At 67.4% G+C, this 48,170-nt stretch carries 46 protein-coding genes and 1 pseudogene; 36 read left to right on the top strand and 11 right to left on the bottom strand.

Annotated features, from left to right (window positions below; genetic code table 11):
- The 4 genes from G3I78_RS45165 to eccE form a co-directional block, all read right to left on the bottom strand.
- The coding region (locus G3I78_RS45165) for an SCO5717 family growth-regulating ATPase (protein ID WP_343244007.1) at nucleotides 1-569 on the bottom strand (569 nt) is incomplete at its 3' end.
- Nucleotides 570-860: 291 nt separating this feature from the next.
- Nucleotides 861-1,178 (bottom strand): DUF397 domain-containing protein, encoded by a 318-nt coding sequence (locus G3I78_RS45170; protein WP_164436055.1) that lies wholly within the window; start codon nucleotides 1,176-1,178, stop codon nucleotides 861-863.
- A gap of 137 nt (nucleotides 1,179-1,315) precedes the next feature.
- The gene (locus tag G3I78_RS45175; protein ID WP_164436057.1) at nucleotides 1,316-2,146 is read right to left on the bottom strand and encodes a hypothetical protein; all 831 of its coding nucleotides are present in this window, start codon (nucleotides 2,144-2,146) and stop codon (nucleotides 1,316-1,318) included.
- Complete coding sequence (gene eccE, locus G3I78_RS45180; protein ID WP_164436059.1) at nucleotides 2,146-3,492, bottom strand: type VII secretion protein EccE; 1,347 nt, start codon at nucleotides 3,490-3,492, stop codon at nucleotides 2,146-2,148. Before eccE ends, G3I78_RS45175 begins: the two co-directional genes overlap by 1 nt.
- A gap of 194 nt (nucleotides 3,493-3,686) precedes the next feature.
- On the opposite strand from eccE, the gene eccB reads away from it, so the two are divergent.
- From eccB to G3I78_RS45275, 19 genes are all read left to right on the top strand, one after another.
- Nucleotides 3,687-5,264 (top strand): type VII secretion protein EccB, encoded by a 1,578-nt coding sequence (eccB, locus tag G3I78_RS45185; protein ID WP_164436061.1) that lies wholly within the window; start codon nucleotides 3,687-3,689, stop codon nucleotides 5,262-5,264.
- Nucleotides 5,265-5,494: 230 nt separating this feature from the next.
- Nucleotides 5,495-5,815, top strand: coding sequence for a WXG100 family type VII secretion target (locus G3I78_RS45190; protein ID WP_164436063.1), 321 nt, complete (start codon nucleotides 5,495-5,497; stop codon nucleotides 5,813-5,815).
- A 67-nt stretch (nucleotides 5,816-5,882) separates the two neighbouring features.
- Nucleotides 5,883-6,176 carry a WXG100 family type VII secretion target gene (locus G3I78_RS45195; RefSeq protein ID WP_007385065.1) on the top strand — a complete coding sequence of 98 codons (294 nt, stop codon included), beginning with the start codon at nucleotides 5,883-5,885 and terminating at the stop codon, nucleotides 6,174-6,176.
- A gap of 284 nt (nucleotides 6,177-6,460) precedes the next feature.
- Nucleotides 6,461-7,642, top strand: a complete 1,182-nt coding sequence (gene mycP / locus G3I78_RS45200) for a type VII secretion-associated serine protease mycosin (RefSeq protein ID WP_343244010.1) — start codon at nucleotides 6,461-6,463, stop codon at nucleotides 7,640-7,642.
- Between the two features lie 2 nt (nucleotides 7,643-7,644).
- Nucleotides 7,645-7,968: a hypothetical protein gene (locus G3I78_RS45205; RefSeq protein ID WP_164436065.1), complete on the top strand. Its 324-nt coding sequence runs from the start codon at nucleotides 7,645-7,647 to the stop codon at nucleotides 7,966-7,968.
- Between the two features lie 52 nt (nucleotides 7,969-8,020).
- Nucleotides 8,021-9,415: a hypothetical protein gene (locus G3I78_RS45210; RefSeq protein ID WP_164436067.1), complete on the top strand. Its 1,395-nt coding sequence runs from the start codon at nucleotides 8,021-8,023 to the stop codon at nucleotides 9,413-9,415.
- An 89-nt stretch (nucleotides 9,416-9,504) separates the two neighbouring features.
- Nucleotides 9,505-10,833, top strand: a complete 1,329-nt coding sequence (mycP, locus tag G3I78_RS45215) for a type VII secretion-associated serine protease mycosin (RefSeq protein WP_164436069.1) — start codon at nucleotides 9,505-9,507, stop codon at nucleotides 10,831-10,833.
- A gap of 302 nt (nucleotides 10,834-11,135) precedes the next feature.
- On the top strand, nucleotides 11,136-11,450 hold the full coding sequence (locus G3I78_RS45220; protein WP_164436070.1) for a hypothetical protein: 315 nt from the start codon (nucleotides 11,136-11,138) through the stop codon (nucleotides 11,448-11,450).
- A 39-nt stretch (nucleotides 11,451-11,489) separates the two neighbouring features.
- Nucleotides 11,490-12,899 (top strand): hypothetical protein, encoded by a 1,410-nt coding sequence (locus G3I78_RS45225; RefSeq protein ID WP_164436072.1) that lies wholly within the window; start codon nucleotides 11,490-11,492, stop codon nucleotides 12,897-12,899.
- Nucleotides 12,900-12,987: 88 nt separating this feature from the next.
- Nucleotides 12,988-14,319 (top strand): S8 family serine peptidase, encoded by a 1,332-nt coding sequence (locus G3I78_RS45230; RefSeq protein WP_239158429.1) that lies wholly within the window; start codon nucleotides 12,988-12,990, stop codon nucleotides 14,317-14,319.
- 359 nt (nucleotides 14,320-14,678) lie between these two features.
- Nucleotides 14,679-15,023 carry a DUF4333 domain-containing protein gene (locus tag G3I78_RS45235; protein ID WP_164436074.1) on the top strand — a complete coding sequence of 115 codons (345 nt, stop codon included), beginning with the start codon at nucleotides 14,679-14,681 and terminating at the stop codon, nucleotides 15,021-15,023.
- Nucleotides 15,024-15,103: 80 nt separating this feature from the next.
- Nucleotides 15,104-15,442, top strand: coding sequence for a hypothetical protein (locus tag G3I78_RS45240; protein WP_164436076.1), 339 nt, complete (start codon nucleotides 15,104-15,106; stop codon nucleotides 15,440-15,442).
- Between the two features lie 252 nt (nucleotides 15,443-15,694).
- Nucleotides 15,695-16,831, top strand: coding sequence for a hypothetical protein (locus G3I78_RS45245; protein ID WP_164436078.1), 1,137 nt, complete (start codon nucleotides 15,695-15,697; stop codon nucleotides 16,829-16,831).
- A gap of 68 nt (nucleotides 16,832-16,899) precedes the next feature.
- Entirely contained in the window at nucleotides 16,900-17,397 is a 498-nt protein-coding gene (locus G3I78_RS45250; RefSeq protein WP_164436080.1) for a hypothetical protein, read from the top strand.
- A 48-nt stretch (nucleotides 17,398-17,445) separates the two neighbouring features.
- Nucleotides 17,446-17,949, top strand: coding sequence for a hypothetical protein (locus G3I78_RS45255; RefSeq protein WP_164436082.1), 504 nt, complete (start codon nucleotides 17,446-17,448; stop codon nucleotides 17,947-17,949).
- Between the two features lie 41 nt (nucleotides 17,950-17,990).
- Nucleotides 17,991-18,611 carry a hypothetical protein gene (locus tag G3I78_RS45260; RefSeq protein WP_343244008.1) on the top strand — a complete coding sequence of 207 codons (621 nt, stop codon included), beginning with the start codon at nucleotides 17,991-17,993 and terminating at the stop codon, nucleotides 18,609-18,611.
- Nucleotides 18,612-19,138: 527 nt separating this feature from the next.
- Nucleotides 19,139-19,585 carry a hypothetical protein gene (locus tag G3I78_RS45265; RefSeq protein ID WP_239158430.1) on the top strand — a complete coding sequence of 149 codons (447 nt, stop codon included), beginning with the start codon at nucleotides 19,139-19,141 and terminating at the stop codon, nucleotides 19,583-19,585.
- Nucleotides 19,586-19,668: 83 nt separating this feature from the next.
- On the top strand, nucleotides 19,669-21,927 hold the full coding sequence (locus G3I78_RS45270; RefSeq protein ID WP_164436086.1) for a DUF6571 family protein: 2,259 nt from the start codon (nucleotides 19,669-19,671) through the stop codon (nucleotides 21,925-21,927).
- A 202-nt stretch (nucleotides 21,928-22,129) separates the two neighbouring features.
- Nucleotides 22,130-22,615, top strand: coding sequence for a hypothetical protein (locus G3I78_RS45275; protein ID WP_164436088.1), 486 nt, complete (start codon nucleotides 22,130-22,132; stop codon nucleotides 22,613-22,615).
- Nucleotides 22,616-22,939: 324 nt separating this feature from the next.
- Here G3I78_RS45275 and G3I78_RS52505 read toward each other — a convergent pair whose 3' ends face one another.
- Together G3I78_RS52505 and G3I78_RS51420 are read right to left on the bottom strand one after the other, a co-directional pair.
- Nucleotides 22,940-23,164, bottom strand: coding sequence for a hypothetical protein (locus G3I78_RS52505; RefSeq protein ID WP_239158431.1), 225 nt, complete (start codon nucleotides 23,162-23,164; stop codon nucleotides 22,940-22,942).
- A gap of 407 nt (nucleotides 23,165-23,571) precedes the next feature.
- Nucleotides 23,572-23,793, bottom strand: a pseudogene (locus G3I78_RS51420) (IS5/IS1182 family transposase); the annotation flags it as partial.
- 269 nt (nucleotides 23,794-24,062) lie between these two features.
- On the opposite strand from G3I78_RS51420, the gene G3I78_RS45285 reads away from it, so the two are divergent.
- The 8 genes from G3I78_RS45285 to G3I78_RS45320 all read left to right on the top strand — a co-directional run bounded on the left by G3I78_RS45285 (nucleotide 24,063) and on the right by G3I78_RS45320 (nucleotide 30,971).
- Nucleotides 24,063-24,386, top strand: a complete 324-nt coding sequence (locus tag G3I78_RS45285) for a hypothetical protein (protein WP_164436090.1) — start codon at nucleotides 24,063-24,065, stop codon at nucleotides 24,384-24,386.
- Entirely contained in the window at nucleotides 24,383-25,513 is a 1,131-nt protein-coding gene (locus G3I78_RS45290; RefSeq protein WP_164436092.1) for a WXG100 family type VII secretion target, read from the top strand. The genes G3I78_RS45285 and G3I78_RS45290 overlap by 4 nt, the downstream gene beginning before the upstream one ends.
- Complete coding sequence (locus tag G3I78_RS45295) at nucleotides 25,510-26,961, top strand: hypothetical protein (RefSeq protein WP_343244009.1); 1,452 nt, start codon at nucleotides 25,510-25,512, stop codon at nucleotides 26,959-26,961. The genes G3I78_RS45290 and G3I78_RS45295 overlap by 4 nt, the downstream gene beginning before the upstream one ends.
- A 474-nt stretch (nucleotides 26,962-27,435) precedes the next feature.
- A complete protein-coding gene (locus tag G3I78_RS45300; RefSeq protein ID WP_164436093.1) occupies nucleotides 27,436-27,723 on the top strand; it encodes a type VII secretion target in 288 nt (95 codons plus the stop codon).
- A gap of 127 nt (nucleotides 27,724-27,850) precedes the next feature.
- A complete protein-coding gene (locus tag G3I78_RS45305) occupies nucleotides 27,851-29,074 on the top strand; it encodes a putative T7SS-secreted protein (RefSeq protein ID WP_164436095.1) in 1,224 nt (407 codons plus the stop codon).
- 3 nt (nucleotides 29,075-29,077) lie between these two features.
- Nucleotides 29,078-29,851 (top strand): hypothetical protein, encoded by a 774-nt coding sequence (locus tag G3I78_RS45310; protein ID WP_164436097.1) that lies wholly within the window; start codon nucleotides 29,078-29,080, stop codon nucleotides 29,849-29,851.
- Between the two features lie 38 nt (nucleotides 29,852-29,889).
- Complete coding sequence (locus tag G3I78_RS45315; protein WP_164436099.1) at nucleotides 29,890-30,396, top strand: hypothetical protein; 507 nt, start codon at nucleotides 29,890-29,892, stop codon at nucleotides 30,394-30,396.
- Nucleotides 30,393-30,971 carry a hypothetical protein gene (locus G3I78_RS45320; RefSeq protein ID WP_203616420.1) on the top strand — a complete coding sequence of 193 codons (579 nt, stop codon included), beginning with the start codon at nucleotides 30,393-30,395 and terminating at the stop codon, nucleotides 30,969-30,971. The genes G3I78_RS45315 and G3I78_RS45320 overlap by 4 nt, the downstream gene beginning before the upstream one ends.
- Nucleotides 30,972-31,056: 85 nt before the next feature.
- Here the strand turns inward: G3I78_RS45320 and G3I78_RS45325 are convergent, their stop codons facing one another.
- Together G3I78_RS45325 and eccCa are read right to left on the bottom strand one after the other, a co-directional pair.
- A complete protein-coding gene (locus G3I78_RS45325; protein WP_164436101.1) occupies nucleotides 31,057-31,347 on the bottom strand; it encodes a hypothetical protein in 291 nt (96 codons plus the stop codon).
- Between the two features lie 238 nt (nucleotides 31,348-31,585).
- Complete coding sequence (gene eccCa, locus G3I78_RS45330) at nucleotides 31,586-35,524, bottom strand: type VII secretion protein EccCa (protein ID WP_164436110.1); 3,939 nt, start codon at nucleotides 35,522-35,524, stop codon at nucleotides 31,586-31,588.
- Between the two features lie 299 nt (nucleotides 35,525-35,823).
- Between eccCa and eccD the strand changes: the two genes are divergently transcribed.
- The 6 genes from eccD to G3I78_RS45360 all read left to right on the top strand — a co-directional run bounded on the left by eccD (nucleotide 35,824) and on the right by G3I78_RS45360 (nucleotide 42,984).
- Entirely contained in the window at nucleotides 35,824-37,248 is a 1,425-nt protein-coding gene (eccD, locus tag G3I78_RS45335) for a type VII secretion integral membrane protein EccD (RefSeq protein ID WP_164436147.1), read from the top strand.
- Between the two features lie 257 nt (nucleotides 37,249-37,505).
- Entirely contained in the window at nucleotides 37,506-37,793 is a 288-nt protein-coding gene (gene rpsO / locus G3I78_RS45340; protein WP_007385095.1) for a 30S ribosomal protein S15, read from the top strand.
- A 322-nt stretch (nucleotides 37,794-38,115) separates the two neighbouring features.
- Entirely contained in the window at nucleotides 38,116-40,362 is a 2,247-nt protein-coding gene (locus G3I78_RS45345; protein ID WP_164436112.1) for a polyribonucleotide nucleotidyltransferase, read from the top strand.
- Complete coding sequence (locus G3I78_RS45350; protein WP_164436114.1) at nucleotides 40,359-41,738, top strand: pitrilysin family protein; 1,380 nt, start codon at nucleotides 40,359-40,361, stop codon at nucleotides 41,736-41,738. Before G3I78_RS45345 ends, G3I78_RS45350 begins: the two co-directional genes overlap by 4 nt.
- A 41-nt stretch (nucleotides 41,739-41,779) precedes the next feature.
- Nucleotides 41,780-42,532 (top strand): 4-hydroxy-tetrahydrodipicolinate reductase, encoded by a 753-nt coding sequence (gene dapB / locus G3I78_RS45355; RefSeq protein ID WP_164436117.1) that lies wholly within the window; start codon nucleotides 41,780-41,782, stop codon nucleotides 42,530-42,532.
- Entirely contained in the window at nucleotides 42,532-42,984 is a 453-nt protein-coding gene (locus G3I78_RS45360) for a hypothetical protein (RefSeq protein ID WP_164436119.1), read from the top strand. Before dapB ends, G3I78_RS45360 begins: the two co-directional genes overlap by 1 nt.
- 67 nt (nucleotides 42,985-43,051) lie before the next feature.
- Here G3I78_RS45360 and G3I78_RS45365 read toward each other — a convergent pair whose 3' ends face one another.
- Nucleotides 43,052-43,606 (bottom strand): hypothetical protein, encoded by a 555-nt coding sequence (locus G3I78_RS45365; RefSeq protein WP_164436121.1) that lies wholly within the window; start codon nucleotides 43,604-43,606, stop codon nucleotides 43,052-43,054.
- 90 nt (nucleotides 43,607-43,696) lie between these two features.
- Nucleotides 43,697-43,936 (bottom strand): hypothetical protein, encoded by a 240-nt coding sequence (locus G3I78_RS45370; RefSeq protein WP_164436123.1) that lies wholly within the window; start codon nucleotides 43,934-43,936, stop codon nucleotides 43,697-43,699.
- Nucleotides 43,937-44,110: 174 nt separating this feature from the next.
- Here G3I78_RS45370 and thyX point away from each other — a divergent pair, with 174 nt between their 5' ends.
- The 3 genes from thyX (at nucleotide 44,111) to G3I78_RS45385 (ending at nucleotide 47,800) form a co-directional block, all read left to right on the top strand.
- Complete coding sequence (gene thyX / locus G3I78_RS45375) at nucleotides 44,111-44,851, top strand: FAD-dependent thymidylate synthase (protein ID WP_164436124.1); 741 nt, start codon at nucleotides 44,111-44,113, stop codon at nucleotides 44,849-44,851.
- Nucleotides 44,852-45,062: 211 nt separating this feature from the next.
- Nucleotides 45,063-45,962: a 4-hydroxy-tetrahydrodipicolinate synthase gene (dapA, locus tag G3I78_RS45380; RefSeq protein WP_164436126.1), complete on the top strand. Its 900-nt coding sequence runs from the start codon at nucleotides 45,063-45,065 to the stop codon at nucleotides 45,960-45,962.
- A gap of 152 nt (nucleotides 45,963-46,114) precedes the next feature.
- Nucleotides 46,115-47,800, top strand: a complete 1,686-nt coding sequence (locus G3I78_RS45385) for a ribonuclease J (protein WP_164436128.1) — start codon at nucleotides 46,115-46,117, stop codon at nucleotides 47,798-47,800.
- Nucleotides 47,801-47,953: 153 nt separating this feature from the next.
- Here the strand turns inward: G3I78_RS45385 and G3I78_RS51425 are convergent.
- Nucleotides 47,954-48,170, bottom strand: a 217-nt coding sequence (locus G3I78_RS51425; RefSeq protein WP_203616421.1) for a hypothetical protein, incomplete at its 5' end; no start/stop codon positions are given.

Genomic DNA, 48,170 nt, shown 5'->3' on the forward strand with positions numbered 1-48,170 from the left:
CGACCGTCCGCGGCACTGCCGGCGGGGGCCGTGCCGGTGTCCGCGGCGGGCGGTGCCGGGGGCGCCGGTGCCACGGGAGGTGCGGGGGCCACCGGCGGAGCGGGAGACGCGGGGGCTGCCGCGACCGGGGGCGGGGGCGGTGCCGTGGGAGGCGCGGGCTGCTGAGGGTAGCCATAGCCGGCCTGCGGCTGCTGCGGCTGTTGCGGGTAGCCGTAGCCGCTCTGCGGGGGCTGGGGTGCCGCGCCGGGGTTGCCTGCCCACGGGGGCGGAGGCGGCGGGGTCGCGCCGGTCGCCGGGTCGAACTGCGGGCCGGGGGCCGGCGCACCCGTCGGCGACGGCGCAGAACCGGACGTATCGGGGTAACCAGGGTGGGGTGCAGGGGTCGCGGGGGCAGGCTCGGGCGCAGGAGGCGCCGCCTCCGCTTCGGGCGCCGCACTCTGCATGTACCAGGCAGGCGCGGCGTAGTCGATGGTGAACTCGCCGGTCAGCTCGCCGGCGGACTCCGCGTCGGACTGGTCGTCGCTGGGCGTGGTCCAGCCCGCGCGCAGCCCGTCCCGATCGCTCTGCACAATTCCTCCTGGTGTGGTCGAGCACCCTCGTGCCGTGTGGGCACTCATGTGCCGGGCTGGGGGCGACCGTTCCTGTTGTCCGAGCCGTCTGGTGTCCCCTGGACGCGAACAACCCACCCGTGGGTTCCGGCGTCGCACCCGTATCAAGCGTAAACGCCACAGGGGTCGGCGGGGCAGGCCCGTCCGCTGTGCGCTCGCACGCATCCGTCCGCTGCCGACCCGGTGGCTGTCGTTTGTCTCTTGATGTCTCTTGAGTCCGGGGCGAATCGCCTTTTTATGGCCTAAGCCGGGCTATTCCGCCGCGAGTCCGCCGTTGTGCGGTGCGGGCTCCAGGTCGAACTCGCCGTCCCGCGCGCCGAGTACGAAGGCCCGCCACTCCGCCTCCGTGTACCGCAGCACGGTGTCCGGGTCCAGGGAGGACCGCATGGCCACCGCCCCGGCCGGGAGGTAGGCGATCTCGACGCGCTCCTCGTGCTCCTCGGTGCCGGGCGCGCTGTGCCACTCGACGTCCGAGATGTCGAGGCCGTACAGCTCGTCCCGCTCGCGCACCTTTCGCGCCTTGACGTCCTCGTCCGGGGTCTTTGCGGCGATGTCGTTCGCGTCAGCCATGGTCAACGGGCCCTTTCTCATGAGCGAACCTCGTGCAGCAGCACCCTACTTGGCCTCGGCCCCCTCACACGGCGCAACGATGCGGTCACGAACTCGTATGAGGGGCCGACGCCTTGGCCACAGCACGGTCCCCCCGGTCAGTCCATCCGGCGGGGCGCCCCGAGGAGACCGGTCTCCGCGTCGGTGGGCTGCGTCATCACGTACTGCCGGTGCTTCTGCGTGCACCACAGCGCGACGTTGTCGGAAAGAGTGGACAGGGACGCGGCGTCGCCCTGCGGCAACCGCATGGACTTGCCGACGACTTCGGACTCCTGCGGGGAGATCCGCTGTACGCCGACGACGTCCGCGTTGGCCAGCAGCCGCGGGGCGGTGGGGCCGAGGTAGGGGAGCAGGGTCAGCACCGACTGCCAGGGAGCCGTGGTGAGACGGCTGCGCGGTGGCCGGATGCCGAGGTCGCGGATGATCAGCACCGGGCTCGCCGGGGACGGGCCCTGCGGGGCGATCCGCCCCACCTGGTGCACCGTCACGCACTGCTGACCGCCGCCGGCCGCCTGCGCCATCGGCGCCCACAGCTGCGGACGGGCCGTCTCGACGGCCACCCGGGCTCCGATCGCCGCCGCGCGCAGGGCGATGACCTGGGCCATCCAGGTGCCGCCGACCAGCACCATGTCCAGCCGGGTCGGGCGGCAGAGACCCAGTACCGCGGGCTGGTTGTCGGGGTCGATACCGAGGATCAGACCGTCGTCGCCGACCGGCAGCGTCAGCTGCGCGAGCACGTCGGCGTCGACGAGGTGGCGCTCGCGCCGGGGGCCGAGCAGACCGAAAGCCGCCCGCAGCCGCCGCTCGGGGCCGAGCCGGGCGGGCTCGGGGTTACGGGGGAGATGACCGGGGCGCTGTCCGGGGAAGCCCGGTGTCGGCGACGATCCGAAGCCGGAGCGGCCCGAGGGACGGACGGTGGGAGCGGACATCAGCGGGTACCTCCCAGCGGCAGGGTGGCCAGAACTCCGGGCAGCTGCTCACGGTCGAGCCGGACGAGACCGACCTTGAAGGCGGACGCGGCCCGCTCCAAGTGCTCGGCCGCCTCGCCCAGTTCGTTCTCCCCGCGGCCGGTGAGACGTACGTGTCCGGACACCGCGAGGACCTTGCCGCGGCGCTTGCTGATGGTGAGCGAGAAGGTGCTGGCGAGCGTCGGCGCGGAGGTCAGCGCACCGATCAGCCGGGGGAAGGCCGGCCCGGCGCCGAACTGCGGCCACTTGGAGATCCAGTACGTGGTGTGCAGCCGGTCGTCGCAGCGCCAGGTGCGGGTGCTCTCCGCCGTACGACGGCCCGAGCGGCTGCCGTCGAGCGCGGCACCGCCGGTGGTGGCCATCGGGTTGACGCAGCTGGAGGTCGCGATGGCGCCGCAGATGTCGGCCTCGCTCAGCACCTTGGCCTGCATGCCGACCCCCATGAGCCGGCTGGCCAGCTGGTCGGCGACGCGCAGCAGCGCCCGCCGGGCCCCCTGCATACCGCCGCCGCGGGCCTCCACGGCCTCCGGGCACAGCTCCGGGTCCAGCTTGAGCGCGACCCAGGTGATGCGCAGCCCCGGGGTCATGCTCTGGGCCTGGAGGGGACCGTAGGAACGTACGGCCATGGCCTGCGGGGGCAGGTGCGGGGCGGGCGCGGGCTGGGTGTGCTGGACGACCTGTACGGAGGACAGCCGGATGTCGTCGACCTCCAGGAGGCCCTGGAGCAGGTCGAGGGGGATGTCACCGGTGCCGTGGGTCGGGCGCAGCGGGGTGTCGGCGGCCTGTACCTGCACCAGCGCGGTGAGGAAGGTGCCGTCGCCGATCATGCCGATCTCGCGCTGCTCACGGTCCTGGAAGCTGTAGGTGCGCAGCGCCGGGTCGCACTCGACGGCCGGGGCGAAGCCGGGGTCGGTGCCGGCCGGCACCGGTTCGGCGTTGCGCTTGCGGCGCTCCCGCAGGGCGCGGGCGGTGCTGAACCACTCGGGCAGCGGACGGCCGCGCCGGCGCAGCAGACCGGCGAGGACCAGCGGTACGGCCAGCACGATGCCGACGGTGAGACCGATGGGGCGCAGCAGCCAGCCGATCAGCAGGACCGCGGCGGCCAGTTCGAAGCCGATCAGCTGCTGGACGCGGAGGGGACCGATGCTGCCGGGGCGCCGGGCGAGCGACGGAGAGGCGGGGTTCGCGGGTCTCGCGGGCCTCTCCGAGGAGGACGACTGTGCCGGTTCGGGCCCGGGGCCCGGCCCCTGGTTCTCCTGGGTACGACGGCCGCCGTTTCGGCGCCGGGACCTGGTCGCAGTGCTCATCCCCCGGTAAACCCCTTTGCATTGTCTGGCCGCGACTTGAGCTGGCGGCGGATCACCGTACCCCGTACCGTACGGTGCGATCGTCACACGGCATAGTAGAGGCCCCTGCAGGAGCAAACGCCACGGAGTACCGGGCGGCCCTGGGGAGTTCCGCATTCGGCAGCAAAGCGAAAAAACGGGGAGTTGACCCATCGATGGCGACACGTCGGGATGAGCTGAACGCTTACTCCTTCGCGCGCAGGCGCACGGTGGCGGCGTTTCTTCAGCCGTCACCGCACGGTTCGGAAGAGGCGGCACCGCGCCCCCTCAAGACCGTCCTGCCGAGTCTCGGTGTGGCGGTGCTGGTCCTCATCGGCTTCGGGGCGTGGGGCATGCTCAGCCCCACCGCGCCGAAGGGCTGGGACTCGCAGGGCAAGAACATCCTCGTCGGCAGTGAGTCGACGACGCGGTACGTGCTGGTGAAGACCAAGGGCGAGAACAAGCTGAGCCTCCACCCGGTCCTCAACCTGGCCTCCGCCAAGCTGCTGCTCAACGGCGAGAACCCGCAGGTCATCAAGATCAAGGAGTCCGTCCTCGACAACAGCAAGTACCCGATGGGGGCGACGGTCGGGATCCCGTTCGCCCCAGACCGGCTGCCTTCGTCCACGGACGCGGAGAAGGCGAAGACGTGGGCGCTGTGCGAGGCGCCGGGGTCGGACGGGCAGCCGGTGCGGGCTACTTATGTGCTGGATCAGAAGGACTATGACGGGTTGCTGGGCAAGGGGAAGAAGGAGCTGAACACGCGCGAGGCCCTGTACATCGAGGGCCCGGCCGCGGAAGGCGACAAGACCGGCCCGCGGTACATGGTCACCGGGGACGGGCGGGCCTACCTGATGGGTGGCACCGCGTGGCGGGTCGGGACGGACGAGTCGAGGAGCACGCTGGAGCGTGCCGTGTTCGGCGACGGCAAGTTCCCGCAGAAGGTCAGCGCGGACTTCATCAAGACGCTGCACGTCGTGGGTGACCTGGACTTCCCCGAACTGGCCGACGTGGGCTCGACGGCGAACATCGAGGGCCTCAACCCCAAGTACGCAAAGGTGGGCCTCATCCTCGAGGCCGAGTCCGGACTCGGCACCGGCAAGCACAAGTACATCGTGCTGAAGGACAAGGTCCAGCCGGTGTCCGAGTTCACGGCCAAGCTGTGGCTGCGCAGCACCTGGGTGGACAGCGCGTACGGCGGTCAGCCCCCGGCTCCGGTCGAGGTCAGCTTCAACGACATCCACCCGTCGGGCGACAACTGGATGTCGGAGAAGCGCTGGCCCGACGAGCCGGTCGTCCAGGCCAACACGCAATGGCAGCAGGGCGGCAACAAGGTCTCGTGCAGCATCTGGCACGGCGGCAAGAAGGACGCGAAGACCGGCGGCCTGGACCAGATGTCGATCTGGTCGGGCCAGGACTACCCCAAGGACGTCTCCCAGAGCGGTTCGAGCACATATGTCTCGCCCGGCAGCGGCCTGCTGTTCAAGCGCCTGACCGGAGCCAACGCGGGCGGCGGCAGCACCTTCCTGGTCACCGACACGGGCCTGCGGTACTCGGTCCCGGCGACGAACGACAGCCAGGTGACCGGCGGCGAGAAGGCCGACTCCCAGCAACAGCAGACCACCAACACCGCTCAGGTCAGGCTCGGCTACGGCAAGATCAAGCCGGTCTCGGTGCCGGCGGCGTGGGCCGACCTGCTGGCGGCGGGGCCGGAGCTCAGCAGCGGCAATGCGGAGCAGGCGCAGGGGTCGTAGGCCTCCCGGGTCCGTAACTCGTGCACATGACTCACACTTCACGAACGCACTTGTGAAAAGCGTGAGTTGAGTTCATCGCGATCTAGCTACGGGCCCCAACTGATGTTCGCTCTGTCAGCGGATGCGACTAGAGTGGAACCGGACCGGACTGGATACGCCTGTGGCCATTCGGTGAAGGCGTTCCGAGGGAAGGTCCGACAAGAACTCCTACGTCTCATGGGGGACACAACATGGCTGGACAGCAGTTCACCATGACCGAGGAGGAGATGGTCGCGTTCAGCGGCAAGATCTCCTCGGTCAACTCCTCGATCCAGGGCGAAATCTCCCGCCTGCAGACCGTGATCGACACGATCACGGGCGGCTGGAAGGGCTCGGCGGCCACCGCGTACAACAACCTGCAGTCGCAGGTGAACCAGGATGCCAACAAGATCAACCAGATCTTGAACGACATCAAGGAAGCGATCGACCAGAGCACCAAGGCCTACGCGGCTTCGGAAGACGAGCAGCGCGCGTCCATCCAGAACATCGCGGCCTCGTCCCCCTTCGGATGATCGGACCCGTGCGCCATGGCGCACGGCCGTGACCGACCATCCACACATCCGAGGAGACATAGAAGAGATGTCCGGGCAGATTCTTGTAAATTTCGCCACGATCTCCCAGGCCGCGCAGGACGTCCGCAGCACCGCGGGCAAGATCCGTACGCAGCTTGACGAGCTGGAGAGCGGCGTCAAGCGCATCTCCGCCAGCTGGGAAGGCTCGGCGCAGGAGTCCTACCGCGCCAAGCAGGCCGAGTGGGACCAGCGCGCCGCGTCCATGCAGCAGACGCTCGAGGCCATCGCCAAGGCCCTCGACAGCGCCGCCCAGAACTACCAGGCGACCGAGTCGAAGAACGCCCAGATCTGGGGCGGCTGACGTGATCGCTTGATGGGGGCGGGTGCGCGACGGCGTACTCGCCCCCATCGGCGGTTCACGGGGCGTGCGGACGATTCGGCTCATAGCCGGTTCATTGGTACGCGGCTGAGCTGATGTCTCGCCGGTACACGCGCCCCGTACAGAAACACAACGGGAGGACGTGACAAGTGGGATCCGGGGCACCGCGCGCCGCGCGTCGAAGCGCCGCAGGCACCGCCGCCCTGGCGGTCCTCGCCTGTGGGCTGCCCTTCGCGGGCGCCGCGCCGGCAGCCGCCGCGGACAGGGTGCGGACCGTCTTGGCGGACGACGACGTGCGCTTCCAGGTCGACGACACCAGCTGCTCGTTCCCGTCCGACATGATCAAGGGAACCCCCTGGTCGCTGCAGCGCGTCGTCCTCGACCAGCTGTGGCAGGACACCAAGGGCCAGGGCGTCAAGGTCGCGGTCATCGACACCGGCGTGGACACGGTCAACGCGCAGCTCAAGGGCGGCGCCGTCGCCAACGGCACGGACTTCCTGCACAAGGGCGGCAACGGCAAGACCGACAAGGTCGGCCACGGCACCAAGGTGGCGGGCATCATCGCCGCCCGGAAGGTCGACGGCACCGGCTTCATCGGCATCGCCCCGGAAGCGACGATCATCCCGATCCGGCAGAACGACGACCAGGGCAGCGGCAACGTCAACACCATGATCGACGCGATCAGGTGGGCCGCCGATCACGGCGCCAAGGTCATCAACATCTCGCAGGACACCGCGTCGAAGATGGCCCCGGAGGTCGACGCCGCGTTCCGGTCGGCCATCAAGTACGCCCAGGACCAGCACGACGCCCTGATCGTGGCCGCGGCCGGCAACGACGGCGCGGACGGCAAGGTCAAGGACACGTACCCGGCGGCGTACGACGGCGTCCTCGCGGTCGCGGCCTCCGACCGCAACAACGCCCGCGCCCCCTTCTCCCAGTCGGGCCCCTTCGTGGGCGTCGCGGCCCCGGGCATCGACATGGTCTCGACCGTGCCCGTGGGCGGCAACTGCGTCGACCAGGGCACGAGTTTCGCGGCCCCCTACGTCTCGGGTGTCGCGGCCCTGATCCGCGCCAAGCACCCGACGTGGACCTACAAGCAGGTCATCACCCAGATCGAGCAGACGGCCGACCGGACGAAGTCGGGCCGCGACGACTTCGTCGGCTGGGGCGTCGTCGACCCGGCGGCCGCGGTCAACGACGACACGACGGCCCCGTCGGCCGACGGCCCGAAAGCCGACCCGGTCGGCACGGTGGGCCACTCCGCCAACGTCGAGGCCGCGACACTGGTTCTCGGAGAGTCCGAACAACAACGCACGGAGCGCTACGCACTGTACGTACTGGCGACGGGCTTCGCCCTGGTCCTCCTCCTGTTCGGAGGCGGCCGGGTTCTGAGTGACTGGCGACGCAAGCAGGGTGTGGGTAAGAACGTGGAGTCAACGGGGAGCTGAGCATGGCTGAAGAAGTAAGCGTCGATCTCGACGAACTCGAGAAGACGGTCACCGCGCTGAACCGAGTACTCGGTGATCTCGGCAAGGCGGACACGGACTCGAAGACGAACACCTACCTTCCGGCGGGCGCCCTCGGAACCGGCTTCGGCGAGGCGGAAGCGCTCGCCAACGCCCACAACGAGATCAAGACGTACATCGAGGATGCCGTGAAGTACCTCAACACCGTCATGGACGAGTTCGGGCAGAAGACGAAGTACGCACACGGCGCGTACCAGGATTCCGACTACGACGCTCAGGCGAGCTTCCCGAACGCGGGAAAGCAGTGACCCATGGACAGGGTGACGGCTGAGGTGCGAATCAACGAGGGGGCACAGGGGCATGGCTGACAGCGACGGTCGGATCGACTACGACTACACCGAGATGAACATGTGCTTCAACGAGAAGCACACCACCGCCTTCGCCAGTGGCAAGGACATGGACGAGATGAAGGCCATGCTTCAGCATGCCAAGCCTCAGCTCGTGTCAGGCGTCGCCGCGGGCTGGAGGGGACTGTCGGAGCAGCTGACCGGCATCCAGTCCGAGTTCGAGAAAGAAGTGGCCCGCATCCAGGAACACTGGAAGGGGGCGGCCGCCGAGAGGTTCGCCGCGAAGGCCAAGCAGGTCAGCAAGAGCATCGGCGACACCGCCAAGTACGCCAGCCACACCTCGACCGCGATGGCGAACGCCGGCAGCACGCTGAGCCACATTCAGCCCGAGGTCATGGCGATGGAGAAGCCGAGCAAGATCTCCAGCGCACTCAACAGCCTGGGCGACGGCTTCACCCGCAGCGACGACGGCCTGAACAAGGACCTCGCCGCCGGGAAGGGGGCGCAGGACGCCCTCGACGCCAACCATGACGACCTTTCTGCGGGTCGGGAGGCGCAGTTGAAGATGGCTGCGAAGATGGAGACGTTGGGGGCTTCTTATAACTCTCAGGCTAAGGCCATGGGGTCGTGGAACAAGAGGCAATGGAGAGACGATGAGCATGACTATCCCGGAGATCCTGGCGGCGTAATGCCTACCCCGGTGGTCATGCCGACGGCCCGCTCCTCTGGTAGTCCACAGAACGTGTCGTCCGGTACCGCTCGGACCGCTCAGACGAGTGGGATCAGTTCATCGAAGTCTGTTACTCCCCCTTCGGGGGTCACTGGCGGTGCTCACAAGCCGACTGCGCCCACGGGAAATGTCGGTACAGCGATTGACGGCATTTCGGGCGGCCGCACCGGGGCGCCCACGGTTGGTGGTACCGGAACAGTCGGTGGTGGAACCGCTGGTGGCGGTATCGGTGGAGCCGGTGGCTTCGTCGGGGGAGCGGTCGGCGGGGCTGCTGGAGCCGGGGCAGCTCGCGGCGGCATGGTCGGCCGTGCTGGGGCTGGTACTGCAGGCATGGCAGGTCGTGCTGGCGCGGGGGGCGTAGGTGGTGCAGGCGCGGCCAAGGGTGCTACCGGGCGAGTCGGTGGTACGGCTCGTGGCGGCGTAGTCGGCGGCGCACCCAAGTCCGGTGCAGGCGCTGGCAGGGGTACGGCTGGTGGCTCCGGACTGCACAACAGCCGCGGTGCTGCGGGTAAGGGAGCCAGCGCTGTCCGCAAGGGTGGTATCGCAGGCGCTCCTGGTTCACGCACTGGTCGTCGCAAGGAAGACGAGCAGCGCGAGGGTGAGCGTCCCGACTACCTGGTCGAGGACGAGGAGACCTGGACCCCGCAGACCAACGCGGCGCCCAGGGTCATCGAGTAACGAGCCGGGCGATATACCGCAGTTTGTAGGAAGGTGTGGGGATGCGCCAAAGGTGCATCCCCACACCTTCCTAGGAGAGGAACACACGGATGGGCTTCACCCAGGTACTTCGCGTAGCGGGCAGCGGCACGTTGGCTGTCGCACTGCTTTGGGCCTCTGCTCCGCTTGCCAGTGCAGATCAAGTCCGAGACGACCAGTGGGCACTTGAAGCGTTGAACGCTGAATCGGTGTGGAAGATCTCTCAGGGAAGCGGTGTCACGGTTGCTGTCATCGATACCGGGGTGAACGCTGACCATATTGACCTCAAGGGAAATGTCCTTGAAGGTAAGGATTTCTTGGATGGAGGCAGCGCAACTCCAGAGCCAGGGCCAGGTGAAAATCATGGAACGGCTATGTCTTCAATTATTGCAGGCCATGGGCATGGTGCGAATAATGAAGACGGAGTGATGGGGCTAGCGCCCAAATCAAAGATCTTGCCGATTCGGGACTACGGCACGAAGGGGCCGGGGCTCCCTGCATCCATTCGGTATGCAGTCGACAAGGGTGCTTCCGTCATCAACGTTTCTGAGTGCTTTGATTCCAGCGATAAAGGAGAGCTGGATAAGACTTCTGAAGCGGTAGCTTATGCACTGAAGCACAATGTGTTGGTCGTTGGGGCCTCCGGCAATGAAGAAGATAAGGGTGGTGAATGTTATCCGGCTGCTTCGCCTGGAGCGCTCGGAGTAGGGGCAGTAAAGAACGACGGAGCGATCTGGGAAGGGTCAAATCCAGGCGATTTTGTGTCGTTGGCGGCTCCTGGAACCAATATTGTGTCCGCAGATGGCATTGGCAACGGATATCATGCGGCAAATGGAACGTCAGACGCGGCGGCCTACGTGTCGGCGGCAGCTGCCTTGTTGCGATCGAAGTTTCCTGACCTGACAGCGGGGCAAATTGCAAACCGTCTAGTCAAGACGGCAGCACTACCGGACGCCGAGAAGGACCTGTCCCTCCCGGACAAGAGCTACGGCTACGGCATCATCCAGCCGCTCGCCGCTCTCAAGGACAACATCCCGGCCGGCTCCAAGTATGGTCCGCTCACCGTCCCGGAGTCCCTCAAGGAGAAGTCCTCCTCGCCTTCGCTCGGATCGTCCGACCAGGAACAAGAAAAGGCTGATCAGAAGGCAATGCTCATCTGGGCTGTCATCGGTGTCGTTGGTCTGGTCGTGATTGGCCTGGTCGTGCTTCTGGTCGTCAAGGCGTCCCGGCGGAACAGGAACAATGGTGGCGGCGGCCCGGGCGCACCTGGGGCGTACCCGCAGTACGGCCAGCAGCCGGCCCCGCCCCAGCAGAACCCGTACCAACAGCACGTCTCGACACAGCAGAATCCGTACCAGCAGTCCACCCCACCGCAGAACCAGTGGCCGCCGCAGCAGTAGTCGAAGAGCCTGCAGGCCTGCTGACGACGGGCAGCAGATGGATAGTTGGCGGCCAGGACCTTCAGCCGCGATCCACGTTGCGCTTCCCCTCGACGGCCGACAGCTGCACGTCGAGGGCGAGCGTCGGTGGACTGCTTCAAGTCGGCCTTGTTCGACATGGTGGGTCACTTCGTTGACACCCAGATCGCGATAGGGCCTCTCGGTAGGTCGATGAAGGAACACACAGAACGCTACGTGCCGTACACGCCTGCGGCGCAAAAGCGTGTGGACAAGTACGTGCAGTCAACGGGGAGCTGAGCATTGTGGCTGAGCAGTACAAGGTCGATCTGAGCGAGATCGAAGGAACGATCACCAAGCTCAACGGCGTCATCAGGGACATGACGACGTCCAAGTCGAGCTGCATGGGTAACACGTACCTTCCGCAGGGCGCGTTGGGCACGGGCTTCGGTGAGGCCAAGGCGCTGTACGACGCACACGAGGCAATGAAGGAGCGTCTCTACGAGATCGTCGCGCACCTGGAAGAGGTGCTGGACGACTTCGGGAACAAGACGAAGAGGACGCACGACGCGTTCAGCGACGCTGAGGCGGAGAACTATGCGGCGTTCAACAGGAAGTAACGGGATGTCCTGCTACGTGGATTCAAGGGGGCTGTAGACATGGGCGACAAGGACATCGACGACTTCGCGTACGTCGAAGTGAACCAGTGTGTTTCGGCGAAGCACACCACGTCGTTCGGGCTCGACTTCGACATGGATCAGATGAAGGACATGGTCCGTGACGCCGACCCGGCGACAGTGAAGAGGGTCGCGCAGGCCTGGGAGGCGCTCAGTAAGGACCTCGTCGGCGGTGGCGGCATCAAGGAGACCCTCGACGCCGCGGTCCAGCACGTGCTCGCCCACTGGGAAGGGCAGAGTGCTGACCTCTTCAAGGCCCGGGCACAGGTGATCAGCAAGAAGATCACCGACAGCTCCAAGTACGCCGACCACACCTCGGTCGCCCTCAAGGGCGCCGCGGCAACCCTCGAAGACATCAAGCCCCAGGTCATGGCCATGGAGAAGCCCGGCAAAGTCTCCAGCGCCCTCGACTACATCGGCAACATGGGCGACCGCGACGACACGGGCGCGAACAACGCCCTCAAGAGCGGCGAAAGCTCTCAGTCAGCGCTTGACGGCAACGCGGGGAGCCTGTCCGAGGGGCGCGAGGCGCAGCTGCGGATGGCTGTGAAGATGGAGGCGTTGGGGGCTGCTTATAACAGTCGGGCTGCGGAGATGGGGTCGTGGACCAAAAGTAAGGTCAGGGACGATAGCGAGGACTATCCCGGCGATCCCGGTGGTGTTGCTCCCGCTCCTGTAGTTGTGCCTACGGAGACGTCTCCGCGAAGCCCGAAGAGTGTGTCCTCCGGTACCGCTGGACGTGCGCAGACGGGCGCGATTGGCCAGTCGAAGTCGGTGTCACCGCCTTCAGGTATCACTGGTGGAGCACATAAGGCGTCGCAATTGCCTCCCAATGTCGGTACGGCGATTGACGGCATCACTGGCGGCCGCACCGGCACGCCGACGGTGGGTGGTACAGGTACGGTCGGCGGTGGAACAACGGGTGGCGGGGGCATCAGTGGTGGTGCCGGCTTCGTTGGCGGCGCAGTCGGTGGGGCTGCTGGAGCCGGTGCCGCTCGCGGAGGCATGGTCGGTCGGGCCGGTGCTGGCGCCAGCGCTGCAGGTATGGCAGGTCGAGCTGGTGCCGGAGGCGTGGGTGGTGCAGGTGCCGCCAGGGGCGCTACCGGGCGAGTCGGCGGCACCGCTCGTGGTGGCGTAGTCGGCGGCACGCCCAAGTCTGGCACTGGCGCAGGTAGGGGCACCACTGGTGGCTCAGGACTGCACAGCAGTCGAGGGGCTGCGGGTAAGGGGGCCAGTGCTGTCCGTAAGGGCGGCATCGCAGGCGCTCCCGGTTCACGCACTGGTCGTCGCAAGGAAGACGAGCAGCGTGAAGGCGAGCGCCCCGACTACCTGGTCGAGGATGAGGAGACGTGGACTCCGCAGACCAATGCGGCGCCCCGAGTCATTGAGTAGCGGCTACGTGCTCACTGGCACATGACAGGATGCGTGGGCGTGGCTTCCGAGCCACGCCCACGGTCGGTAATGGGAGAGGGAAGACGTAATGGCCTTCAGGCGAACGATGTGTGCACTCGGTGCCACGGCACTGACGGGCGCGCTGATTCTTGCGACGGCTCCCGCTGCTTCTGCCGATCAGACAAGACGTGACCAGTGGGCACTCGATGTGCTGCAGGCCAAGTCCGCTTGGAAGGTGTCAACGGGCAAAGGCGTCACAGTTGCTGTCATCGATACAGGGGTCAATGCCGAGCATCAGGATCTCAAAGGTAATGTGCTAAAGGGCAAGGACTTCGTGGACGGTGACAGTGATGCTGCGCCAGCGGAGTCCGACTCTAATCTGTCCACCAATCATGGCACAGAGATGGCTTCGCTAATTGCGGGGCACGGTCACGGTGCAGGGGCGGCCGATGGTGTGATGGGTCTGGCGCCAGCAGCCAAGATCCTTCCCATTCGGTGGGGTGGTGGTAGCTTCGCAAATGAGATTCGCTACGCTGTAGATAATGGCGCATCTATCATCAGTATTTCGGTGAGCACCAGCCAAGGATTTTCCGAGGATCGAGCGGCCGTGGATTATGCACTTCAGCATAATGTCCTCATCGTGACGGCTTCTGGAAATGAAGGAAAGGCTGGCATGATTGACTTTCCTGGAGAATTCCCAGGAGTCCTGACTGTCGGTGGTGTGGACAAGAGTGGAGATATCTGGGAAGGGTCGAACTATGGACCGCAAGTCCTTCTTACGGCTCCTGCCACTGATATTGTGAGTGCTGGATGGCCTGGTAATAAACTGCGCATCGGTACAGGCACTTCCACCTCGGCGGCGTTTACCTCCGCGGCTGCTGCCTTGATCAAGGCGAAATTGCCCGAATTGACTCCCGGGCAGATCGCCAACCGTCTAGCTAAGACTGCTGTCCTTCCTGCCTCCGCTAAGGGGCTGTCTCTCCCCGACGAGAAATACGGATATGGAAGTATCCGTCCTCTTGCCGCATTGACAGATGATATCCCTGCAGGGTCGAAGTACGGTCCGCTCGCAGCCCCGGGGTCTGATGGCTCGTCTGCCGCTGCAAGCACTGGTACCTCCGACACCGACTCTGCTTCAGAAAAACAAAAGGCAGACCAGAAGCAGATGCTCTTCTTCGCCGTCCTTGGTGTTGTCGCCTTGGTCGTGATTGGCCTCATCGTCCTGGTGGTTGTGAAGCTGTCCAGGCGCAACAAGAACAACAACGGTGGGCCTGGTGGCCCGGGCGTGTATCCGCACTCCGGTCAGCAGCCGTTCCCGCCGCAGCAGAACCCCTACCAGCAACCTGTCTCGCCGCAGCAACAGAATCCATACCAGCAGCAGTCGACCCCGCCTCACGGCCAGTGGCCGTCGCAGCAGTAGGTGTGGGTATCAGCGGACTCGTTTGATCGGTGTGTACGCGGGCGCTTGGACGACTCGTTTCGTCCTGGCGCCCGCGCTGGTTCTCAACCGGTGATCATGTGTCGCATGCTGGGAATGCCTCTTGGTTCGTCAGGTGTACTCCCGCAGAGTGCACATCCGATGACCGGCCTTTAGTGTCACTCGTCGAACGGGTGTCTGGTGGGGGCTCTGGGGGTACCTTGGGCGGGGCGGTGTCTATGCCTGCCTCGGCCTCACGCGACTCGGGGTAAGTCGCCTCTCCGGCTGCTTGGCGTTTAGAGTTGGAAGTAACCTCTAGACCTCTGTTTGTGTTGAATTCTGAAGCGGAGTAAATCTTCACCATGAATCGACTGCCCGCGGCAAAGTCGATCCTCGCGACTGTGGCTCTTGGTGTGCTGATCGTCGGTTGCTCGGCCTCTGTGCAGGTCGGAAAGTCTGAGCTGAAAATGTCTGCGGACAAGTTGGCTGCTCTGGTTGCCGAGAAGCTCGCCATCGCAACAGGGCAGCCGAAACCGGATATGAGCTGTCCTCAGGACATCGTCGGTAAGGTCGGCAATGAAACGCGTTGTGAGTTGACTGCGGGCGACGGAAGCACATTGGGTGTGACGGTCACCGTGTCCTCTGTCGATGGAGATCGGATTAATTTTGATTTCGAGGCCGATGAGGCGGCTTCTCCAGCCAAGTGATGGCTGGTCGACAACCCCTTTGCGTTTCGTCCTCTGCCCGTGAATCAATTCAGTGCAAATGTGAACAGGAGCGAGATGCCATGTCGGGTGGCACGGACATCGAGGATCCGGCGGCTCTGAATCATGCGGGAAGTGGTGCACACGAGATCGCGGGGCGGACGCGAAGTGTCGGCGAGTATCCGGTGGATGAGACGCACTCGGCATCCCGGGACTTCGCCCGCGGCAATTGGGACGGCCGGCTAGGAACGGCGCTGAGCGACCTGGCGGCGACCTGGACGAGTCAGGTCACCGCACTCGCCGGCGACTGTGACAGCCTCGCGGGCCAGTGCGGTGGCTCGGGGTTGCTGTTTCTCCGCACTGAAGAGGCGAATACCCAGTACATGCGTTCCCTGTCGAGTGAGCCTTCGCCCTTCGGGTGAGCGGGCCGCGAGCCTGGCAAGCACGGCAGTAACGACCTCACCAGACACACCACGCACCATGCACCATGCACCACGCCACGGGGGACTCACCGCAGCCATGCCGACGTATGAGCAGCTGTACCACCTCAACCTGAGCAACTCAAAGCGGCAGCGGATCGCTGGCAGGAGACAGTCGCGAAGTTCGGAGGGCTGCATACGGCGTTCGGTGACAACGTCGCCAGGCCGTTCAGGCAGGCCGGCTGGGCGCAGCCGGTGCTCACGGCGGCGAAGGCCGGCAGCGATGTACGGACTGCTCACCGGGCGTTCGAGGACGCTCGCAAGGAGGCGCAAGGCATCGCGGGTGTCCTCGCCTCGCTCCACGCCGAGTTACAGAAGGCCAAGGACGACCTTCACCACCTCGTTGATGTCGAGGCCAAGGAGCGGGGTCTGCATGTCAACGCCGTCGGTGTTGTCATCCCTCGCATCGACTTCTCGAAGGGCATCGGTACCGCCTACGACCCCGACGGCCAGATCCTCATCCGCGAACGACAACAGGCATGCGACGCCTTTGCCCGTCGTATCGACCATGTCCTGCAACGTGCCACCCATGCGGATGAGACCGCGTGCTGGGCCCTGCGCCGAGACCTCGGAACGAGCCGAAGCAACTTCAACGCCAAGGTCGTCACCTCCCTGGCCGATGCCAACGCCGTCCGCGCGGGCGAGCTGAAGAGGAACGCCCGTACGAAGGCTGATGGATGGAGCGTCGAAGGCAAGGCCGATGCCTCCGGGCTTGATGTCGGTACGTCCGCGAGCGGCCCCGACACCGGTGCCGGGGCACTGGGCGAGGCCGAGGCGCATGCCGACCTCGGGCGTGCTTCGGCGGAGGGGGCGCTCACCAACGGTGCGTTCAAGCTCGCGGGGGAGACCGAGGCGTACGCCGGGGCCAAGGTGTCGCTGAGCAGCGGCAGCAGCAATGAGGGTATTCACGCGGGGGCCGGCGGCTTCGCCGGCGGTGAGGCGTCAGCCAAGGGAAGTGCCTATCTGGGCCCGGTCGGTGTCCATGGGCGGGCGGACGGTCTGGCGGGTGTCGAGGCGAGTACGACGGCCAGTGCGGGGCGTGAGGGTCTGGTTCTGGGGACGGAGGCGTTCGCCGGCGCGAAAGGCAGTGCCACCGGGGGAGCGGACATCGGCGGTATCGCGGCGGGCGCGACGGCCGAAGGATGGGCCGGCATCGGGGCCGAAGCGGAAGTGACCCTCGGCAAGTCCGCGGACGGCAAGTGGGAGATCGGTACTCGGACCGGCCTCGCATGCGGCCTCGGTGGCTCCGTGGGCTTCGAGTTCACCGTCGACCCGGAGAAGGTCGGGGACACAGCCGGTGACATCGCCGACGGGCTCGGCAGGCTCTTCTGATGTTGTCTTGTGCAGAGCCATGGCTGTTTGCGCACCGGTAGCCGATCAACTGCACGAAGGAGGCCGAGATGGCCACAACCCTGCCCGTACCGATCGAGTTCGCGCTTCCGGCCGGCTGGCGCGCCGCGCCACCGGACGAAGTCGGCGCGCCGGGGGCGGCGTTCGTCGCTTTGCATCCTCGGTCTGACGCGGGGTTCACCGCGAACATTGCGATCGACGGAGAGCACCGACCGGACGGAGCCACTCTTTCCGAGATCGCCGACCGGTCCCTGGCACGACTGCGTGGACCGGGTGCGACGGTCGTACTCACCGACCGACGCGATATGGGCTCAGCGGAGGCACCCGGGCTCGTTCAGAAACTGACCATCTCTGGCGGTGTCGGTGGCTTGTCGCGGGACCTTGTCCAGACTCAGGTGTATCTGTCCCTGCTGGATGTCGCCGATCCGCACAATCGGATGATGATTCGTTTGGTCCTGACGGTCACTGCTGCCCAATACTCCGAAGTTCTGGGTGACTTCGAGGAGTTTGTTCGCACAGTTCGACCGAGTGCCGGAAACGTGTCGTAGCCGCCAACCGGCCTTGCACCTGCAACTAGCTCCTCATAGGTTGATGTCATGGGATTCTTCGACAAGCTGACCGGAACCAAGCGGCCGGCTGACGGCATCACTCCGTTGTCCGCCGAGAAGGTGCACGCTGCGCTGCTCGGACTCAACGGTGCTGACGTTCCGTACGTCGTCAAGAGCAGTGAGGAAAATGCGGACTTGGTGGCCGAGTGGCGTCTCCTGGAGCCCGCCTGGCGAACCTTCTTCCTTCGTGCTCAGGTGAGTCGGGTGTTCAAGGTTCATATGCGCCTGGTCCCTGAGAAGAACGAAGTCCGTGCCCTCGACCAGCAATTCGAGGTCGAGTGGGTCGGTGACACGCCCCGGATCGCGCTCTCGTCCGAGACTCAGCGCGGTCAGGTGAGGACTGTCTCGAAGCGACGGTCACTCGGTCGAGGTGAGAACGGCGAGAGGGAAGAGACGTTCAGCTTCGACAGCGATGATCTGAAGGATCCCTTGCAGAGCGTCGTCCTGGATTCCGGTTGGGTCTGGCGCGGAGTGGTCTCCGGCAAATTGTGAGCTGTTGTGGGGAGGCTCTTCGGATGAAAGGCAGGGGCAGTGTGGGAGCTGTCGAGGGGAAGTCGATGCAACTTCCTTATGCGACCGACGGAAGTGACTTCAGAGGTGCATTGAGATATCACTACGTTTACGCGCTGAAGCGATTTGCCAGGCTTGGCCCGATCTTCCTCGTCGTAGCGCTTCTGGTGTTTCTCTTGGAGATCGATTCTTTGTTCCTGTTGGGCGCTGCGGGATGGATCGGACTCGTCTTCACACTGATCGTGTTGTGGAGCCGTGTGCTCTGGATCAAGAAGTGCTCCCGGGTCTTCCATACCTATCCTCTTGAGTTCAGAGGGCCGGTCACCAAGGTGAACAGGGATGGTGAGTTGTTCTTCCTGCGCTTCGCGGACCAGGGCAATGAAGCCACGATGTGCGCGAAAACGCCTCTGAAGTGTTCGAGCTGGCCCGACGGCATCGCGGACGGTATGTGGTTCGCCGGTGATGATCCGTTCGGTGGCGCGGCCATCGTGCCCGGGTCGGGTGAGCTCATGTTCATGCAGCCCACCGCGTGGAAGCTGCTCGCCGATCGGCGGAAAGGCGCGGGGGCGGAGCGCAACAGGCGTGCCTGGCGGGCCTGGATCCACTGGCGGGTGACTTTCCGCATCCGCGTCTTTGGGACGTAGGCATGTCGTGTGTCCGGTCTCGCGGTACGTGACCGGACGGTCTTGGTGTGAGCTCAGCAACCGTTGGTCTTCGCCAGGAAGGCCGTCGGTGTCTGACGGACACCCGGGACATGCTTCTACCGTCACAGCGCCGCGGGAGTAGAGCGCGACCTTTTCTCGGTGGCTCTCTTCTGTGCAATCTCGCGGGCGGTTGGTGTGGCCTTGGTCGCCCGCCACGGCCCGGTTTGTCAACTGAATCGGTCGTCGGCAGCGTCGTAAGCGAGGAAGGATCCCGCTAGGCAGGTTGACGTGGCTCGGCGACACCAGCTTCTTGTATTTCTTGTGAAGCAATTGCGTCGACCTTGGACCCGGTTGCCCCGGTGGCTCCCGCAGCTCGCCGTGTCCTCCGTCCCGCAGCCGCTCAACGCCCCCCCCGCTCAAAGAAAGATCCGGTATCTTCAGGCACTTGATTGGCATGTCCTCGCTCAGGTGCACGGTTGGGTGGGCCGGACATGCCGGCCAGTCTGACAACGGGGATGGGACAAGGGATGAGTACGCCCTTCGATGCGCCGCAGCGCGGCGGAAGCACTCAGACGCGGCTGAACTCCGCGGCCGCGGAAGGCGGTGGCGGTGGTGGCGGGGGCGCCGCCGGTGGTGGGACCAACGTCGAGACCCAGCGCCTCGACGAGGCCGCCAACGCGCTCGTCGAGTTGCGCGGTGACACGGAGAACGTCGACAACACCGCCGACGACGACACCCTGAACGCTGTCAGGGGGCTCAACAAGCACACCGCCGGGGGTATGGCGGAGGCGGGCTCCTGGGCCACCGCCGGGTCTCTGATGACGATGGACGTCCGGTGGGGCTCCCAGGTCATCAACCTCAAGACCATGCTCCAGGACATCAGCGACAAGCTCCACACCACCACAGGGCACTACACCCGCACCGAGCAGGAGGAGCGGGCCCGGCAGAACTCGATCGGCACGCCCTTCGGGTGACCTCGGCCGCCCGGGTGGCCGTCGCGCCGCCCGGGCAGTCCGTCGAGTCCTGCCGGAACCCCCTTCACAAGGAGCTGTCGCACATGGTGTCCATCCCCTACCTCGACAAGGCCGACCTCGCCCCGCTGGCCGAGGCCGCCGTGTCCTGGAGCGCGTTGCCGGCCAAGTACGAGTCCCTGCAAAGGGAGTTCGAGCAGCGCGTCATCAACCACCTCAAGGGCCACTGGGACGGTGCCGCGTCGGACGCGGCGTTCACCACCATGGGCAAGGCCCGCACGGAGTACGAGAACGCCGCCACCGAGGCCGGGCGCATCGGCAAGTTGCTCCAGGACGCGCACGGTGAGTTCGCCGCCTCCCAGAAGCAGTTGCACGCCCTGCTCGACGAGGCTCGCAGCGACCACTACAAGGTCTACGACGACGGCAGGGTCGAGGACGTCGACCCGCGCCAGGACAGCCCGACCGCCTCCGCCTCGCCGGGCCTCGCGGAGGAGCGGAAGAAGAAGCTCGACTCGCTCGTCTCCCGGCTGACCCGGACCCTCGAACTGGCCACCGCCGCCGACGAAGCAGCCAGCGCCGCACTGGAACGCGACGCCAACGGCGACAGCCAGTCCTTCAACACCAGCGTCTACACCACCCTCGACTCCGTCGAGGCCGACCAGGCGTCCGCGCTGATGAACAAGAAGGACCGGCTCTCCGACGCCGAGATCACCAAGCTCAACCTGCTCCTCTCCGCCAACAAGAACGACCCCGAGTTCTCAAGGGAGTTCGCGGTCAAGACCGGCGGCGAGAACATGCTCAGCAAGTACAACGAGCTCATGAGCCCGCCGGCCGGCACCACCCTCTCCAAGACACAGCTGGCCCAACTCAAGGAGCTCAAGGCGAACTTGGGCACCACCATCGGCACGGCGACCACATCGGACGACCACCGAAAAGGCGGACCCGACCCGGACATCACCAAGTTCCAGAACGACCTCCTCAAGGCGGGCCGGCGCGACTTCAACGCCAACCCCACCGAGTCGCCGTACGGCCTCAGCGGCTACCAGCTCACCAGCAGCCTGATGAGCGAGGGCAAGTGGGACAAGGACTTCCTCCAGGACTACGGCGACGCCCTGATCACCGTGGAGAAGAACGGCTCCAACGCTGGGCAGAATCCGGACGCTTACTGGGGGTATCCGCGGACGCTGGGGTCGACCAACATCGGGGCGCTCGACCCGATGACGGGGTTCATGGACGCGCTGGGGCACAACCCGGATGCGTCCACCGAGTTCCTCGGCTCGGAGACCACCGTCAATGGCGAAAAGGTCGACCACTACGACTACTTGATGAAGGACCGGCACTGGCCCGACGGCGCCGGTTACACAGGTGATCCCAAGAATCCCAGCGGCTACAACAATCTCGGTCACGCGCTGGAATCCGCCACGACCGGCCACGCGTACGATGCTCCGATCCCGAACCCGCTTCCGAAGCACACCACGGATCAGGCCGAGCTGACCTCGAAGATCATCTCGGATGTCTCCGAGCACCCCGAACTCGCCCACAACGGAATGAACGACAGCCTCGGCCGCATGGCCGCGGAGTACATGCCCGACATCAACCGTGCGCTGGCCAACGACGAGAAGAACCTCAACAAGCTCTACCCCGAAGGCGACAGCGCGCCGGCGATCATCGGTGACAAGAGGGAACGTGACGTCACGCGGTTCCTCTACACCGTCGGCCAGGATCCGGACGGGTACGCGGCCATTAATTACGGTCAGACGCAGTACACCAGTTCGCTCATGGAATACCACCTCGAGCACCCGGACGCCTACGGGGTCTCCGCCACCGAGAAGATCGAGAAGATCAGTACGAACTCGGCGGAGATCGAGGGCATCATCGGAACGGCCCGCAAGGACGCGGTCATCCACGAGAAGGTCGCGGACGACGCGGTGTTCAACAGCCGGATCGAGGCAGCCGGAGAGTGGGCGAAGACCGGCGTCGGTATCGGAATCGGTGCCGGTACCGCCACCATCGCGTCTCCTGCCGGAGGAGCCGTTGCCGGTGCCGCGGCCGAGTGGGTGAGCGGCCAGGTCATCGACTCGATGGTCTCCGGGGCATCGAGGGACTCGCTGGGAGAAGTCGTCTACAGCACGGGCGGCGAAGTCGAGGATCGCAAGCGGTCCTTCATGGCGGTCACCAGTGAAGCGGCGATGCTCGGGAACGAGCGAGCCGAGACCGGGTTGAGCCAGGAACAGGTGGACACCGCGGTGGGCAAGGGACTCGACAGCGGCCACGGCAACGCAAAGGACAACCTGGACGACTACGCCGAGGATCTCGATGCCGATACCACCGGCCTGGGAAGTTGAGGAACGGCACATGACCGCCCCTACCCGACCCACACAACCCGAGGTCTCTGTGAGTACGAGCTCAGCTGTTCGAAAGCGCCTGGCCGTTGGCTTGGTCGCCGTTCTCTGCCTAGCTGCGGGCACGGTGATCGGTGACCGTTTCGTCCCGTTCCGGGGTGAGGGAGCCTCAGCTGACTGCGGTGGCCTCCTCTCGGCCGTCGACATGGGCTTTCTTCAGCAGACCGGGTTCACCGGCCGCAGGATCACCTCCACCGAGTTCACCGAGTCCGGCCAGGGCGATGCGTACCGGCTGGACTGCGCGATCAACGGCGACGACGAACCACAACTCGACGCGAGGGTCCGCGTCACTTCAACGGATGCCGAGGCGTGGCAGGCCGATCTCAAGGCCCGGGGCCGCCTGTCGGGCACGGTCAAACGACTGAGCGTCTCGGCCACCGACGGGCAGGAGGCCGCGGCACTGTCCGGTGACTCCAGCGCGGCTGTCTACCTTCCCTGCAAGCTGGCCGGGAACAAGACCATCCATCTCGGCGTCTCAGTCAAGGCTCCTGGCGCGTCCAACGGCAACGCGGACAATCAGCGCCTCACCGTCGCGGCCATCGCCTCCCGCCTTGCCAATCACGCCGTCGATGAGGCCGGATGCCTGAAGCCTGTCGCAGTCGTCGACCAGTCACCCACCTTCGCTTCCTGAGCCGGGAAGTGGCTCGGCCGTGGGCCACAACACCTGTTTGCCATCAAGCACTGAGATCCGTCGGCGCTGTTTGGAGTTGCCTGGGGGTCCGGATGGCTGGGCTTCTGCACGGCGGCGTACGAATGCGGCGAGCGAATCCGTGCGGGAGTCGGAGACGGCCAGGTGGGGACGCCGTAGAACCGACAGAAGGCAGTGGACTCCAACGTCACTGGCGAAGCGCGGTAGTTCAGGTTGCGCGGAGGTGACCAGGCGCCTTCAGGTGTCGCCTGATCAGCCGCCCACGATGTCGTACGGCAGGACAGTGGGTGTTGGGATCGAAGTCCGCTACAGGCGACACGGCTTGCCGTCGGCGACCAACTGTGTCAGGGATCGCTGCGGCAGTTCCAGGAACTGCCGCAGGTTATCGGCTACCTTGTCGAGTTCTGGTTCGTCCAGCGATGCCGTCCGAGTCCGGTAGACCGTCCCATCAATGCCTGCGACGTAAGACAGGCCGCCGCCGTTCGAGCGGATGACCAGGCCACCGGCCGTCTGGTCCCCGTCGACGGCCACAACGCCGTACTCCTGGATCCGCAGCAGGATGTCACGTGCCTGGTCGAGCTGGGGTGAGGCTCACTTGAGCGAGCGTGCGAGCCGCGGCTCGATCGTCGCGATCGGCCGACCGGACCACGTTGACGTCTGAGGGAAAGCCGTACCGACGCTCGAACTCGCCTGTCATGACCGTCAGGGTCCCCGAGGCTCTGTCGGTCCACGTGGCCAGCCAGGCAGCCGAAATTGAACGGTCACTCATGAGGCCGGATCATGGCAGGGGCCAGGGGCCAGGGGCCAGGGGCCAGGGGCCAGGGGCCAGGGGCCAGGGGCCAGGGGCCAGGGGCCAGGGGCCAGGGGCCAGGGGCCAGGGGCCAGGGGCCAGGGGCCACGGGCCACGGGCATCCGGGGGGAGAAACGAGCGGGCATTTCAACCACGCAGAGCTCCGCTCCACGACCCAACGATAGGCGCCAAGTCCGGTGTCGTGTCGGGTGCCGCGGAGTGCGATCGCGGGCACGATGCCACGTATGTGGACCCGATCACGGAATACGTCGTGGTCGTAGCTGCGATTGCCGCTCGTCAGGAGCACCGCCAGCGTCGTGCCGTGCCCGTCGGTGATCAAGTGATGTATGGAGCCGTCTCGTACGCGGTCGGCTCACCTTTACGGCACGATCCACGGTCGTGTCACCACGCCGGCCGGTGCGGTCAACTCGCGCTCCAGGCACGGCGATCAGTGCGCACTCACCTGGTCGAAGGGGCCTGGGATCAGACCACCCATCCGGTCCGTATACGCGGGTAGAGACGTTCTACGAGGAGTTGACGCCGTACCCCCATCGTGTGCAGGTACGTGACTCTTCGAGCCTCCTGAGGTTGCGGAAGTGCACGTCAGAGGTCTCGAAGGATGGGGAGTGCGGAGGACGTATGCCTGGTGATTTCTACTTAGATCCGCAAGAACTGGGGAAGTTGGCGAATGCGTTCGGTACGCGGGCGTACGACCTGGCGAGTGCGGTCGAGGGATTTCGGCGTAGGACGGGTGCAGAGCAGGTCCACGACGGGTTCGGATTCTTGACGGAGTCGGACGAGGTGACGTCCGCTTATATCGAATTGGCCGAAGGGATGGTCGATTCGCTGGGGAATCTGGCTCGCCATTTCGATGAAGTAAGTCAGGCACTCAAGGACAACGCCAAGAACTCCGAAGAGTCCGATGACTTTCTCGCCGGTCTGTTCAAGGGCGGTAAGACGTGAGCGAGGAGAGCGTCGCGGAGAAGGTCTATGAGGCCGGGATCGAGGTCGTGAATCCCGGTGGGCGACCGGATGTGCTGCGCGCGGCGGCCAAGGGGTGGCGGACCATGGGGGAGGAGCTGGAGGAGGCGTACGGCGGGCTCGACAGAGCCGTCCAGGGAATCCTCGGTGAGCACTGGAGAGGGGAAGCGGCCGAGGCTTTCAGCGCGTACTGGAAGCACGTCGGGGAGGCTGTCGACGAGACCGGGCCGGTCTTCGAGCAGGCTGCGAAGGGGCTCGAAGAGGCAGCCGACAACATTGACGAGATCAACGACGAGATCCATCAGATCTACCTCGAGATCGGAGTCTCCATCGCCGCGTCCGCCGCGCTCTCCTTCGTCACACTGGGCTTCTCCGCGCCTGCCGGAGTTGCCAACGCCCTACGGCTTGCCGCCCAAGCCGCCAACGCGGCTTCGAAGTTGGGGCGACTGCTCGGTTCGGTCGCTCGTCTGTTTCGGCATGTTCGCTCGATTGTGAGACTGAGCAAGCGATGGCGTCTGATCACCGAGCTCGGTGTGCAGTGGGGTGCCGGGACCGGTACAGGGATCGTGACGAGCCTGGCCACCGACAGCGGTCCGGAGTACAGGAACAACGCCGTCAACGGCGTGGTGGGTGTCCTCGGCGGAAGGTACGGGGCGGGGCACCTGGCTTCGAGGCTTGGCGGAGGCATGTGGGCGAACGCGGTCGACGGCACGACGGTAGGTGTCCTCACCTCACTCGCCGGTGACACCATCAACAACCTTCACAGCAAAGACCGGTTCGACGCATCGCAGATGGCGCTCGGGGCCGTTGCGGGAGGTCTCACCGGTGGAGCAGGCGGCGCGGCCGTCCACAGGGCCACGGACGGTCGGACGCTCTCCTCGGCGCACGGCCTGGTGGGCGATGTGGCGACCAACGCTCCCATCGGCTTCGGCCTCGGCGTGGGTGGCAATGTCTCCAAGCACCTCGACGGCGCCGTCAACGGTGACCCCAACGCGGACGAGGAAAGGGACCGGCCCGGTGCGGTCGCCGACACACGGAAGCACGCGAGTCAGGATGCCAAGGGCTTGCGGGAGCGACCCGATGCGCGGCGGTACGGAGCATTCGGGTGAACAGTGAACGGGCCCTGGACAAGGGTGTGAACGAAATGGTGCACGGCACCGAGGTCCAGCTCTTCCCACGCTGTGGGCGGTTCGTTGCCGCAGCCGCCCCGCTCGCTCTCGTGGCACTGACCGCGGCATGGCTTTTCCTGGGAGCTACACCGGTGCGTGCGGCCATTTTGTGGTGCTCACTGGCGCTGCTGGCCGCATGCGTGGTGATTTCGGGAGTGGCGCTGGTGCGCGGGGGCGGCCGGTCCCGGCACGAGACCTACCTCTGGGGTGTGCGGACGGCCTCGTCAACTCCCGGGCGGGGAGAAGGCGCAGTACCGGCACAACTGGGCGGTGTGCGCTGGCCGTCGGCCCGCTTCGCAGGGGTGATGGTCGCGGTTCCCGCTCTGCTGGCACTCTGGGTGACGATGGCTGCCGCCGATGCGCGGGACAGGGGGACGAGTTCCGTACTCGCGCAAGCGGGCGCGGTGATCGAACGGCGTCCCGTCGTGAAGGTCGAGAACGAGGTTGCCGAGGGCAGCAGTCGCTCGGCCGCCGCCACGGCCGACCTAACTGTGCTCCTTCCGTCGCTGACCGGCGGGCACGCGGTGCCGGCCACATTCGAGGCGGCTACCAATCGACGCCAGGGCATCGGCAGCGAGTTGTACGTGGCGTATGTTCCCGATCGGCCCGAGCTGGGTGCCATCGGTGACGACCAACGAGAGGACGTGGAGCGTCAACTCGCAGGAAGGGCTCTTCAGTTCGGCGACTCATGGGTCATCGGCGGATTGTGGGCCTTGGTGACACTTCCCCTGCTCGTCCACTGGTGGAGGAACGACAGCCCCCGGCGTCCGCCACGCACCGTCGGCCCGGACTGGAAGGCACTGAGAGTCACTATCACTGGGACCGGCGCCCACACCGACGCGCCCCCTCCCGGCAGCCCGGAAGCGGCCGACGACAAGAAGCGCAGGGAGAACACTCGGCAGTTGCCCGGCCTTGTACTCGAGGGCCGTGGTCGGCAGATCCCCTTCCACTCGCAGATGGCCACGGAAGCCGCCGGAGCTGCGCTGGCCAACGCTCGGGGCTGGTTGCTCTGGCACCCCCGGCAGTGCCGTGGTCGTGACATGGTCGCCGAGCTCGTAGGTGACGACGGCTGGCAGCTACCGGGCGCGGTTCCGGTGCAGGTGGCCCAGCAGATCGAGGAAGCGGGCCTCATGGATGCGGCACATCCGGACCCCGAGCGGCAGGTGCAGACCCTCGACCTCGGCGCCGGCTGGCTCGTCACCTCGTCCCCCCCCGTCGTCGTGGCCTTCGCGACAGCTCTTGCTTGCCTCACCTCCCTCCTCCTCATCCCGGACGTCGGCTCCTGGCGGCTCTGGACCGCTGCGGCCGGATTGCTGGTACCCCTGGTCGGGTTCGCGATCCAAGGGGTGGCGCGGGTGGGCAACAGCGCCGAAGCCAAGGCAAGTTGACGTCAAGGGCGAGCCGCGCAGGCCATGACACCTGCTCGGCTCGCCCCTCGGCGAGGGCATCCCCAGAACTTCGTGCCTGCACCCACCCGGGACGTGTGCAACGCCACCATTCCGACTGGCGTACCGAGCGAGCCGCCCCCCCGGGTACCCGCTGTACGCGCACTCGGCAGGAAAGCGGGCCGCCCTGACAGCTGCTCAGGCACCGTACGTGCAGATCGCCGGGTTCTGGCCGTGTCCGTATCCGGCAGATCCATGATCACTGGGCGAACCGTCGTCGATGTCTTCTGTGCTCTCTCCACCTACACCGACTCAGCTCGCCCCACCCGCCAAAAAGCCGAGGAAATCGTGTGAACATTCCGTGCCCGAGTCGTCGCAGGACCGGACGACGGTGCTGGTGTGTTCGGAAGTTGCCGCTCCGATAACCTGAGCGGCGGTGACTGGATCACGACGACAGAGCAACGGGGAGACACGGGGATGGCGGACTTCCAGATCGATGTCGATCGGATGAAGACCCTGATCAACAGGTTGGACCAGGTGGACGACCGGATGCGCGGCGCGCAGCAGCGGTTGAACAAGGTCGGTCCGACGGGACTCGGTACGGACGGCCTCGACAACGCCTGTGACGACTTCCAGGACGACTGGGGCGACGGCATCAAGCGGATCGCGGACGCCTCCAAGACGCTGCACGAGGGGCTCCAGAAGACCGTCGAGGCGTACCAGACGACCGACCAGGACATGCAGAAGGGCTTCAGCCAGAAGTAGCCCGCCGGGACGTAACCCGCCGGGACGTAACCCGCCCGGTCGCAGCCCGCCGCGCGACCGCCACCGCACCGCAGCCGCACCACCACCGTCACACCCGACCCACCACACACACAACGGGGAGTAGAAGATGGGGATGTTCGACGATCCCAACTGGCCAGGGCTGACCTTCAACCCGGCCAAGGGCGACCTGCACACGATCGAGTCCCTCGCGTACGACGTCAAGACCGTCGGCGACGAGCTCGACGAGATGCGCGAGATGCTGGTGAGCATCGGCAGGACCGACGGGGTGTGGGACGGCGAGGCCGCGAAGAAGTTCCAGGACAAGGTCGGCGAGCTGCCCAAGTACCTCCAGCAGGGGCACGAGTCGATGAGCGCCTGCTCCCGGGCGCTGCGCGGCTGGCACGACGAGCTGGAGACCATGCAGCGGCAGGCCAAGAACCTCGAGGAGCGCGCGGTCGAGGCCCGCAAGCGGCTGGAGCAGAAGAACGCCGACGTCGACCGCGTCAACGTCAAGATCGAGGGCGCGCAGTTCCAGCAGCTCACCGAGCAGCAGGCCAAGTCCCTCTCGGAGGAGGCCGATTCCGCCTCCTCGGCCGCCAAGAGTGCCGCGTCCGACCTCCAGAGCCTCATCGACAACGCCGAGGCGCTGCGCAAGTACTGGGAGGAGCAGGCCGGCAAGGCGGAGAAGGCCATTCGCGAGGCCGCGCAGAACCGGCCGCCGGACATCAGCATCTGGGAGTCGATCGGCAACGGCCTCAAGGCCGCTTGGGACGGCTTCACGGACTTCCTCGCCGACAACGCGGACCTGTTCTCCAAGATCGGCTCCGTGCTGTCCATCCTCTCCCTGGCGACCATGGCCATCCCGCCCGTCGGCGCGATCCTCGGCGGCCTGGCCATCGGCGCCAGCGCCCTCGCCCTCGCCGGTTACGGTGCCAAGACGGCCCGCGGCGAGAAGGTCGGCGTGATGGACTGGGTCGGGGCCGGCCTCGGTGTGCTGCCGGGCATCGGCGCCGTCAAGGGCATCACCGCGGGAGCCAAGGCCGCCAGGGCCGCGGCCACCGGCGAGCGCCTCGCCGGCGTCTTCTCCCACGCCGACGAGATGGCGACCTCGGTCAACATGGCCCGCGGTATGGCGGACGGCCTCATGTACAAGGGCCTGGCGCGTGCGGGCAAGGCGATGGGCCTCGCCGACGAGGCCGTGGACGTCGGCAGCGGTCTGATGCGCGGCACCATGGGCGGCATCAAGGGCGTGGGCCTGGCCTTCGGGCTGATCTCGGGCGGCGGGTCCAACACCCAGGCGGCCGCGGCGCCGTCCAGCAACTCGTTCATGTCGGCGGCGGGAGCGGCGTAACCGATGGACACCATGCTTCCCGGCGACGCCCCGGCGGCGGACGCCCCGCGCCTCAACTTCCGTGTGCCGCCCGCCTTTTACGAGCTTCCCGTCTGGGAGACCCCGGAACTGGTCGGCGAGGCGCTGATCGAACTGGCCCAGGACGTCTACCCGCAGGGCAACCCCGAGCTCTGGTTCCAGTACGCGGCGACCCAACTCCCCGTGGTCGCCCAGATGATGGACGCCGGGGTCGGCTACGCCGGGTTCTGTCTGCTCGACCTCGACGGCCGGCGCAGTACGGCGACGGTGACGGCCGCTCTGCTGGAGTCCGTGCCGGACGGCCAGAAGATGACGGCGTCCAGCGTCGCCGCCGAACTCGCCGGTCTCGGTGACCAGGCCCAGGTCGAGACGGTCTGGCTCACGGCGGGCGAGGCGGTGGCCCGCTTCAGCGCGGACGTCACCACGCTCCCGGCCGAGCTCACCGACTCCGGGCAGCCCGAGGACGTGGAGGTCGGGAAGATCGCCGTCTTCCTGCCGCTGCGCAAGGACGCGGAGATGGTCCTGTTCGAGCTGAGCACGCCCTGTATGCAGGACTGGGACCTGTACTCCGACCTGTTCTTCAACATCGTGAACACCCTTGAGGTGAACACCGGCGACACCCCGTCCGACACCCCGTCCGAGACACCGCCCCCGCAGCAGGTGCCGGCAGACGGCCCGATGACAGGTGGACAGATGGACGTGGCGAGCGGCGTCCAGGTCCCGCTCCAGGCGAAGTCCGTCCGGGACGTGTTCGGATGATCCGGACGAGCCGGACGAGCCGCTGAGGGGTGACGAGCATGCCGGGCGCCGACAGCACCGCCCCCGAGGCCGAGGAGCACCTCGGGCTGCTTCCGGTGACCGCCGCCCAGCTGGCGGCGGTCCCGGGACTGACCGAGCAGGCCCGGACGATCGGCGCCGAGCGGGGCATCGACTACGGCGCCGACCGTGAGGTCGCGGCGCTGCTGCACCGGCACATCCGGCTGCTCGGCGGCATGAACTCCCGCGGGCTGTGGGGCGGCCTGCTGCTCGCGCCCGGCGCGGTCGGGGCCTGGTTCCTGCTCGGCGGCCCCGACCGGAGCACCTCCGGCCCGACGGCCGACGTGATCCTCGCCGCCCCGGTGCTGCTCCTGCTCGCGCTCGGCGTCCACCTGCTGTCCCGGGCGTTCTGGTTGCGCCACGTGTGGGTACGCCGTGGCACCCGCGACCAGGTCAACGGATACCTTCAGATCCTGTCAGCGGCGGGGCTCGCACACCACGAACTGCCCGCATGGCTGAAGCCGGTCACCGGAAAGAGATGGCGATGACGACTGTATTTGGCGTGCACGCGCAGGCCCCCCAGGAGAACACGGCCCTCAACCTCCAGAGTGTCATCAAGGTGAGAGGCGGCAACCCCGTCTACGTGGCCCGAGGACTGTCGTCCGACAGCACACCGGAAGCCCTCGCCACCGACTTCACCCTGTACGAGGACCAGGCGGGCCAGAAGCCGCTGTGCACCGTGTCCCGCCGCGCCCCGGACACCAGACTGACTGTGACGGCCCCCGACGGCGCCGTACTCGCCCTGCTCCACCCCCCGGCCGGCAACCGCTACACCCTCGAACTCCCCGACGGCACAAGCCTGTCCGGCCGAGCCGGCACAGCCGCGTCCTGGGCGGTCTACGTAGTCCTCTCCCCCCTGACCCTCCTCTACAACGCCGCGAGCCTCATCGGCGGATACGGCATCGACTGGCACCTCCCGTCCCGCACGAACTGGCGCACCGGCACCTTCGCCCCCGCCCCCCTGAAGTTCAACGGCATCACGGACAAGTACAGACTCCGCCCGACCCAACTGGACCCCCGAGTCGCCTACGCCCAGGCGGTCCTCCACTTCTGGTCGACCTGACACCACACACCACAACGCCGCCCGTACGACGATGGCGGCCCCCTCCCCGGGCGCCGCCATCGCCGTACCCCTCACTCCCCATCCCTCAGCCGACCCACGCCCCCGCCGCCCCGGCCCGCTCCCGTGCCTCGTCGCCGCCCCCACGCCTGCGGGCCGGCATCCGCCGGTCCACGGCCGTACGCTGAGCGACACCCAACAGCCGCCGCGGGCCCGGCACGGAGACGACCCCGGGACACCGCGGATCCCCCGCGAACCAGACCTCACCCACCGCGCCCGACCTGACCTTCCGGACCCAGCAGGTGTACCCGGCGCCGAGGAAGCCGCCGTAACCGAGGGAGACGGTCCTGCCCGGGCGCTCGGGGTCCGCGAAGGCCAACCGCGTGGTGCCGTGTACGCCGTCTTCGTCAGGGGGACGTCCACCGCGTTTCACTCCAAAGAGGTCAGCCGAAGACCGCGCGCACGGGCGCCTCGACCCCGGACGCGGGGGTCGGGGCCTTGAACTCCTCGCGAGCGTCGACGGCCGTCGTCGGGAGTCGGCCTCCGCCGGACGGGTTTCGTCCCGACAACAAAGAGGGGCGGACCGTGGACACGGCCCGCCCCTCACCGGATGAGGCTCAGCTCTCCGGCAGGTACCCCGTCTGGACGAGCTGGCCGCTCGTCCGGCGTGAGATGAACTGGCCTCGGCCCTGGGGCATCGGCGTGGCCTTGATGTTGTTGAAGACCGGGCCCTCGGAGGGGTCGCCGGACAGGACGATGCCCTGGGCGCCGAGTTCCTTGATCCGGGTGAGGACCGGTTCGAAGGAGGAGCGGGAGGCGCCCGACGTGGTGCGGGCCAGGATGATGCGCAGGCCGAGGTCGCGGGCGAACGGCAGGTACTCCATGAGCACCGACATCGGGTTGCCCATCGACGTGGCGACGAGGTCGTAGTCGTCGATGAAGATGAACGCGTCGGGCTCGTTGTACCAGGAGCGGTTGCGCAGCTGGTCCGGTGTCACGTCCGGCCCCGGCATCCGGCGGCTCATCGAGCCGGCCAGCGACTCCATGACCTCCTGGAGCTGCGGACCGGAGGCGCAGTACTTGTACATGTGGCTCTCGGGCACCTGGCCGAGCAGCGCGCGTCGGAAGTCCGAGACCACGAACAGCGCCTTGTTGGTGGCGTACCGCTCGGAGACCTGCTTGGCGATGAACCGCAGCAGCGAGGACTTGCCGGACTCGCTCTCGCCGTAGATGACGAACAGCGGGTCGGTCTCGAAGTCCACGAAGACCGGCGAGAGGGTGAGCTCGTCGACGCCGATCGCGATACCGCGGCCGCCGAAGTCGCCGCCGCCGGGCAGCTCGGACGCGGGCAGCATCGTCGGCAGCATCCGCACCCTCGGGGCCGGCGCGCCCTGCCAGGCGTTGTTGACGTTCTGGACGAGGTTCGCCATGCCGTCGGCGAGGTCCTCGACCTGCGTCGACCCGTCGATGCGGGGCGTCGCCGCGAGGTAGTCCAGCTTCTCCGGCGACAGACCGCGCCCGGGCTTGCCCATCGGCACGTTCTCGGCGCGCTTGCGGTCGAACTCCGACTCCATCGCGTCGCCGAGCCGCAGTTCGAGGCGGCTGAGGATCTGGTCGCGCAGCGCGGGCCGCATCTCGGTGTACCGGGTCGCGGTGATGATCAGGTGGACACCGAAACCGAGACCACGGGTCGCGATGTCCGCGATGACCGGGTCGAGCAGCTCGTAGTCGTTCTTGAACGTCCCCCAGCCGTCGATGATGAGGAAGACGTCGCCCCACTGCTGGTCGGGGTAGTGCCCCTGGGCCCGGCGGGAGCGGAAGGTGTTCATGGAGTCGATGCTCTTGGAGCGGAAGAACTCCTCACGGGCGTTGAGGATGCCGTGCACCTCCGCGACCGTACGACGCACCTTCTCCTGGTCGAGCCGGGAGGCGGCGCCGCCCACATGGGCCAGGTGGTCCAGCGCGATCATGCCGCCGCCACCGAAGTCGAGGGCGTAGAACTGCACTTCGGCCGGGGTGTGCGTGAGCGCGAACGACGTGATCATCGTGCGCACCAGCGTCGACTTGCCGGACTGCGGGCCACCCACGATCAGCGCGTGACCGGCGGATCCGGAAAGGTCGGCGTACATCACGTCACGGCGCTGCTCGAACGGCTTGTCGACCAGGCCGACCGGCACGATCAGCTTGCTCTGCGCGTGATAGCCCTCGGCGTGCAGACCGCGCTCCGGGCTGACGTTCAGGACCGGCAGCACCTGGTCCAGGCTGAACGGCTCGTCCAGCGGCGGCAGCCACACCTGGTGCGCGGGCGGACCCTGGCCGTCCAGGCGGCTGACGATGACGTCGAGGACGGTGTCGGCGAGCGCGTCGTCGACCTGGTTGCTGCGGGTCTCCGGCTCCGGCTCGGCGAGGATCCGCACCGGCACCGGCGCCGCGGTGAACAGCACGGGGGAGCGGTCGATCCGTCCGCCGCCCTGCGCGACCGGCCCGTTGGCCCGGTAGGTGCCCGACACGTACGCGGCCTTGAACTGCACCATCGTCTCGGTGTCGTACTTGAGGATGCCCGCGCCGGGGACGTTCGGCAGGTGGTAGGCGTCGGGCACGCCGATCGCCGTACGGGACTCGGCGGCCGAGAAGGTGCGCAGACCGATGCGGTACGACAGGAAGGTGTCCAGACCGCGGAGCTTGCCCTCCTCCAGCCGCTGAGAGGCGAGCAGCATGTGCACACCCAGCGAACGGCCGATCCGGCCGATCTGGATGAACATCTCGATGAAGTCCGGCTTGGCGGCGAGGAGTTCGCTGAACTCGTCGATGATCAGGACGAGCGAGGGCAGCGGGTCGAGCGCGGCACCGGCGGCACGCGCCTTCTCGTAGTCGGTGATGTTGGCGTAGTTGCCGGCCTGCCGCAGGAGTTCCTGACGGCGGGTCAGCTCACCGGTGATGGAGTCGCGCATCCGGTCCACGAGCGTGAGCTCGTCGGCCAGGTTGGTGATGACCGCGGAGACGTGCGGCATGGAGCCCATGCCGGTGAAGGTCGCACCGCCCTTGAAGTCCGCGAGGACGAAGTTGAGCGTCTCGGAGGAGTGCGTGACCGCGAGGCCGAGGACCAGCGTGCGCAGCAGCTCCGACTTGCCGGAACCGGTGGCGCCGACGCACAGGCCGTGCGGGCCCATGCCCTCCTGGGAGGCCTCCTTGATGTCCAGCATGACCGGCTCGCCGTTCTCGCCGAGGCCGATCGGCACCCGCAGCCGCTCGTGCAGCGTGCGCGGCCGCCAGGTGCGGGAGACGTCCACGCCCGCCGCGTCACCGATCTGCATGAGGTCGGTGAAGTCCAGGTTGGCGAGCAGGGGTTCGTCCGCGTCGGCCGCGCCGAGCCGCAGCGGCGCCAACTGCCGCGCCAGCGACTCCGACTGGGCCTGCGACAGCACGTCGGGGACACCGGTGAAGACCCCCGTGCCCGCCTCCAGCTCCATCGCGTCCGGCCACACCCGCACTGACAACGAGCCGCGCAGCTCGTCGAGTTCGCCGGGCACCACCTCGAGGATGGTCACGCCCTGGAGACCCTCCGCCGAGGCCAGGACCGAGTCCGCGGGGACCCCGCCGCCGTCCAGGACGACGACCACGTGCGGCTGGTCGAGCACCGGCGAACCGTCCCGGCTCCAGCGCGGGCGGCCCTCCAGCTGGTGGGCGAGCATCTCCTCCAGCTCACCGAGGTCGTAGCAGAGCAGACGCCGGGTGCCGGCACCGTCGGACTCCTTGTGCTGCATGTGCGGCAGCCACTTGGTCCACTCCCAGTCCACCGCCGCGCCGGGGGTGGCCACGACCGCGATCACCACGTCCTCGGGGGAGTGCAGCGACGCCAGTTGACCGACGACGGAGCGCGTCTGGCCGTAGACCGTCTCGGCGTCGCCGGAGATCGTCACGTGGTAGAAGGAGCGCAGCCCGATGGCCAGCGGGAGTTCACCGAGGGTGCCGTAGCTCGCGATGAACTGCTGCATCGCGTGGGCGGTGAGCGGCTCCAGCTCGTCCACGGGCGCGGTGTCGGGGGCGACCAGCGGTGTGGCCAGCTGCTGCGGGCCCAGGCCGATGCGGACCTGCACGAAGTCCGGGTCCATGGAACGCCGTTCCCACAGCCGCGAACCCTCGGCGACCAGCGCCCACAGCTGCTCCGGCGCCGGGTGCAGGTAGTACTGGGCGTCACGCTGCTTGTGCACCGTGCGCCGCACCTCGCGGCGCTTCTGCGCCAGGTACTTGAGGTAGTCGCGGCGGGCCTCGGCCATCTGACCGGACGGTCCCTTGCGGGCCCGCACGATCTGGGCGACCAGCATGGCGACCGTGGACACCATCATGAGGCCGCCCATGATCTTCATGAACCCCTGGGCGCCGGGCATGAAGAAGAACGCCGCCGACGAACCCATGCCCAGCATGGGCAGCAGGTTCATCAGAAGGCTGTCGTCCTCGGTACGAGGGAGTTCAGGAGGGGACTCGAGCTTGACCTCCTCACTCGGCACCTCCGGCGGGAATACCCGCGGCGGGCGCTTGACGATGACGACGCTCACCGATCCACCAGTCCTTCACGCAATCGCAATGTTGAACCGCCCCCGTCGTGACGGCCCCCGTATGTTCGTCAACTCATGGGGCTTTGCCAACTCATGAGTCGGGCGTTGATCCTACTGTTCTGCGGGCCCATTGAGCCGGGAGGGGATGGGGAGATGCCGCAAGAGGACGGTAGGGTGACGCTCCAAACGAAGCGCGGAACGGGTTTCGCCCTGGCAAACCGCGACGAATCACCGAGTACTGGACTAGGGGGAACCGTCAGGTGAGTACGGTTTCAGCAACCGGATTCTGCCGGGTCACGGTGGCGGCACCGAACAGCAGGATCGATGTGGCACTTCCGGAGGACGTGCCGCTCTCTGACGTCTACCCGGAGATCCTGCGGCTGTCGGGACAGACTCCCGAAGAGGCCGCGCCCACCGGGTACAACCTCGTGCGCAGGGACGGCTCCGTCCTCGACGACGGCCGCTCGCTCGCCGAACTGCAGATACGCGATGGCGAATTGCTGCTGCTGCGGCCGTTCGCGGACTCGCTGCCGCCCGCCGTCTTCGACGACGTGGTGGACGCCGTGGCCGCCGTCGTCGAGGCCGACCGGCGCAGCTGGAACGACGGCATGATGCGCGGGGTCGGCCTGGTCGCCGGCACCCTGCTGCTGACGATGATGGCGCTGGCGCTCTGGTTCTCCGAGCCGCTCCGCCACGACATGCACGGACTGCCCGGTGTCATCGCCGGCGTCACCGGTGTCGTCCTCGTCGCGCTCGCCTCCGTGCGGGCCCGGGTCTACGACGACCACCACGCGGCCGTGGCCCTCGGCCTCGCCGCGCTGCCGCACCTGATGGTGGGCGGCTCCGGGATCATGGCCCTCGACGCGGGCGAGGGACCCGGCCGCCTGAACCTCCTCGTCGGCTTCGCCGTCGTCCTGGTCGCCGCGGTGCTGCTCGTCCTGATGCTGCCGCAGAAGGACGCGCCCTTCATCGCCGCCGCGTTCGGCGCCGGCATCGGCGTCCTCGCCACCTTCGCCGCGATCGTCTCCGAGGCCGAGCCGCGCGAGAGCGCCGCCGTCACCGCCGTGGTCATGGTCGCCGTCATCGGCTTCCTGCCCGGCTGGTCCGCCCGCTTCTCCCGGCTGCCCATCGGCTTCCGCTCGCCCGACCAGATCGCCAAGCGCGGCCGCGCCGAGGACCAGCAGGAGCAGGAGCCGGTCGACTACCAGCTCATCACCGACCAGGCCCGCCGCGGCCACGAACTGCTGCTCGGCCTCGTCGGCGGCTGCGCGGTCACCGGGGTCGCCTCCGCCGGAGTGGTGCTCGGCTTCTCCACCAGCGGCTGGGCCCAGCTGCTCTCGCTGGCGGCCGGCCTCGCCATGCTGATGCGGGCCCGGCTCTTCCTGTACACGTCCCAGGTCGTGACCCTGATGATCTCCGGCATCATCACCGTCAGCCTGCTGGTCCTGGGCCTCGCCCTGAACCCGCCGGCCGACATCATCAAGGACCTGGTCTACGACCACAACAGCGCCCCGCTCGACATCCGCACCGTCTGGCTCTCCGCCGCGGTGGCCCTGGGCGCCACGCTCCTCGTCGCCATCGCCCTGATCGTGCCCCGCAAGGGCGTGACCCCGTTCTGGGGCCGGATGCTCGACCTGAGCGAGGGTGCCGTACTCCTCTCGCTCGTCCCGCTCTGCCTCGCGGTCCTCGACCTCTACGCGGCGGCCCGCGGCATGACCAGCTGACACCCGGCCCGGTCGACCGACGGCGGCTGTCACCCACACGGGTGGCAGCCGCTACGTCATTCGTACGACGCCGGCGTGGCCCGGGGCACTGCCGCCGGGCTGATACCCTGGCTGGCGGCCGTTTGTGTACGCACCCCCGGAGCTCACCGCTCCGGAGGCCGCGCCCAGCGGATCCCCGCCTCCCGAGTTACGGAAGCTCCCCTGAGAAGTGGACCAGGGGCACTCGGTGGCTACCCAAGAGACTACGAGGAGTACGCGTGTCGCTCGACGCCGCTACGAAGAAGCAGATCATGACCGAGTTCGGCCAGAAGGAGGGCGACACCGGCTCCCCCGAGGTCCAGGTCGCGATGCTCTCGCGCCGTATCTCGGACCTGACCGAGCACCTCAAGACCCACAAGCACGACCACCACTCCCGTCGTGGTCTGCTGATCCTGGTCGGTCAGCGCCGTCGCCTTCTCCAGTACCTGGCGAAGAAGGACATCCAGCGCTTCCGTGCGCTGGTCGACCGCCTCGGCATCCGCCGCGGTGCGGCGGGCGCCAAGTAGGACGCCGTGAAGGGAGCGGTTCCCGAAACGATCGGGGGCCGCTCCCTTTGCCGTACGTACGGAAAGTCATGACGTAGGTACGGAAACGTGCGCAGTGTCACACCCGCTTTGTAGTGTGGTAGCACAACGCAGTATCACGAGGAGAAGTGCACCTCGCCGCCGCCGGTCCTCGGTAGTGGCCCCCGGGCCTTGCGAACCCGGGTGCTTCGATCGAAGACCGGCCCGCACCAGATGGAGCGCTTCTCCGCGCACGTCCCCCCGCCACACGGGCGGATCGGGACAAAAGACGAAACGCAGACGAAAAGTAACGGAGAACACGCTAGTGGAGAACGAGACCCACTACGCCGAGGCCGTCATCGACAACGGCTCCTTCGGCACCCGCACCATCCGCTTCGAGACGGGCCGCCTCGCCAAGCAGGCCGCCGGCTCCGCCGTGGCGTACCTGGACGACGACACCATGGTGCTGTCGGCCACCACCGCCTCCAAGAACCCCAAGGACCAGCTCGACTTCTTCCCCCTGACGGTGGACGTCGAGGAGCGGATGTACGCCGCCGGCAAGATCCCCGGCAGCTTCTTCCGCCGTGAGGGCCGGCCCTCCGAGGACGCGATCCTCACCTGCCGCCTCATCGACCGCCCGCTGCGCCCGTCCTTCAAGAAGGGCCTGCGCAACGAGATCCAGGTCGTCGCCACCATCATGGCGCTCAACCCCGACCACCTGTACGACGTCGTGGCGATCAACGCCGCCTCCGCGTCCACGCAGCTGGCCGGCCTGCCCTTCTCGGGCCCGATCGGCGGCGTCCGCGTCGCGCTGATCAACAACCAGTGGGTGGCCTTCCCGACGCACTCCGAGCTCGAGGACGCCGTCTTCGACATGGTCGTCGCGGGCCGCACCCTGGAGGACGGCGACGTCGCGATCATGATGGTCGAGGCCGAGGCCACCGAGAAGACCATCCAGCTGGTCAAGGGCGGCGCCGAGGCCCCGACCGAGGAGGTCGTCGCCGCCGGTCTGGAAGCCGCGAAGCCCTTCATCAAGGTCCTCTGCAAGGCCCAGGCCGACCTCGCCGCCAAGGCCGCCAAGCCCACCGGCGAGTTCCCGATCTTCCTCGACTACCAGGACGACATCCTGGAGGCGCTCTCCGCCGCCGTCCGCCCGGAGCTCGCCTCCGCGCTGACCATCGCCGGCAAGCAGGAGCGCGAGTCCGAGCTGGACCGCGTCAAGGCGCTCGCCGCCGAGAAGCTCCTCCCGGAGTTCGAGGGCCGCGAGAAGGAGATCTCCGCCGCGTACCGCTCCCTGACCAAGCAGCTCGTCCGCGAGCGCGTGATCAAGGAGAAGAAGCGCATCGACGGCCGTGGCGTCACGGACATCCGTACGCTCGCCGCCGAGGTCGAGGCCATCCCGCGCGTGCACGGCTCCGCGGTGTTCGAGCGTGGCGAGACCCAGATCCTGGGCGTCACCACCCTCAACATGCTCCGCATGGAGCAGCAGCTGGACACCCTCTCCCCGGTGACCCGCAAGCGCTACATGCACAACTACAACTTCCCGCCGTACTCCACCGGCGAGACCGGCCGCGTCGGCTCCCCGAAGCGCCGCGAGATCGGCCACGGCGCCCTCGCCGAGCGCGCCCTGGTCCCGGTCCTGCCGACGCGCGAGGAGTTCCCCTACGCGATCCGCCAGGTCTCCGAGGCGCTGAGCTCCAACGGCTCGACGTCCATGGGCTCGGTCTGCGCCTCCACCATGTCGCTGCTGAACGCCGGTGTGCCGCTGAAGGCCCCCGTCGCCGGTATCGCCATGGGCCTGATCTCCCAGGACATCGACGGCGAGACGCACTACGTCACGCTCACCGACATCCTCGGTGCCGAGGACGCCTTCGGCGACATGGACTTCAAGGTCGCCGGCACCAAGGAGTTCGTCACCGCCCTCCAGCTCGACACCAAGCTGGACGGCATCCCCGCCTCCGTCCTGGCCGCCGCCCTCAAGCAGGCCCGTGACGCCCGCCTCCACATCCTCGACGTGATGATGGAAGCGATCGACACGCCGGACGAGATGTCCCCGAACGCCCCGCGGATCATCACCGTCAAGATCCCCGTGGACAAGATCGGCGAGGTCATCGGCCCCAAGGGCAAGATGATCAACCAGATCCAGGAGGACACCGGCGCCGAGATCACGATCGAGGACGACGGCACCATCTACATCGGTGCCTCCGACGGCCCGGCCGCCGAGGCCGCCCGCACCACGATCAACTCGATCGCCAACCCGACCATGCCGGAGGTCGGCGAGCGCTACCTGGGCACGGTCGTGAAGACGACCACCTTCGGCGCGTTCGTCTCCCTGCTCCCGGGCAAGGACGGTCTGCTGCACATCTCGCAGATCCGCAAGCTGGCCGGCGGCAAGCGCGTGGAGAACGTCGAGGACGTGCTCGGCGTGGGCGCCAAGGTCCAGGTCGAGATCGCCGAGATCGACTCCCGCGGCAAGCTCTCCCTGATCCCCGTGATCGAGGGCGAAGAAGGCTCCGAGACTGCATCCGACAGCGGCTCCGCCGCGGGCAAGAAGGACGACACCGACAAGTGACGTCGAGCAGCTCCACGGCGACGGCCCGCACCTCCTCGGAGGCGCGGGCCGTCGCCCGTACCCAAACCCTGATCAAGGGCCAGAACGGCATCGGCACGGTTCGTAAGACCACCCTCCCGGGCGGCCTGCGCATCGTCACCGAGACCCTCCCCTCGGTCCGCTCCGCGACCTTCGGCATCTGGGCGCACGTCGGCTCCCGCGACGAGACCCCGTCTCTGAACGGCGCCACGCACTACCTGGAGCACCTCCTCTTCAAGGGCACCTCGAAGCGCAACGCGCTGGACATCTCCTCGGCGATCGACGCGGTCGGCGGCGAGATGAACGCGTTCACGGCGAAGGAGTACACGTGCTACTACGCGCGCGTGCTCGACACCGACCTGCCGCTCGCCATCGACGTCGTCTGCGACATGCTGACCGGCTCGCTCATCCTCGAAGAGGACGTCAACGTCGAGCGCGGCGCGATCCTCGAAGAGATCGCCATGACCGAGGACGACCCGGGCGACTGCGTGCACGACCTGTTCGCGCACACCATGTTCGGCGACAACCCCCTCGGCCGCCCCGTCCTCGGCACCGTCGACACCGTCAACGCCCTCACCGCGGACCGCATCCGCCGCTTCTACAAGAAGCACTACGACCCCACCCACCTGGTGGTCGCGGCCGCGGGCAACGTCGACCACAACAAGGTCGTACGACAGGTCCGCGCGGCCTTCGAGAAGGCGGGCGCCCTCCAGCACACCGACGCCACGCCCATCGCGCCCCGCGACGGAAAGCGCGCCCTGCGCACCGCGGGCCGCGTCGAGCTGATCGGCCGCAAGACCGAGCAGGCCCACGTCGTCCTCGGCATGCCCGGCCTGTGCCGCACCGACGACCGCCGCTGGGCCCTCGGCGTCCTGAACACCGCGCTGGGCGGCGGTATGTCCTCCCGGCTGTTCCAGGAGGTCAGGGAGAAGCGCGGCCTGGCCTACAGCGTCTACTCGTACACCTCGGGCTTCGCCGACTGCGGCCTCTTCGGCGTCTACGCCGGCTGCCGGCCCTCGCAGGTCCACGACGTGCTGAAGATCTGCCGCGACGAACTCGACCAGGTCGCCGAGCACGGCCTCTCGGACGACGAGATCGGCCGCGCCATCGGCCAGCTGCGCGGCTCCACCGTGCTCGGCCTGGAGGACACCGGCGCGCTGATGAACCGTATCGGCAAGAGCGAGCTGTGCTGGGGCGACCAGATGTCCGTCGACGACATGCTGACCCGGATCGCGTCGGTCACCCCGGACGACGTCCGCGAGGTCGCCCGCGAGATCCTGGGACAGCGCCCGTCGCTGTCGGTCATCGGCCCGCTCAAGGACAAGCAGGCCGCCCGGTTGCACGAGGCCGTGGCCTGACCTCCGTCCGTTTCGGCTGTTTTGGTTAAGGAAGCAAGAAGATGAGCAAGCTGCGTGTGGCCGTCCTCGGTGCCAAGGGCCGGATCGGAGCCGAGGCGGTCAAGGCCGTCGAGGCGGCCGAGGACATGGAGCTGGTGGCCGCCCTCGGCCGCGGCGACGACCTGGCGGCCCTCACCGAGGCCGGCGCCGAGGTCGTCGTCGAACTGACCACGCCCGCCTCGGTGATGGAGAACCTCGAGTACTGCGTGGGCCACGGCATCCACGCGGTCGTCGGTACGACGGGCTGGACCGACGAGCGCCTCGCGCGGCTGAACGACTGGCTGGCCGCATCCCCGGAGACGGGCGTGCTCATCGCGCCCAACTTCTCCATCGGAGCCGTACTGAACATGAAGTTCGCGCAGATCGCGGCGCCGTACTTCGAGTCGGTGGAGGTCATCGAGCTCCACCACCCGAGGAAGGTCGACGCCCCGTCGGGCACCGCCTCGCGCACGGCCCAGCTCATCGCGTCGGCCCGCGCCGAGGCGGGCACGGCCCCGGCGCCGGACGCCACCGAGACGGCCCTGGACGGCGCGCGGGGCGCGGACGTCGACGGGATCCCCGTGCACTCCGTCCGGCTGCGCGGTCTGCTGGCCCACCAGGAGGTCCTGCTCGGCGGCGAGGGCGAGACGCTGACCATCCGTCACGACTCCCTGCACCACAGCAGCTTCATGCCGGGCATCCTGCTGGGCGCCCGCCGGGTGGGCACGGCCCCGGGCCTGACCTTCGGCCTGGAACACTTCCTGGACCTGGGCTGATGCGCGCCAAGCTGACCTACGCCGTCACGGCTGCCGTCCTGCTCGTCTACTTCGTGCTGGTCGGCAGCCGCGGCGTGATGCTCATCCAGTCCGGCACCCTGCTGACGGTCACCTTCGGCGTCGCGGTGCTGATCCTGCCGGTGATCGGCCTGTGGTTCCTGTGGAAGAACACCCAGTTCGTCCGCCGGGCCAACGCCCTCGCCGCCGAACTCGACGCCGAGGGCGGCCTGCCCGTCGACGAGCTGAAGCGCACGCCCGGCGGCCGCATCGACCGCGACTCGGCCGACGAAGTCTTCGCCAAGCGCAAGGCCGAGACGGAGGCGTCTCCGGGCGACTGGCGCAGCTGGTTCCGCCTCGCGATCGCCTACCACGACGCCCGCGACACCCCACGCGCCCGCAAGGCGATGCAGCGCGCGATAGCCCTGCACGACGGCAGGACGATCGAGGCCTAGCCTCACGCCCGTCGAAGGGGCCGGCCCGCGGTGAACGCGGGCCGGCCCCTTCGACGTCTCCCGCGGGTCAGACCCGCCCGTGCTCCGCCGCCCACGCCTCCACCGCGTCCGCCGCCCGGTCGAAGGCCGCGCCGCGGGCGAGGAAGTCCGCGTTGTGCGTGGTCAGCAGCGGCGACTCGTCCTCGGGCGACCGCCCCTGCCGTACGAGGGTCAGGGCCTGTCCCTGGACCGTGCGGGGCAGTCCGAGCCAGCGCACCGGCTGCTGCGCCGTCCGTACGGCGACGACCTGGTCCCACGACACCGTACGGGTGAAGAGGAAGCCCACCCGACGCACACCGCGGGCGCTCACCCAGACACCCACGCGCAGCAGTCGCAGGGCGCCGATGATGACGATCCCGGCGATGCCGAGCACCACGGCGGCCTCGGACGGCGAGTCGGTCAGCGCGATGATGACCGCCGCGAACAGCACGTACGAGGCGAGCAGCAGAAGGACCGCTGCCAGGCCCACCCGCCACGGCCCGGGCCGGTAGGGGCGCCGCCAGTGGTCACGGTCGTCGAACGGCAGAGCGGTGTCGTCCGTCGTCTCGAATGCGCGGTCGGCCGTCAGGAAGGGCAGGGGCACGGCGGGTCCTCACTCGATCCATACGCGGGCTGTGCCCGGTGAGGCTATCCGCCGGTGTCCCCGCGATCCACCTTCGGGGGCCCGGATGAGTCAGTGTCCCTGGGACGCCTGCGACTGCTGTGTCTCCGAGGGCGGCTGATCCTGCGACAGCGCCGGCATCCCGAGGACCAGTGACCCCACGAGTCCGGCGACGATGGTGAGTCCCAGCAGCCAGCGCCCGGCCATCTCACCGGCGGACGCGCGCTGACGGGGTGGAGGAGCGACATTGCTGCGGAACCTGTCGGCTTCGGCGAGAAAGGCGAACGGTACGGGCTCGCGCCGACGCAACATGGGGGTGCATCTCCCTTCCGGGATCGAACGGTTGACTCCTGTCTGTACAGACGAGTGGTTGCCGCAAAAGGTGCCCGGTTTCGCCGAATTGACTCGGTCACGACAGTGAAAGTCCCGTTTGGTGGGTCGTAGAGTGGCGTCGCCATACGACGAGCTGGGAAGGACCCCCGAACCGTGACCCCCACCCCCGACGACGATTTCAAGATCGAGCTGCGCGACGACGTCACCGTCGAACTGGTCAAGCACAGCGCGGCCGACTCCGACGTGCTGTTCGCGGCCCGTGTGTCGACCGTCGGAGAGCAGTCCCTGGACGAGCTGAACAAGGACCCGGAGCGCTCCAAAGGGCTGATCAACTACCTGATGCGGGACCGGCACGGCAGCCCGTTCGAGCACAACTCCATGACCTTCTTCATCAGCGCCCCGATCCTCGTCTTCCGCGAGTTCATGCGGCACCGCGTGGGCTGGTCCTACAACGAGGAGTCCGGCCGCTACCGGGAGCTCCAGCCCGTCTTCTACGTCCCCGGCGCGGACCGCAAGCTCGTCCAGCAGGGCCGCCCGGGCAAGTACGTCTTCGTGGAGGGCACCCCCGAGCAGCACGAGTCCGTCGGGAACGCGATGGCGGAGTCGTACCGCCAGGCGTACACCGCCTATCAGGAGATGCTCGCGCAGGGCGTCGCCCGCGAGGTCGCCCGCTCGGTCCTGCCCGTCGGCCTGTTCTCCTCGATGTACGCCACCTGCAACGCCCGCTCGCTCATGCACTTCCTCGGCCTGCGCACCCAGCACGAGCAGGCGAAGGTGCCGTCCTTCCCCCAGCGGGAGATCGAGATGGTCGGCGAGAAGATGGAGGCGGAGTGGGCGAAGCTCATGCCGCTCACCTACGCGGCCTTCAACGCGAACGGCCGTGTGGCGCCGTAACGGACGCCTGTTTCCCCATAGGGCACAGATGTGCGGGTCCACCTCGCGAAGTGTCCGTATTGCGGCATTTAGCGAAGTTCATCTAGCCTGATCAAACGGACCCGGCACTGCTTGAACCCCCGAGCAGGCAGTGCCGGGCTCCACCTTTGTCCTGACTTTCCCCGGCCCCCTAGGGCAGACCCCGCCTTGAGCAACGAGTAGCGTGTCACCCATGGCTCCGACCTCCACTCCGCAGACCCCCTTCGGGCGGGTCCTCACCGCCATGGTCACGCCCTTCACGGCGGACGGCGCACTCGACCTCGACGGCGCCCAGCGGCTCGCCACCCACCTGGTGGACGCGGGCAACGACGGCCTGGTCGTCAACGGCACCACCGGCGAGTCCCCCACCACCAGTGACGCGGAGAAAACGGACCTCGTACGAGCCGTACTGGAGGCGGTCGGCGACCGCGCCCACGTCGTCGCGGGCGTCGGCACCAACGACACCCACCACAGCATCGAGCTGGCCCGCGCCGCCGAGCGCACCGGCGCACACGGCCTGCTCATCGTGACGCCGTACTACAACAAGCCCCCGCAGGAGGGCCTCTACCGGCACTTCAAGGCCGTCGCCGACGCCGCCGAGCTGCCGGTCATGCTCTACGACATCCCCGGCCGCAGCGGCGTCCCGATCAGCACCGAGACGCTGGTCCGGCTCGCCGAGCACCCCCGGATCGTCGCCAACAAGGACGCCAAGGGCGACCTCGGCCGCGCCAGCTGGGCCATCGCCCGCTCCGGCCTCGCCTGGTACTCCGGCGACGACATGCTGAACCTCCCGCTGCTCTCCGTGGGCGCGGTCGGTTTCGTCTCGGTCGTCGGCCATGTGGTCACCCCGGACCTGCGCGCCCTGGTCGACGCGTTCACCTCGGGCGACGTCCAGAAGGCCACCGAGATCCACCAGAAGCTGCTCCCCGTCTACACGGGCATGTTCCGCACCCAGGGCGTGATGACCACCAAGGCGGCGCTCGCCCTCCAGGCACTGCCCTCGGGGCCCCTGCGCGCCCCCATGGTCGAGCTCTCCGCGGAGGAGATCGAGCAGCTCAAGATCGATCTTGCCGCCGGCGGGGTACAGCTCTAGCACCAGACTTCGCGCGCCCGGCGCGCAACCAGACTCAACAACTGAATAGGCGGGCCACCGGTGCCCGCACCACAACGACAACTGCTACACGCACGAACGTCACGCGCGCCACGTGCCCACCGGTACGTGGCGCGCGTGGTGAGGAGAGTCTTTTGAGTCATCCGCATCCCGAACTGGCCCCGCCCCCGCCGCTTCCGGAAGGTGGCCTGCGGGTCACCCCACTCGGCGGTCTCGGCGAGATCGGCCGAAACATGACGGTCTTCGAGTACGGCGGCCGCCTGCTCATCGTCGACTGCGGCGTGCTCTTCCCGGAGGAGGAGCAGCCCGGAATCGACCTGATCCTGCCGGACTTCTCGTCCGTCAGGGACCGCCTCGACGACATCGAGGGCATCGTCCTCACGCACGGCCACGAGGACCACATCGGCGGCGTCCCCTTCCTCCTCCGCGAGAAGCCGGACATCCCGCTGATCGGCTCCAAGCTGACCCTCGCGCTCATCGAGGCCAAGCTCCAGGAGCACCGCATCCGCCCGTACACCCTTGAGGTGGCGGAGGGACACCGCGAGCGCATCGGCCCCTTCGACTGCGAGTTCGTCGCGGTCAACCACTCCATCCCGGATGCCCTGGCCGTCGCCATCCGCACCCCCGCCGGCATGGTGGTCCACACGGGTGACTTCAAGATGGACCAGCTCCCGCTGGACGGCCGCCTCACGGACCTGCACGCGTTCGCACGGCTGAGCGAGGAGGGCATCGACCTCCTCCTGGCCGACTCCACGAACGCCGAGGTCCCCGGCTTCGTCCCGCCCGAGAAGGACATCTCCAACGTCCTGCGGCAGGTCTTCGCCGGCGCCCGCAAGCGGATCATCGTGGCGAGCTTCGCCAGCCACGTCCACCGCATCCAGCAGATCCTGGACGCGGCCCACGAATACGGCCGCAGGGTCGCCTTCGTCGGCCGCTCGATGGTCCGCAACATGGGCATCGCCCGCGATCTCGGCTATCTGAAGGTCCCCCCGGGCCTGGTGGTCGACGTCAAGACCCTTGACGACCTGCCCGACCACGAGGTGGTCCTGGTCTGCACGGGGTCCCAGGGCGAACCGATGGCGGCCCTGTCCCGCATGGCCAACCGAGACCACCAGATCCGGATCGTCAACGGCGACACCGTGATCCTGGCGTCCTCGCTGATCCCGGGCAACGAGAACGCGGTCTACCGCGTGATCAACGGCCTCACCCGCTGGGGCGCCAACGTCGTCCACAAGGGCAACGCCAAGGTGCACGTCTCGGGCCACGCGTCCGCGGGCGAGCTCCTGTACTTCTACAACATCTGCCGGCCCCGGAACCTGATGCCAGTCCATGGCGAATGGCGCCACCTCCGGGCCAACGCCGAGCTGGGCGCCCTCACCGGCGTCCCGCACGACCGCATCGTCATCGCCGAGGACGGCGTGGTCGTCGACCTCATCGAGGGCAAGGCGAAGATCGCGGGCAAGGTCCAGGCGGGTTACGTCTACGTCGACGGCCTCTCGGTCGGCGATGTCGGCGAACCGGCGCTGAAGGACCGCAAGATCCTCGGCGACGAGGGCATCATCTCGGTCTTCCTGGTGCTGGACTCGTCCACGGGCAAGATCACGGGCGGTCCGCACATCCAGGCGCGCGGCTCGGGCATCGAGGACTCGGCGTTCAGCGACGTGATCCCTCGTATCACCGAGGTCCTGGAGCGCTCGGCCCAGGACGGCGTGGTCGAACCCCACCAGCTCCAGCAGCTGGTGCGCCGGACCCTCGGCAAGTGGGTCTCCGACACGTATCGCCGCAGGCCGATGATCCTCCCGGTGGTCGTGGAGGTCTGACGTACCGTCGGACCTCCGTCCGGGTGAACCAGGAGCGGGCCGCCTCGATTTGCATCGAGGCGGCCCGCTCCAGTACGTTTACGGCTCCGCCCGAGGGGGAACCCGGCAGCTTCGTGCTCCGGACCAGTTCCCGATCGGGCCGGGAAATCCGACTCAGAACTTCTGATAAAGTCGGAACCGCCGGAAAGGGAAACGCGAGAGCGGGAACCTGGAAAGCACCGAGGAAATCGGAACCGGAAACGGTCTGATAGAGTCGGAAACGCAAGACCGAAGGGAAAAGCCCGGAGGAAAGCCCGAGAGGGTGAGTACAAAGGAAGCGTCCGTTCCTTGAGAACTCAACAGCGTGCCAAAAATCAACGCCAGATATGTT

The organism is Streptomyces sp. SID13726 (assembly GCF_010548375.1).
GTDB lineage: Bacteria > Actinomycetota > Actinomycetes > Streptomycetales > Streptomycetaceae > Streptomyces.

What these genes read in the sequence shown, in the direction of transcription:
- G3I78_RS45305 (WP_164436095.1), top strand. Translation starts at nt 27,851, where the DNA reads ATGGGGATGTTCGACGATCCCAACTGGCCAGGGCTGACCTTCAACCCG.
- G3I78_RS45195 (WP_007385065.1), top strand. Translation starts at nt 5,883, where the DNA reads ATGTCCGGGCAGATTCTTGTAAATTTCGCCACGATCTCCCAGGCCGCG.
- G3I78_RS45240 (WP_164436076.1), top strand. Translation starts at nt 15,104, where the DNA reads ATGTCGGGTGGCACGGACATCGAGGATCCGGCGGCTCTGAATCATGCG.
- G3I78_RS45170 (WP_164436055.1), bottom strand. Translation starts at nt 1,178, where the DNA reads ATGGCTGACGCGAACGACATCGCCGCAAAGACCCCGGACGAGGACGTC.
- G3I78_RS45360 (WP_164436119.1), top strand. Translation starts at nt 42,532, where the DNA reads ATGCGCGCCAAGCTGACCTACGCCGTCACGGCTGCCGTCCTGCTCGTC.
- G3I78_RS45205 (WP_164436065.1), top strand. Translation starts at nt 7,645, where the DNA reads ATGGCTGAAGAAGTAAGCGTCGATCTCGACGAACTCGAGAAGACGGTC.
- G3I78_RS45270 (WP_164436086.1), top strand. Translation starts at nt 19,669, where the DNA reads ATGGTGTCCATCCCCTACCTCGACAAGGCCGACCTCGCCCCGCTGGCC.
- G3I78_RS45310 (WP_164436097.1), top strand. Translation starts at nt 29,078, where the DNA reads ATGGACACCATGCTTCCCGGCGACGCCCCGGCGGCGGACGCCCCGCGC.
- G3I78_RS45190 (WP_164436063.1), top strand. Translation starts at nt 5,495, where the DNA reads ATGGCTGGACAGCAGTTCACCATGACCGAGGAGGAGATGGTCGCGTTC.
- G3I78_RS45265 (WP_239158430.1), top strand. Translation starts at nt 19,139, where the DNA reads ATGAGTACGCCCTTCGATGCGCCGCAGCGCGGCGGAAGCACTCAGACG.
- mycP (WP_164436069.1), top strand. Translation starts at nt 9,505, where the DNA reads ATGGGCTTCACCCAGGTACTTCGCGTAGCGGGCAGCGGCACGTTGGCT.
- G3I78_RS45235 (WP_164436074.1), top strand. Translation starts at nt 14,679, where the DNA reads ATGAATCGACTGCCCGCGGCAAAGTCGATCCTCGCGACTGTGGCTCTT.
- G3I78_RS45225 (WP_164436072.1), top strand. Translation starts at nt 11,490, where the DNA reads ATGGGCGACAAGGACATCGACGACTTCGCGTACGTCGAAGTGAACCAG.
- G3I78_RS45315 (WP_164436099.1), top strand. Translation starts at nt 29,890, where the DNA reads ATGCCGGGCGCCGACAGCACCGCCCCCGAGGCCGAGGAGCACCTCGGG.
- G3I78_RS45320 (WP_203616420.1), top strand. Translation starts at nt 30,393, where the DNA reads ATGACGACTGTATTTGGCGTGCACGCGCAGGCCCCCCAGGAGAACACG.
- dapB (WP_164436117.1), top strand. Translation starts at nt 41,780, where the DNA reads ATGAGCAAGCTGCGTGTGGCCGTCCTCGGTGCCAAGGGCCGGATCGGA.
- G3I78_RS45210 (WP_164436067.1), top strand. Translation starts at nt 8,021, where the DNA reads ATGGCTGACAGCGACGGTCGGATCGACTACGACTACACCGAGATGAAC.
- eccE (WP_164436059.1), bottom strand. Translation starts at nt 3,492, where the DNA reads ATGAGCACTGCGACCAGGTCCCGGCGCCGAAACGGCGGCCGTCGTACC.
- G3I78_RS45255 (WP_164436082.1), top strand. Translation starts at nt 17,446, where the DNA reads ATGGGATTCTTCGACAAGCTGACCGGAACCAAGCGGCCGGCTGACGGC.
- G3I78_RS45370 (WP_164436123.1), bottom strand. Translation starts at nt 43,936, where the DNA reads ATGTTGCGTCGGCGCGAGCCCGTACCGTTCGCCTTTCTCGCCGAAGCC.
- G3I78_RS45230 (WP_239158429.1), top strand. Translation starts at nt 12,988, where the DNA reads ATGGCCTTCAGGCGAACGATGTGTGCACTCGGTGCCACGGCACTGACG.
- G3I78_RS45250 (WP_164436080.1), top strand. Translation starts at nt 16,900, where the DNA reads ATGGCCACAACCCTGCCCGTACCGATCGAGTTCGCGCTTCCGGCCGGC.
- dapA (WP_164436126.1), top strand. Translation starts at nt 45,063, where the DNA reads ATGGCTCCGACCTCCACTCCGCAGACCCCCTTCGGGCGGGTCCTCACC.
- eccB (WP_164436061.1), top strand. Translation starts at nt 3,687, where the DNA reads ATGGCGACACGTCGGGATGAGCTGAACGCTTACTCCTTCGCGCGCAGG.
- G3I78_RS45285 (WP_164436090.1), top strand. Translation starts at nt 24,063, where the DNA reads ATGCCTGGTGATTTCTACTTAGATCCGCAAGAACTGGGGAAGTTGGCG.
- G3I78_RS45175 (WP_164436057.1), bottom strand. Translation starts at nt 2,146, where the DNA reads ATGTCCGCTCCCACCGTCCGTCCCTCGGGCCGCTCCGGCTTCGGATCG.
- G3I78_RS45275 (WP_164436088.1), top strand. Translation starts at nt 22,130, where the DNA reads ATGGGCTTTCTTCAGCAGACCGGGTTCACCGGCCGCAGGATCACCTCC.
- G3I78_RS45300 (WP_164436093.1), top strand. Translation starts at nt 27,436, where the DNA reads ATGGCGGACTTCCAGATCGATGTCGATCGGATGAAGACCCTGATCAAC.